This window comes from Curtobacterium pusillum (assembly GCF_013359865.1).
GTDB classification, from domain to species: domain Bacteria; phylum Actinomycetota; class Actinomycetes; order Actinomycetales; family Microbacteriaceae; genus Curtobacterium; species Curtobacterium pusillum.
The window spans coordinates 1-55,979 of the sequence record NZ_JABMCE010000059.1; the positions used below are offsets into that span (position 1 = coordinate 1).

The following is a 55,979-nucleotide window of genomic DNA, read 5'->3' on the forward strand; positions in this document are numbered from 1 at the left end:
GGCGGCGAGGGCGACGGCGACGCTCGCGGCGAGCCGGTCGCCGGCGCCGCAGGGGTCGCCGGCGGTCACCGACGGTGCGGGGACGAACCGGTTGCCCGTGCGGCCGTCGGCGACCAGTGCACCCCGGTCGCCGAGCGTGACGGCGACGGCGTCGACGTGCCAGCGCTCGAGGAGGGCCTCGGCGGCCTCGGTCGCGAAGGGCACGCCCTGGCCGCTCAGGCCCGTGAACCCCTTGGCCTCGGCAGCGTTCGGCGTGGCCACGGCGATCCCTGGCACCGGCTCGGCGCCCTTGGGGTGCGGGTCCCAGACGACGGGCACGCGCTCCGCGGCCCGGCCGATCGCTTCGCGCAGGCTCGGTGCCGCGGCCACCCCGCGGCCGTAGTCGGCGACGACGACCGCGTCGACGTCCCCGAGCGCGGCGCTCATCGCGTCGGTGGTCTCGGGCACGGGCGGGGTGCCGCAGCCCTCGTCGATCCGGACGAGGGCGTGGTCGACGACGCGCACGCGGGTCTTCACCGGCGTCGGGACCCCGGACGGACCGGCGACGACCGTGACGTCCGGCAGCAGGTCGCGGATCTCGGTGGCCCGGGCGTCGTCGCTCAGCACCGTGACGAGGGTGACGTCGTGACCGTCGCGCGCGAGCATCGTCGCCACGAGACCGGCCCCGCCGGCACGGTGGTCGTCGGTCCGGACGTCGACCACGGGCACGGGGGCGTCCGGGCTGAGCCGTTCGCTCGTGCCCGAGACGTCCACGTCCAGCAGGGTGTCGCCGACGACCGCGATGCGGAGCCGCTCGGTGCCGCGGCTCATCGGCGGCCGCCCCGGCCGCCGCGGAGGGCGGGCTCCATCGCGCGGCACAGCGCGTGCACGAGCACGAGCTGCGCCTCCTGCACGTTCGCGGAGGGACCGTCGATGCAGATCGCGTCGTCGACCGCCTCGGCGAGGGGGTTCGGGCGCGGGCCGGTCATCGCGATCGCCCGGGCCCCGACGGCGCGGGCGGCCGCGGCGGCGCGGAGGAGGTTCGGGCTCTTCCCGCTCGTGGACAGCAGGACGACGACGTCACCGGCGCGGGCGTGCGCCGACACCTGACGGGCGAACACCTCGTCGTACCCGTAGTCGTTCCCGATGGCGGTCACGGCCGAGGTCTCGGCGTGCAGGGAGATCGCCGAGTACGCGGGCCGGTCGTCCTGGAAGCGACCCGTCAGCTCGGACGTGAGGTGCTGCGCCTCGGCGGCGGACCCGCCGTTGCCCGCGGCGAGCAGCCGTCGGCCGGCGACGAGCCGCGCGGCGATGTCGTCCGCCCAGTCCGCGATGTGGTCCTTGTGGTCGACGAGGGACGCGATGACCGGCACGGACGCGGCGACGTGGTCGAGGACGACCCGCGCGCTCCCGGTGGTGGTGTGCTCGTCGACCCCGGTCTGCTGGTCGATGGTCATCGTGCTGTCCTCTCCGTCGACTGCGCGGCACGGGCGACCCGGCCGGCGTGGGTGGTGCGGGGGCGGGCGGTCGCCGGGGTGGCGGTGACCGCGCCGGTCCCGGCGAGGAGACGTTCGTAGACGCGCTCGCTGTCCGCCGCGACCTTCTGCCACGTGTAGCGGGCCTCGGCACGTTCCCGTCCGGCACGGCCGTAGGCCTCGCGCCGCTCCGGGTCGTCGAGCAGCGCCCCGACCGCCGCGGCGACCGCCCGCTCGTCGCGCGGCGGGACGTGCAGCCCCGTCGCGTCCTCGACGACGGTGTCGATCAGACCGCCGACGCTCGACGCGACGACCGGTCGACCGCACGCCATCGCCTCGAGGGGCACGATCCCGAACGGCTCGTACCACGGGGCGCACACGACGACGTCGGCGCTCCGGTACACGGCGGGCATGTCGCGCTGTCCGAGCTGGCCGCGGAAGGTCACGTGGTCCCGGACGCCGAGCGACCGGGCGAGGGCGTCGAGCCGCTGGTACTCGGGGTCGTCGGGGAGGTCGGCACCGGCGACGCCGGCCCCGCCCACCACGACGAGCTCGACGTCGCGTCCGGCGTGGACGAGCTCGGCGAGCGCCGCGATGGTCGTCCCGACGCCCTTGCGCCGGACGAGTCGCGAGGCGGAGAGCACCCGGAACGGACGCGTCCGGTCCTCGACCGGGCCGTCGGGCCGGAAGAGCGAGGTGTCGACCCCGCAGGGGACGACCGAGATGCGGTGCAGCGGAACGCCGAGCGACTTGAGCTCGAAGGCCTCGTCCGAGCACGTCGCCACGACCTGGTCGACGCTCCGCCCGACGGCGGGCTCGATCCACTCGCGCTCGGCGGGGCTGGTGTCCGCGGCGCCCTGGTGTCGGCGCTTCACGACGCCGAGCGCGTGGAAGGTCTGCACGACGGGGATGCGGACGCCGCCGGTGCGGGCCTGCACCTGGGCGACCGCCTCGAGCGCGGCGTGGCCGGACATCCAGAAGTGCCCGTGCACGACGTCGGGCCGGTCGACGAACCACTCGGCGGCCAGCACCGACGCGAACGTGCCCATGTACGGGAAGAGCTCGTCCTTCGGCACCGCGCGGGCCGGACCGGCGTCGACGTGCACGACCTCGACCCCGGGCCGGAGCAGCACCCGCACGGGCTGTGCGGCGTCGTCGCGCCGCGTGTACACGGTGACCTCGTGGCCGCGGTCGGCGAGCGCCCCGGACAGTTCCGCCACGTGGACGTTCTGCCCACCTGCGTCGACTCCGCCGAGCACGGCGAGCGGGCTCGCGTGCTCGGACACCATCGCGATCTTCATCGCAGACTCCCTTCGAGTGCGGCTCCCGCCGCTCGGTTCCCCCGCGCCTCGCGCGCTCCCCGCTTTCCACGCCCGCCACGTGTGACGGCGTCGTCGAGCAGGTCGTCCCAGTCGGCGGTGAACCGGCCGAGCGCGTGCCGCGCCAGCGCGGCCTCACGGGCGACGGCACCCCGTCGTCGCGCCTCCTCGGGGTCCTCGAGCAGCGTCCTGGAGGCCCGCACCAGCTCGTCGACGTCCGTCGCGATCGCGCCGGCCTCGCCGGGCACCGTGCGGGCCGCGTCCGTGGTGGCGAGCACGAGCACCGGCATGGCCATGTGCATCGCCTCGATGAGGGAGAGGCCGAGGGACGTCCAGCGGTTCGGGTGCACGTAGGCGCGTCGCTGGGCGAGCGCGGCGTGCATCGGGTCGGCGGGCACGTCGCCGCGGGCGACCACGCGGTCGCCGAAGCCGAGCTCCGGCAGCCGGTCGGTGCCCATGCCCCACACGTCGACCGGGGCCACGGCGGCGAACCGGGGGAGCAGGTCGGTGCCGACGACGCGGTTCCGCCGGACGGGTTCGTTGATGACGACACCGAAGCGGTCGAGGGTCCCGGTGTAGATCGGCCCGGGATCGACGACGCCGTGCTCGACGACGGTGGTCCGGGTGGACCCGCAGTCCCACATGAGGGCGTTCCAGTGCGTCACGTGCGCGATCGTCATGTCGTCCCGGTCCCGGAAGGGGTGCAGGCTGTTCGGCACGTCGGCCCGGGGCGCGTTGTGCTCGACGAACACCATCGGCACGTCCCGGCCGCCGAGCAGACGCCGTGCCTCGTCGAACTCCTCGGTGCGCTGCAGGACCACCACGTCGACCTCGGCCTCGGCGATCGCCGCGGGGTCGATCTCGATCGCGGAGACGGGCCAGTCACGTCCGCCGCGACCGAGTCCCCAGGCGTCGCGCGCCGGGGTGGTCGGGATGAGGTACTCGTGCGGGCCGCGGACGAAGGCGTCCATCCAGCCGCCGTGCACGTGCCACACGAGGATCCGCATGCAGGGCCTTTCGTCGGGGTCGGGAGCAGGAGGAGAAGGAGAAGCAGTGGCGCACGCTACGCAGGAGCTTCTGATGCTCTCCGCAGACTTCTGTGCTCCATCCGCGAAGCGCGGTCGAGGAGCCGGTCGTGGGCTGCGAGGACGTCCTCGACACGCACGGTGGACAGGCACGGATGCCCGGGGACGGGACACTCGCGGGCGCGGCTGAGGCGGCACGCGGCGCCCTGGTCGCCGAGCAGTTCGACGAGCGGGCCGTACGGCGCCCACTTGACCGCGGGGACCACGGGGGAGAACAGGCTCACGACGGGGGCTCCGACGGCGGCGGCGAGGTGCGCCGGCCCGGTGTTGCCGACGACGACGACCTCGGCGGCCGCCAGCACCGCGGCGAGTTCGGCGGGGTTCGTCCGTCCGCCGAGGTCGATGCCGGTGTCCCCGGCGACCGACGCGGTGAGCGCCACCTCGCCGGGCGATCCCGTGACGACGACCGGGATCCCGCGTTCCGCGTAGGCGGCGACGAGCGCACGGTGGTGGGTCTCCGGCCACGAGCGCGCCGGGACGCTCGCGCCGGGGTGCACGACCACGTACCTGCCCAGACCGGCCACGGCGGCCGGCGGCTCGGCGTCGAGACGCACGTCGAGCCTCCCGGCATCCCCCGGGGGCAGGCGGAACCCGGCCGCCTCGGCGATCCGCAGCGCGCGCTCCGGTTCGGGGAGTTCCTCCGGCAGGTCCTCGCCTGGGCGCAACCGGACGTCCAGGAGCGAACCGGGGTGGTCCACCGAGGCACCGGTGATGCGCGGGACGCCGGCGAGCCGGAGCAGCAGTGCGACCGGCAGGGGCGACTGGTGGAACGACGTGAGGACGACGGCCTCGTCGGGCTGCACCTCGGTGACGAGTGCCCGGAACTCGCCGAGCAGCGCGTCGTCGATCGGCCGGGCGGTCTCGGTCACCCACGGGGCCGCCCAGACCCGCACCCGGTCGACGCCGGGCAGGAGGTCGGCGGCCGGGGACCCCTGCGGACCGCACAGCATCGTCACGTGGGACGCCCCGGCGGCGACGGCGCGGACGGCGGGTCCGGCGACCAGGACGTCGCCGAAGGAGTCGAGCCGGACGACGAGGACTCGCGGCGGCACGGTGTCGTTCACGAGAGCACCGCGTCGACGTGCGCGAGCACGAGCGCGACGGCCTCGTCGAGGGTGGCGGCGACCGTGGGCGCCGCGTCCACCTCCTCCTGCCGGGTACGCGGCGTCGGCACCATGACGGCCTGCGCGCCGGCGGCCAGCGCCGCTCCGACGTCCGCGCCGATGTCCCCGACGACGACGAGGTCCTCCGGCGCCACCCCGAGCCGGTCGGCCGCCTCGAGCACCATCCCGGGTCGTGGTTTCCGGCACCCGCACCCGTCGCCGGCGTCGTGCGGGCAGACGCACCACACGTCGAACGGTCCGACGAGTTCGTCGACGCGCGCGTTCGTGGCGTCGACCTGTTCCCGGGTCGCCATGCCCTTCGCCACGGCCGACTGGTTCGTGACGACCCCGAGCAGCAGCCCCGCGGCGCGAGCGCGCTCGACCGCACGGTGCGCCCCGGGGACCGGCACGACACGGTGCGGGTCGGCGTTGTACGGGACGTCGATGACGAGGGTGTCGTCACGGTCGAAGAGCAGGCCGCGGATGACGCGGTCCGGTGCGAGAGCCATGCTCCATGGATACCGGGCCGGCTCCCGGCGCGCCCGCAGGAAGCCCCGTCGAGCGCGCTCCCCGGGTCCGGGGGCTAGCGTCGGCGCGGTGACCGCCGTCGACACCATGCCCCCGTCCGACGGGCGCCCCGAGCTGCTCGTGCTCCGCGCCATCAAGCTCGGCGACCTGCTCGTCGCCGTACCGGCCCTGCACGCGCTCCGCCGCGCCTTCCCGGACCACCGCATCACCCTCGCGACCACCGCGTGGCTCGCGCCCGTCGTCGAGCTCGTGCCCGACGTCGACGTGCACCTCGCCCAGCACGGACTCGACCACCCGATCGGGGCCCGCGCGGGGACGGTCGACGTCGCGGTGAACCTGCACGGGGCCGGACCCGAGTCGTCCGACCTCGTCGCCGCCCTCGGTGCCCGACGGGTGATCGGTCACGCGGATCCGTCGCACGGCTTCGACGGTCCCGCCTGGCCCGAGGGCGGGCACGAACGGGAGCGCTGGACGCGTCTGCTCGAGTGGCACGGCATCGCCGCCGACCCGGAGGACGTCGCGATCGCACGGCCGGCCGGTCCTCCGGCCGTGGACGGTGCCGCGGTCGTGCACGTCGGGGCCTTCCACGGTGCGCGGCACTGGCCGACGGACCGCTTCGGCGACGTGGTGCGCGGGTTGCGCGAGCGCGGTCTCGACGTCGTCCTGACGGGAGGCGCGGACGACGTCGAGCGCGCCGCCGCCGTCGCGCAGGCGGCCGGGCTGGCGCCGGAGGCGGTGCTGGCCGGTTCCCTGGGGCTGCAGGAGTTCGCGGGCGTGATCGCCGCGGCCCGGCTCGTCGTCACGGTCGACACGGGCGCCGCCCACCTGGCCTCGGCGTACGGGATCCCGTCGGTCGTCGTGTTCGGTCCCGCTCCGCCCGAGGCCTGGGGGCCGCCGGCATCCGGACCGCACGTGGTGCTGACCGACGCCTCGGTGCGCCGCGGTGACGTCTTCGCCGAGGACCCGGATCCGGCGCTGCTCGCGGTCGGCGTGGCGGACGTGCTGTCCGCCGTCGACGGACTGGGTGTGACGACGTCCGCGAACGGCGCCGGCACGGCTGTGACCGGGGGACTCGTCGGCCGGTAGCGTCGGCCGGGAGCCGCCCGGAGGCGCCGGGTGCTCACGAGGAGGCGCACGTGTTCGAAGCCGCGAACATCCGGGACTGGATCGGCCTGCCGGTCGTCGACGAGACCGACGACAAGGTCGGCACGCTCGAGAGCATCTACTACGACACGGCGACCTCGGAGCCGGCCTTCGGGGCGGTGACGACCGGGCTCGTCGGGTTCCAGAAGCTCCTGTTCGTGCCGCTCGTGGGTGCACTCGTCGCGCCGAAGCACCTCCGTGTCGCGTACCCGAAGAAGCTCGTGAAGGACGCCCCGACGATCTCGACCGACGGGGAGCTCGACGCCGGACTCGAGCCGGAGATCTACCAGCACTACGGACTCGAGTACCGCACCGGCAGCGGGGGAGAGCGCCGACTCGGCCGACGCTGAGGACGGACCCACTAGCCTGGTCGGTCCGACCCGTCCCCGGAGGCCGACCCTGATCCGTTCTGTCCGTTCGACGCTGCTCGCCGCGGCGGCGGCGCTCGTCGTGCTCGCGGGGTCGCTCGTGGGGGGCGGCACCGCGACGGCGGCGCCGATGTGGCCGGTCCCGGCGCCGTACCCGTCGAGCACCGACCCGCAGGAGGCCCTCGCCGGCCTGCCCGCCGGCAGCGAGTACGTCGCACTGGGCGACTCCTACTCCGCCGGATACGGGCTCTCCGACCCGACGCGGCTGCCGACCGCTGCGTGCGGCCAGTCCGGGCAGGACTACCCCCACCGGATCGCGGCGCGGTTCGGTCTCGCGCTGACGGACGTCACCTGCGGTGGAGCGACGAGCGAGGACGTCACGAGCGGGCACCAGTTCAAGGGCGTGCCGCCGCAGATCCGCTCCCTGTCCGCGCGGACGCGGCTGGTGACCCTGACGATCGGTGGGAACGACGCCGACCTGTTCGGCACCGCGGCGTCGTGCCTCGCGCTCTCCGCGAAGGGCCCGGTGTTCTCCGGACGCGATGCACCGTCGTGCCGGAGCACGCTCGTGCAGGACGGCGAGGACCAGCTCGGCGTGAAGATTCAGTCACGCGTCGCACTCGGCATCGCCGACACCCTGGCCGCGGTGAAGCGGGCAGCGCCGAACGCGGTGATCGTGTTCCTCGGCTACCCGGCGATCTTCCCCGACGCCGATCACACCCCGAAGGGCGGCTGCTTCCGGTCGGCGCTCGACCTCGGCACGCTCACCGGCTCGTTCCCGTCGAACTCGTACCCCTTCACGAACACCGACGTCCGGTACCTGCACGGGGTGCAGGCGGCGCTCAACGACGTGTCGGAGTCGGCTGCCCGCGCCGCCGGGGTCCGGTTCGTCGACGTGTTCTCGAGCACCGAGGCACACTCGGCGTGCGCCACGACGAAGCCCTACGTCTCGGGTGTGTCCCTCGACGGCGCGGGCGACCTCCGTCGCATCGACCTGGAACCGGGGGCGCTGCACCCGAACATGCGCGGTGTCGCGTACCTCACCAAGCGCGTGGCGGCGGCGACGCGAGACCTCGTCGGCTGACGGTCCAGGCACGGGCCGTCGGGGTCGTTCACGTCAGGCGCTGACGCCGACCGGCTCGCTGTGCGCCGCCGGGGGGACGACGCACACGGGCGATGCCGTCTCGCGCAGGACGTCGTGCAGGACGGACCCCGACATCGCCTTCACGTGTCCGAGGCCGAGCACCACGAGCGACGCCCGGCGGGTGTGCGAGGCGATGGCGTGCCCGGGGTGTCCCTCGACGAGCAGCGGGTGGAAGCGGACGTCCGGGTGGCGCGCGGTGAGTTCGGCCGTCACGCGTTGCAGGAGTTCGGCGTTGCGGGTGCGCCAGCGCATCGGCTCCTCGGCGAAGTCGGTCAGCCCCGTGCGGGTCAGCACCGGCATCTCCCATGCCCGGAGCAGGGTCACGCGGCGGTGCCGGCGGCGGGCCTCGTCGACCGCGATCGCGACGGCCCGTTCGTCGACGGGGTCCTCGACCGCGAGGACGACGTCCCCGTCGATCGGGTGCGGCCCGTCGGGGACGACGACCGTCGGCACCGCGGCGCGCTCGGCGACGCGTGCCGGGTCCCCGCCGGCGGTGGACCCGCGGCGGCTCCGGAAGGTGCCGATGACGAGCAGGTCGCCGTCGTCGGACTCCTCGACCAGGGCTGCTGCGAAGGGCCCGGCGTGACGCCGGACCTCGATCCGGGCGTCCGGCAGCGCCTCGCGCGCGGCGTCCGCCACGACGTCGGCCACGGGCCTGCCGTCCGGGCCGGTGCGCCCCTCGATCGCCGGGTCGACCCCGATCACCCGGACGCGGTCGATGTCCGGGCCGAGCCGCGCGGCGACCCAGCGCAGGGCTTCCTCGTGCGGCTTCGCCGCGTCGGCGGCCAGCGTGACCGTCGTCCACCGTTCGTCCATCCCGATCGACCTCCTCGTCCGGGGTCCTCCGGGGCGTCGTCATGGCGCTCCTCGGGTTGCAAACTACTCCCGCACGACGTGCGTAGCCTCGGGGCGTGGTGCTGAGCGCGGGACTCCTGCTGTACCGGGTCGACGCTGCCGGGGTGCAGGTGTGGATCGCGCACATGGGCGGTCCGTTCTGGCGCAGGCGCCCGCGGGCGTGGTCGATCCCGAAGGGCCTGGTCGAGGGTTCCGAGGAGCCGCTCGCCACCGCGCGGCGGGAGTTCGCGGAGGAGATCGGTGCGCCGGCGCCGGAGGGGCCGGTCACGGACCTCGGCGAGCACCGGCAGGCGTCCGGGAAGCGCGTGCGGGTCTTCGCGCTCGAGGCGCCCGGGTTCACGGTCGACGCCGTCCGGTCGAACACGGTCCGACTCGAGGTCCCGCGGGGGTCCGGGCGGTTCGTCGACGTGCCGGAGGTCGACGACGCGCGGTGGGTGCCGGTCGACGAGGCGCGGACGATGGTGGTCGCCGGGCAGGTGAGCGCACTGGACGCCCTGGTGGAGCTGCTGCCGTCGTGATCGCGACCGTCCCGCATCACGTTCGCATCTCGTCGTGGACCTCCGCCGCGTTCTGTGGCTAGCCTGAGCGCGCGTTGCAGTGAGGCGACGCTCGGAGCAGGGGAGTTTCGCATGCAGCGTCGGCGCGCGGTCACCGCGGGGTTGACCGGGATCGTCCTCGGTGCGGGTCTGGCGATCGGGGGCGCCACGAGCGCGTCCGCGGCACCGGCCGGGCACTGGGGCACCTTCACACTCAGCGGATCGAGCAGGGACTACACGGGCACGATGACGCTGCCCGGGTTCCCGGACACCACGTTCACCTCGGACTCCCGCCAGTCCACCGTGATCAGCGGTGCCTCGACGTGGCAGGGCCCCTCGACCGGTCCCGGGGCGGCGTACGGCTCCAGCCGCAACAACACCTACATCAACCAGCGCCCCAACGCGGACTCGCCCAGCGCCGCCGCCGCATCGACCACGACCTACACCTTCGCCGATCCCACGCCCGGCAACGGCAGCTGGTCGTTCGTGCTCGGCGACATCGACGCCGACCAGGCCACCATCGCGGCGACGGTGCAGGGCGGCGGCGCTGCGACGGCAGCGGACCTCGGGTACCAGGGCTCGTACAACTCCTGCTCGTCCGTCTCGCCGGGCGGTTGGTCCTGCCCCGCCGACCCGGGTGGCGTCCCCGCGGGTCAGGACGCCCCGACCTGGGACGCGGCGACGCGCACCCTCACGGGGAACGCGGCGGCGAACGACACTTCGGGCGCGACCGCCTGGTTCACGCCGACCGCGTCGCTCACGAGCCTGACGATCACGTACCAGCAGCGCAGTGGCTTCCCCGTCTACCAGACCTGGTTCGCGAACCGCACCGCGGCGATCACCGGCACGGCGACGCTCGACGGCACACCGATCCCGGGCGCGACGGTGACCGTGACTGCTCCGCGCGGCACGGTGTACACCACCACGACGGCTGCGGACGGCACGTACTCGTTCCCGAGTCTGCCGGTGATCGCCAACTACCGGGTCGAGATCACACCCCCGCCGAGCGCCGCTGGGACGTCTGCACGGACCGGGGTCTCGCTGGCGTCCGCGACCGCGCCCGGAGGGGTCGACCAGGTCGTCGACTTCCCGTTCACCACGCCTGCCGGCACGGTCTCGGTGATCGGCACCGTGACCGACGCAGCCGGACACCCGGCGTCGAACGTCCCCGTGGTCATCACCGACGTGGGCGGCACGACGCTCGTCGACACCACGACGAACAGCGACGGCGTCTACACCGGGTCGGACCTCCCGCCGGGCACCGGACTCGAGGTCTCCGTCGGCGGGGGAGTCCCGACGGCGATCACCACGGGCGACGCCGGCGACGCCCCGACGCCGATCGACGCCATCGTGGCCCCGCCGTCGGTCGTCGCGACCGTGACCGGTGTGGTCAGCCTGGACGGATCACCCGTCCCCGCCGGACACGTCGTGGACCTGCTCGACGGCGACACCGTCGTGGCGTCGACGACCACCGACGCGGACGGCCGGTACACCTTCTCGACGGTCGCGGGGACGTACTCGGTGCGGACCACGGTGCCGACGCCCGGTGCGACGGGAGCGACCTCGAACACGGGGGTCACCGCCACCGCCGGCGGGACCGCCCAGTCCGACCTGCCGTTCGCGACCCCCGCCGCGCCGGCCGTCATCACCGTCGACCAGCCGGGCACGGTGACCGAGTCGAACGGCGTCCCGGTCGCGGGCATCGACGTCGTCGCGACCCCGACCGACGCGGACGCCGGCGCGCCGGTGCGGACCACGACCCGGGCGGACGGCACGTTCGACCTCACCGGCCTCGCGCCCACCTCGGAGTACACCGTCGAGGTCGACGGCGCGGACCCGCTGACGATCACCACGCCGGAGAGCGGCACGGCCACGGCACTGGCCATCACCGTGCCGGCCGCGGTGGTCACCCCGCCCCCGTCGCCGACCCCCTCGGCATCCGCGTCGGCCGGGGGCGGCTCCGGGACGACGCCCGTGGCCTCGGACGGCGGCTCGACGACCGGTGGGGCGCTGGCCTACACCGGTGCCGACCTGACCCCGGGGCTCATCGCGGCGGGCGTGCTCGTGCTCCTCGGCGCCGGACTGCTGACGTTCCGCGCGGTGCGCAACCGTCGGCGGACGTCCCACCTGCAGGACTGACGACACGGCGAAGGGGCGGGCCCGGCGCTGCCGGACCCGCCCCTCGTGTTCGCCGGCCGCGCCCGCGGACCCCGACGCCTCGGGTCAGCGGCGGCGACGCGTGGGCACCGAGGCCGTGGCCACGACGACGGAGCCCGTGAGGGTCTGGATCGCCCGCGACACGACCGGCACCGAGGTCGTGACGACCGCCAGCGACGACGTGATCGCCTCCATCGAGGACGTCGACAGGTGCTCCTGCACGTGCGAGTGCACCGGGAAGCCTCGACGCGCCGCGAGGACCACCCCGAGCGAGCCGAGCAGCACCGCGGCGCCGGCGAACGGCATGAACTGCAGCCCGACCGCTCCGAGCGCCTGGCCGCCGATCGCGGCGCCGCCCGCGATGCCGATGTTGGAGGCACCGTTGATGAGCGCCCCCGCGATGTCCGGGGAGACGCCCCCGGTGCGGATCGCGGCCGCCATGAACAGCGTGCCGGTCGTGCCGTTCGCCGCCATCCACACGCCGGCGACGGCCATCGTGCCGAGCAGGGAGCCGTGCACGAACGGCAGCACGGCGAACGCGGCGGCCATCACGGCGACGGCCGCGAGCAGCGTCTGCCGGGGCGCGCGGTCGACGAACACACCGGCGAGCCAGAGCCCGACGACACCGGTGCCGCCGAGGACGAGCAGCGCACCGCTCACCATGTCGGCGTCGAGCCCGGCGTCGATGGCGTACGGGCCGATGTACGTGTAGACGATGTAGTGCCCGGCGAAGAGGAGCAGGTCGGCCACCACGACGGAGAGCAGGCCGGTGCGGGCCCAGGCCTTCGGCGACCCGATGTGGGGCGACGAGGCCCCGCGGACGCTCGGCAGGAACAGCAGTGCGACGACGGCGAGGGCGGCGGCGGCCACGGCGACGGCACCGACCGCGGGGCGCCAGCCGATGGACTGCGCGACCCAGGTCGCCACGGGCACACCGATGACGAACCCGAGCGAGCTGCCCGAGTACACGAACGCGATCGCCCGGCCGGCGAGACGCGGCGGCACGATCCTGGTCGCGTACGCCGACGCGACCGAGAAGAACAGCGCGTGCGCCACACCGCCGACGACCCGTCCGGCGCAGACCACCGCGAACGACGGCGCGAGCGCGATCATCACGTTGGACACCGTGTACCCGACGAGGGTCGCCACGAGGACGGTCTTCCGGGGGAGCCGCGCGGTCAGCGAGGTCAGCGGGAGCGCCAGGATCGCCACCGCCGCGGCGTACACGGTGACGACGAAGCCCATCGTCGACTCGGACACGCCGAGGTCGGCGCTCATCGTGCCGAGCAGCCCGACCGGCATGAGCTCGGTCGTGATGGCGAAGAACGTCGCGAGGCCGAGGACGGCGATGCCGACGACCGACTGGCCGGTGACGGTGATCGGCCGCGTGTTCATGGACACGGCCGAGGTGGTGGTGGTGTTGGTGGACACGCTGCTGACCTCCTCCGGGGAACGGTGGAGCGCACGTTGGTGACGACGTCACGACGACGGATGTCCGGACGGTGCCGGACGGCGATGCGCGCTCACGGGTGGTGTGGATCGTGGTGTGGGTGATGTGTACGACTCCACGGCGAGTGCGCTCTTCCAGTCTTGCACGGTGCGTCGGCGGAGCGCGAGAGGGTTCACCGTGAATCTCCTCGGAGCGCTCCAACGCACGTCCGGTGAGGGCATTCCCGATCAGTTCTCGTTGGTCACCGTGCCCTGGACGCCACCGCCGCGCAGGTTCAGCGTGAGCGTTCCGCTCATCGACTGCGCCGACAGCGAGACGGAGCCGTGCAGGGCGTCCGTCCGCGGGTAGCAGGCCGACGTCGACTCGATGCGGTTCGCCGTCGCGACCAGGCAGATGGTCGACCGGTCGGTCCCGACCCCGGCCCAGACGCTCCACGGGGTGTCGAGCGAGCCGCCGTCCAGTGCGCGGTTGGTGAAGATGAGCCGCGTCGTCCGCAGGCTCACCGGCGCCTCCACCGGCCCCGGCAGCTGGTCCGCGTAGGTCTGCGGTGCGTCGAGCAGGTCCTCGAGCGTGACGGTGCCCGCGCTCGGCGACACGCTCGGCGCCGCCGCCTGCTCCGGCCGCGAGGTGCCGACGACGGTCCCGGCAGCGAACGCCACCCCGACCGCCGCCGCCACGCCGAGGCCGATCCAGACGCGCGGCCTCGTGGTCCAGAGCGCGCGGCCGACGCGCGTCCGCCATCCCGCAGGGGCCGCCTGGAGGCGCGGCGCGTCCCCGCCGTCCCCGGTCACCTCCGCCTCGTGGTGCGGTTCCCCGTCGTGCCGCGCCGCCGGGTCGTCCTCCGGGAGCACCGGGATCACCGGGACCGGCGCGGACGACGTGCCCGCGGGGGTGGGAGCCGACCGCGCGGGCGACGGGACCCGCGGGGTGACGAGGGTCGCGCCTCCAGACCGGGCCGTCCTGGAACCAGGGTGACGGCGGTGCGCGAGGTGTTCGAGCGCGACGCGCGCCCGGGCCGCCTCCGCCTCGGACGCCGCACCACCCCACGCGAGCGACTCGAGCCGTGCTCGCTCCGCTGCCACGTCGTCGTCGGCCATGCGCACTCCCGATCCGGTCGCACTGATCGACCTCATCGTCCCACCGGCATGCCGTCCGTGCCCGTCCAGTTCGAGGGCGTAGACGGGGGAGATGACCGACAAGCGCGATCCCGATCCCGAGACCCTCGAGCCGCTGAGCCACGACGCGCAGTCCGGCGAGGCCGACTACGTCGCGACGAACCCTGGCGGCGCGGGCACCGAGCGCCACGTGCCGCTCCCGGACGAGGAGCAGGGGCGCGGCACCGAGTACGACCCCGTCGACCAGGGGCCCCAGCAGGAGGGCCAGGGCGGCTGACCGCGCCCGCTGCGTGCGGGCACCGCCCCCGCTACCGGAGCACGCGTCGGAGCACCGCACGCTCGCCGAGCGTCCACGCGGCGCTCGTGACGACGTACAGCGCGGCGGCGAGCGGCGCGATCGCGGCGAACACCACCGTGACGAACGGCGCGAACCGTCCGATCGCCGCGGTGACCGCCGCTCCCGGCACGGCCGGGTCGGGTGCCGCCGCCGGGTTCCAGTGGGCGTTCGCTCGCCGGGCGAGTTCGACCACGATCGCGAGCACCACGAGCAGCAGCACGACGACCCACGCGTGCATCCACAGGGGCGAGGTCAGCGTCACCACGAGGGAGTGCCCGAGCGGGACCCCGGCGAGCGTGGCTCGGAGCAGCGCGTTCGTCGTCCCGCCGATCGACGCGTGCGTGAAGAGGGTGTACACGAGCGAGAGCACCGGGGCCTGGGCGAGCAGGGGCAGGCAGCCCGCGAGCGGGGACACCTTCTCGTCGGTGTAGAGCTCCTGCACCGCCCGCTGGAGGCGTTCGGCATCGCGGCCGTACCGCTGGCGCAGTTCCGCGACCATCGGGGCGAGGCGTCGGCGGTCCCGCTCGGCCCGCACCTGCAGGACGGCGAGCGGGACGAGCAGCGCACGCACCGCGAGCGTGAGCAGGACGACGGCGATCGCGGCGGCGAGCCCGCCGACGACGGGGGAGAGTGCCGCGGCGGTCGCGGCGACGAGTTCGGCGCCGCCGTGCAGCAGCGGCGCGATGACGGGCAGGGTGGTGAGGTCCATGACGTTCCGATCGGTTCGGTGGGAGGGGTCGCGTGTGCGGCCCGGCCACCGATCGGTGGTCAGGCCGGTGCGACCGCTCCCGGCGCCCGGGGTCGGGCGTGTCCGTCGGCGTCGGGGTGGCTCCAAGCGATCCGCGTGACCAGGTCCGCCGGAGCACCCGTCGGCGCGGTGGACCGTGCGGGCAGGAGGCCGAGCACGAGCGCGAGGACGGCGGCGACGAGGACCGCGACGGCCACGGCGCCGATGCCGAGCGCTGCCGCCGCGAGGAGCGGGACGGCACCAACCGAGGGGTCGCCGAGGACCAGCGCTGCGGTGACGCGCAGGAGCAGCTCGACGACGGTCATGGTCCGTTCAGGGTAACGCCCGCGCGCCGTCGTCCGGGAAGTGGCTGGTCAGGGCAGGATCGTGCGCATGACCGCAGGTTCGCCGAGCACCCCAGCGACCGTCGCCCTCGAGCGAGCCGGGGTCCCGTACACGCCGCACGTGTACGAGCACCACGAGACCGCCACGAACTTCGGCGAGGAAGCGGCGGCGGCCCTCGGGCTCCGCGAGGAGCAGGTGTTCAAGACCCTCGTGGTGTCGGTCGACGGCTCCCTGGCCGTGGCGATCGTCCCGGTGGCGAACCGCCTCGACCTCAAGGCCATCGCCGCTGCGGTCGGCGGCAAGAAGGCCACCCTGGCGGACCCGGCCCTCGCCGAGAAGCGCACCGGGTACGTGGTCGGCGGGATCAGCCCGGTCGGCCAGAAGACGAAGCTGCGAACCGTGGTGGACGAGTCCGCGCTCGCCTACCCGAGCATCTTCGTGTCCGGCGGTCGTCGGGGCTTCGACATCGAGGTGGCTCCCGCCGACCTGGTCCGGGTCACCGAGGCCACCGCGGCGGCGATCGCGCGGGCTTGAGTCGGGCCGCCGCAACTTTTTTCCGGGTCCGGGAATGACCCACCCCCTCCTGCGTTGCATTGAGTCGAAGGCACTCAAGTTCCCAGGAGGTCCCTTTGCCAGCAACGTTCGGCCCGACCGGCGGCAACGACTCGTTCGACGAGTTCCTCGCGCGTCTGCTCGCGGCACAGGAGACCGGGGCCCAGCGATCCGTACCGCTGGGACGCCCGGTCGACATCACGCGACTGCTCAGCCGTCGCACCCACGAGCTGCTCCAGCGCACCGCCGAGTACGCCGTGGAGCAGGGTCAGCACGAGATCGACGCCCTGCACATCCTGCACGTGCTCGTCCGCACCGACCCGTTCACCGCGGTCGTCCGGCAGGCCGGGGTCGACCCCGTCCAGCTCGCGGAGGAGATCGAGCAGCGCCTGCCGATGGCGCGCGAGCCCCGGGGCGAGCAGACCGGTCGCCCCGCGCTGACCGGCACGGCGCAGCGCATCCTGCTCGAGGCCACCCAGGCCGCGCGCGGCTTCGGCAGCACGTACACCGACCCCGAGCACGTCTTCTTCGCGCTCGTCATGGACCAGGACACCGTCACCGGGCAGCTGCTCGCGAGCGCCGGCGTCACCCCGCAGGTCATGCAGGACTACGCCCAGCAGGCCGCGGCAGCAGCACGAGAGGGGCGCCCCATGCCCGGCACGACCGAGGACGCGGCGACCCGCAGCGACTCCGGCACCCCGACGCTCGACCAGTTCGGCACCGACCTCACCGAGCGCGCCCGCGACGGACGCATCGACCCCGTGATCGGCCGCGCCGAGGAGATCGAGCAGACGGTCGAGATCCTCCTTCGTCGGACCAAGAACAACCCCGTCCTCATCGGCGAACCCGGTGTCGGCAAGACCGCGATCGTCGAGGGCCTCGCCCAGCGGATCGCCGACGGCGACGTGCCCGTGCTGCTCCAGGGCAAGCGGGTCGTGGCGCTCGACCTCGCCGGGATGCTGTCCGGCACCCGCTACCGGGGTGACTTCGAGGAGCGCCTGACGAAGGCGATGGACGAGATCGCGGCGCACGCCGACGAGCTCGTCGTGTTCGTCGACGAGCTCCACACGGTCGTCGGTGCCGGTGGTGGCGGCGAGGGCGGTTCGATGGACGCCGGCAACATCCTCAAGCCCCGGCTGGCCCGCGGCGACCTGCACATGGTCGGCGCGACCACGCTGAACGAGTACCGCCGGATCGAGAAGGACGCCGCACTCGAGCGCCGCTTCCAGCCGGTCACCGTGGGGGAGCCGGGCGTCGAGGACGCCGTGGCCATCCTCACCGGGCTCGCGCCGCGGTACGCCGAGCACCACGGCGTCGTGTACACGCCGGAGGCGCTCCGCGCAGCGGTCGAGCTCTCGCACCGCTACGTCACCGACCGGCACCTGCCGGACAAGGCCATCGACCTCATCGACCAGGCCGGTGCACGCCGCCGCCTCGCCCTGTCGGGCGACGTCGACGTCGAGGCGCTCCGCTCGCAGGTCGCGACGCTGACCGCGTCGAAGGACGCGGCGGTCGCGGAGGAGCACTACGAGGAAGCGTCGCGCCTGCGCGACGAGATCGACGGACTGGAGGCGCGGATCACCGCCGCCGGTTCCGCCGACGCCGGACGCGCCTCCCGTCAGGACGAGGTGGGCACCTCGATCACCGAAGCGGACATCGCGGCCGTCGTGTCGCGTGCCACCGGCATCCCGGCGACCCGCCTGACGCAGGGCGACCGCTCCCGGCTCGCCGGGCTCGAGGACGAACTCCACGAGCGCGTCGTCGGCCAGGACGACGCCGTGCGCGCCATCGCGACCGCGGTGCGGCGCAGCCGGACCGGCATGGGTGACCCGCGCCGACCGGTGGGCAGCTTCCTGTTCCTCGGCCCGACCGGCGTCGGCAAGACCGAGCTCGCGAAGGCCCTGGCGGGGTCGCTGTTCGGTGACGAGTCGGCGATGCTCCGCTTCGACATGAGCGAGTTCGGCGAACGTCACACCGTGTCGCGGCTGGTCGGTGCCCCTCCCGGGTACGTCGGCTACGACGAGGCCGGGCAGCTCACCGAGCGCGTCCGCCGCAACCCGTACTCGGTGGTGCTGCTCGACGAGGTCGAGAAGGCGCACCCGGACGTGTTCAACCTGCTGCTGCAGGTGCTCGACGACGGGCGCCTGACCGACGGGCAGGGCCGCACGGTCGACTTCCGGAACACGGTCGTGATCATGACGTCGAACCTCGGCTCCGAGTTCCTCGCGTCGCGCACCGGTGCGCTCGGGTTCTCCGCCTCGGCGGAAGGCGGTTACTCGGAGGAGGACCTGCGCGCTCGCGTGATGGGCAAGCTGCGCGAGTCGATGCGGCCGGAGTTCATCAACCGGATCGACGAGATCGTCCTGTTCCGCAAGCTCGACCGCTCGCAGCTGCGGTCGATCGTGTCCCTGCTGCTGCAGGACACCGCGCTCCGCCTGCTCGCCCAGGGCATGACGCTGTCGGTCGCCGACACCGCGGTGGACTGGCTCGCCGAGCACGGGTACGAGCCCGAGTACGGCGCCCGGCCGCTGCGTCGCCTCATCCAGCGCGAGGTCGACGACCGCATCGCGACCCTGGTCGTCGACGAGGCCGTGACGGACGGGGACACCGTCCGGATCGACGTGGTCGACGGTGGCCTGAGCGCGACGGTCGCGGTCCCCGCCGCGGTCTGACCGCAGCCCCACGGAACGCCCCGGTGCCCGAGCGCCGGGGCGTTTCCGCGTCCTCGGCGCCCGTCATTCCGTTCGGGAATGCAATTCCGGACGGATCTCGAGAAAGGGGTTGCGCGGGGAATGCCGGTGTGGATAGTGTTCACGAGCAGCAACACCGCGTCAGCACGAGACCGAGAGGGGGCCTGACCATGATGATCACCGCAACGACTCCGTTCCGTGGAATCCGTGTGTTCGGCGGCACCCCGATCCGGGTCCGCTGACACGGAGCGTCCCGCCTCTGTCGACACCTCTGTCCAGGCCCGCCCGCGCTGAGTTCGTCTCGCCGGGCACGGTCTGACACCTCCGTCGGTCGCGCTTCCCGCCCGCGCGATCGTCACCGTCCACGGTGACGATCCGGGGTCCGGGAATGCGACCGCGAATGTCGGTGGTCGGTGCGACGCTCCTCGTATCGGCAGCAATTCCTGACCGCACCCGCGTGCATTCTCGCGCGGGCTGCGGAATGCATTCTCGCGCATTCATCTCTCCTGCCCGTGTGCCGGGCAGTTCTCTCCTGCCCGTGTGCCGGGCAGTTCCGTCATGCCCTGAAGGGGACCACCTTGTCCACGAAGACCACAGTCCGCCCTCCCGATACCCGCGCGGTGCGTCGCCGGGTCTCGCTCTCCGACCGCATCGCGCTCCGCATCGGGATCTCCCTCATCATCTGGAGCCGGCGCACCCACCACGTGCGTCCGTCGGTCGACCACGAAACGCGCCTCCGACTCGAACGCGAGCGCGAGGCGCGAGAGGCCAAGTGGCTGATCCAGAGCGCCGCGATGCACCTCTGGCACTGACCGACGCCGTTCGGCCCGGTCTCCCCGTCGGGGACCGGGCCGACGCGTCGGGCGCACCCCGCGCCTCCCGTACCGTTGTCGAGTGACCGAAACCGCAGCTGCACTCGTCGAACGCCTGACCGCCATCGTCCCGGACTTCCCCACGCCGGGCATCCTGTTCCGCGACGTCACGCCGGTGTTCTCCGACGCGGTCGCCTTCGGCCGCGTGTGCGAGGCCCTCGCCGCACCGTTCGCCATCGGTGACGGGTTCGCCGCGGTCGCCGGCATCGAAGCACGCGGCTTCGCCCTCGCCGGCGGGATCGCCGCGCAGCACCAGGTCGGCGTGCTGACCGTCCGCAAGGCCGGGAAGCTGCCCGGCGAGGTGCTCAGCGAGCAGTACGCGCTCGAGTACGGCGAGGCCGAGCTCGAGCTCCGCCCGGGCCAGCTGCCGGCGGGTACGCGCGTGCTCGTCGTCGACGACGTCCTCGCGACGGGCGGGACGGCGGCCGCCACCGTGACGCTGCTCGAACGTGCCGGCTACGAGGCCATCGGGTTCGCCGCGCTGCTCGAACTCGACGGGCTCGCAGGCCGGGAACGCCTCGAGCCGCGCCTGCCCGTGCAGACCCTCGGCGCCGTACCGGCCTGAGCCCCGGCGTGAGCGACCGCGCCCGTCGTCGCGCACTAGTCTTGACGCACCAATTCGATCGAGGAGTCCCATCATCGTGACCGAGTCAGTCGCACCCGCGCCCGCAGAGCTTCCCCAGGCACCCGAGCCCCGCACCGCGACGACGACCACGACGGGCACCGAGCTCTTCGACGGCGTGCGCGGCGTCGTGGCGATCCGCGTCGGCGGCGCCCTCAAGGACCTCGCGGCGTCGGTCGATGCCGGCGACCTGGTCGAGCCCGTGACGCTCGACGAGCAGGACGGTCTCGACATCCTCCGCCACTCGGCGGCGCACGTGCTCGCGCAGGCCGTGCAGCAGATCAACCCCGACGCCAAGCTCGGCATCGGGCCGCCCGTCACCGACGGCTACTACTACGACTTCGACGTCGCCGAGCCCTTCACCCCCGAAGACCTCAAGGCGATCGAGAAGAACATGGATCGGATCATCCGGCAGGCCCAGCGCTTCCGCCGCGTGGTCGTCACCGACGACGAGGCCCGCGAGCGCATGGCGGGGGAGCCCTACAAGCAGGAGCTCATCGGCCTCAAGGGCGCTGCGGACGAGGGCGACTCCGGCGAGAGCGTCGAGGTCGGCGCCGGCGAACTGACGGTCTACGAGAACGTCGACCCGAAGACGGGGGAGGTCGTGTGGCAGGACCTCTGCCGCGGCCCGCACCTCCCGCACACGCGCATCATCGGCAACGCGTCGAAGCTCATGCGCGTCGCAGCCGCCTACTGGCGCGGCTCGGAGAAGAACCCGCAGCTGCAGCGGATCTACGGCACCGCGTGGCCGGACAAGGACCAGCTCAAGGCGTACCTCGTGCGTCTGGAAGAGGCGGCGAAGCGCGATCACCGCAAGCTCGGCGCCGAACTCGACCTGTTCTCGTTCCCGGACGAGATCGGTTCCGGCCTGGCGATCTTCCACCCGAAGGGCGGCATCATCCGCCGCGAGATGGAGGACTACTCGCGCCGTCGGCACGAGCAGGAGGGGTACTCGTTCGTCTACACGCCCCACATCACCAAGGGCGACCTGTTCGAGCAGTCGGGCCACCTCGGCTGGTACAAGGACGGCATGTTCCCCGCCATGCACATGGACGAGGCCCGCGACGAGGACGGCAACGTCACGCGGCAGGGCGCGGACTACTACCTCAAGCCGATGAACTGCCCGATGCACATCCTCGCGTACCGGTCGCAGGCGCGGTCCTACCGCGACCTGCCGCTGCGCATGTTCGAGTTCGGCACGGTGTACCGCAACGAGAAGTCCGGCGTGATCCACGGACTCACCCGCGTCCGGGGAATGACCCAGGACGACGCGCACATCTTCACCACGAAGGAGAAGATGAAGGAGGAGCTCACCACCACGCTCCAGTTCGTGCTCTCCCTCCTGCGCGACTACGGGCTCGACGACTTCTACCTCGAGCTCTCCACGAAGGACCCGGAGAAGTACGTCGGCGACGACGCGGTCTGGGAAGAGGCGACGAACACCCTGCGCGAGGTTGCCGAGGAGTCCGGGCTCGAGCTCGTGCCCGACCCGGCCGGTGCGGCGTTCTACGGACCGAAGATCTCGGTGCAGGCGCGGGACGCCATCGGCCGCACCTGGCAGATGTCGACGGTGCAGCTCGACTTCAACCTGCCCGAGCGGTTCGGCCTGGAGTACGCGGCGGCGGACGGCACGCGCCAGCGCCCCGTGATGATCCACCGCGCGCTCTTCGGCTCGATCGAGCGGTTCTTCGGCGTCCTCACGGAGCACTACGCCGGCGCCTTCCCGGCCTGGCTCGCCCCGGTGCAGGTCGTCGCGATCCCGGTGGCGGCGGAGTACGGCGACTACCTCGACGAGGTCGTCGCGAAGCTCCGGTCGCACGGGGTGCGTGCCGAGGTGGACCACTCGGACGACCGCATGCAGAAGAAGATCCGCACGCACACGAAGCAGAAGGTGCCGTTCCAGCTCATCGCCGGTGGCGACGACCGCGATGCCGGTGCGGTGTCGTTCCGCTTCCGCGACGGCCGTCAGGACAACGGCGTGCCGGTCGACGAGGCGGTCGAACGGATCCTCACCGCGATCCGCGAGCGCGCGCAGGTCTGATGGACGAGCAGCGGCCGGGAGGCTCGGAGCACGTCCCCGGGACCGGTCACGTCTCCGACGTGGTCGGTCCCGGGGCCACCGGTGCGTCCGCCGCGAACGGCGACGGTGATCCGCTCGTCATCCGGGACGCCGCAACGGGTGCCGCGGTTCCGGACGCGTTCCAACGGCTCTGGAACCCGCACCGGATGGCGTACATCGACGCCGGGCGCGAGGGGAAGGGCCGCGGGCACGACGACGACTGCCCGTTCTGCGAGGCGCCGCACAAGTCCGACGAGGACGCCCTCATCGTCGCTCGGGGCGAGCACGCGTACGTCCTGCTCAACCTGTTCCCGTACAACAACGGCCATCTGCTGGTCTGCCCGTACCGGCACGTCCCGCTCTACGACGAGGCCACGCCGGAGGAGCTCCGCGAGATCGGCGAGCTCACCCAGACCGCGATGCGGGTCCTCCGCGCGGTCTCGCACTGCGACGGCTTCAACATCGGCATGAACCAGGGTGAGGTAGCCGGAGCCGGCGTGGCCGCGCACCTGCACCAGCACATCGTCCCGCGGTGGCAGTCGGACGCGAACTTCTTCCCGATCATCGCGCGCACGAAGTCGCTGTCCCAGCTGCTCGGCGAGAGCCGGAGACTCATCGCGGAGGGGTGGCCGTCGGACCACTAGACTGTCGGCATCATGAGCGACAGCAGCAGCACCCCGAGCACCCCCGGCACCTCGATCACCGGCTCCGACCGCGTCAAGCGCGGCCTGGCGGAGATGCTCAAGGGCGGCGTCATCATGGACGTCGTCGACGCCGAGCAGGCGCGCATCGCCGAGGAAGCCGGCGCCACCGCCGTCATGGCCCTCGAGCGCGTCCCCGCCGACATCCGCGCCCAGGGTGGGGTCGCGCGCATGTCCGACCCCTCGATGATCGAGGAGATCATCGCCGCCGTGTCGATCCCCGTCATGGCGAAGGCGCGCATCGGCCACTTCGTCGAGGCCCAGGTGCTGCAGGAGCTCGGTGTCGACTACATCGACGAGTCGGAGGTCCTCTCGCCGGCCGACTACGTCAACCACATCGACAAGTGGAACTTCACGACCCCCTTCGTCTGCGGCGCCACCAACCTCGGCGAGGCGCTCCGTCGCATCACCGAGGGCGCGGCGATGATCCGTTCCAAGGGCGAGGCCGGCACCGGTGACGTGTCCGAGGCGACGAAGCACATCCGCACGATCAACAAGGAGATCGCGGCGCTGCGCCACCTCAAGGAAGACGAGCTCTACGTCGCCGCGAAGGAACTGCAGGCGCCGTTCGACGTCGTGAAGGAAGTCGCCCAGACCGGTAAGCTCCCCGTGGTGCTCTTCACCGCCGGTGGTGTCGCGACCCCGGCCGACGCCGCGATGATGATGCAGCTCGGCGCGGACGGCGTGTTCGTCGGCTCCGGCATCTTCAAGTCGGGCGACCCGGCCAAGCGCGCCGCCGCGATCGTCAAGGCGACCACCTTCCACGACGACCCCAAGGTCATCGCCGAGGTGTCCCGCGGTCTGGGTGAGGCGATGGTCGGCATCAACGTCGCCGACGTCCCCGCGCCGCACCGCCTCGCCGAGCGTGGCTGGTAGTCCGACGAGCGGCGCACGGCCCCGCATCGGGGTCCTCGCGCTGCAGGGCGACTTCCGTGAGCACATCGCCTCGCTGACGGAGCTCGGCGCCCACGTGGTGCCGCTCCGTCGCCCCGAGGAAGTGGAGACGCTCGACGGCGTGGTCATCCCCGGCGGGGAGTCGAGCGTGATGGACAAGCTGTCCCGTGCGTTCGGTGTCGCCGAACCGCTGGCCGATGCCATCCGTGCGGGTCTGCCGACGTACGGCACCTGCGCGGGGATGATCATGCTGTCCTCGCGGATCACCGAGGGGATCGCCGGGCAGCAGACGCTCGACGTGCTCGACACCACGGTGCGCCGGAACGCGTTCGGCAGTCAGAACGACTCGTTCGAGATCGACGTCCCGATGCCGGCGCTCGGGGACGCCCCGGTCCACGCGGTGTTCATCCGCGCGCCCGTGGTCGAGGAGCACGGCCCCGGCGTCGAGGTGCTCGGAGCGCTGCCCGACGGTCAGGTCGTCGCGGTGCAGCAGGGCAACGTGATCGCGAGCGCCTTCCACCCCGAGGTCGCGGGTGAGGACCGCTTCCACCGCCGCTTCCTGGACCTCGTCCGCTCCGCATGACCCCGCAAAACGCAACACGGCGGTTGCTCGCAGCGACATTCCGCTGCGAGCAACCGCCAACGTTGCGTTTTGCGGGCGGGACGGCGGCGCCGAGCAGCGCGGCGGCGATGACCCGCGCCTCCCGGCCGCTAAGCTGGACGGGACTTTCCGAAAGACGCAAGGAGCACCGTGTCCGGGCATTCCAAGTGGGCAACGACCAAGCACAAGAAGGCCGTCATCGACCAACGACGTGCCAAGTCGTTCGCGAAGCTCATCAAGAACATCGAGGTCGCCGCGAAGATGGGCGGCGCCGACCTGTCGGGCAACCCGACGCTCGTCGACGCCGTGCAGAAGGCCAAGAAGACCTCGGTCCCGAACGACAACATCGACCGCGCCATCAAGCGCGGCGCCGGCCTGACCGGTGAGTCGATCGAGTACACGACGATCATGTACGAGGGCTACGGCCCGAACGGCGTCGCGATGCTCATCGAGTGCCTGACGGACAACAAGAACCGGGCCGCTGCCGAGGTCCGCACCGCGATGTCGCGCAACGGCGGCACCATGGCCGACCCGGGCAGCGTCGCCTACAACTTCTCGCGGAAGGGCGTCATCTCGGTCACGAAGACGGACGGCCTCGACGAGGACACCGTCATGACCGCCGTGCTGGACGCCGGTGTCGAGGACGTCATCGACCAGGGCGGTGGCTTCGAGGTCATCACCGAGGCGACCGACCTCGTGGCGGCCCGCACCGCGCTGCAGGACGCCGGCATCGACTACGACTCGGCCGACGCGGAGTTCGTCCCCGGCCTCAAGGTCCCGGTCGACGCCGAGACCGCGCGCAAGGTCTTCCGCCTCATCGACGCGCTCGAGGACAGCGACGACGTGCAGAACGTCTACTCGAACTTCGACATCCCGGCGGACGTCCAGGCCGAGCTCGACGAGGACGAGGACTAGCCCGATGCTGCGCGTGCTCGGGGTCGACCCCGGGCTCACGCGGTGCGGCGTCGGCATCGTCGAGGTCGCACCGAACCGGCGCGCACGGCTCGTCCACGTGACGGTCGTGCGCACCCCCGCGGACATGGCGCTCGAGCAGCGCCTGCTGCGGATCGCCGAGGGCATCGCCGCCGAGATCGACGAGCACGCGCCGGACGCCGTCGCGGTGGAGCGCGTGTTCGCCCAGGCGAACGTCCGCACGGTGATGGGCACCGCCCAGGCGGCCGGCCTCGCGCTGCACGCCGCAGCGGCCCGCAGGCTGCCCGTCGGTCTGCACACCCCGTCCGAGGTGAAGGCCGCGGTCACCGGGTACGGCAACGCCGACAAGCGCCAGGTGCAGACGATGATCGCGCGGGTGCTCGGACTCGACGAGGCCCCGAAGCCGGCCGACGCCGCCGACGCGCTCGCCCTGGCGGTGTGCCATGCCTGGAGGCTCGGGTCACCCGACGCCGTCGGCACCCGTCCCACGAACCTCACCCCGGCCCAGCGCGCCTGGCGGGACGCGCAGGGCGGCACGGTCGACTCGCCGCTCGCCCGTGCGGCCGCAGCCGCAGCACGATCGCCGCGTGGCTCGTCGGCTCCGTCGGTGGCCGGCCGTAGGCTCGGGGCATGATCGCGAGTCTCCGGGGCACCTGCATCGACGTCGCCGGGTCGAACGTCGTGGTCGAGGTCGGGGGAGTCGGCTACGCCGTCACCGTGACGCCCGCGCACGCGCTCACGATGCGCCACGGGTCCGAGGTGTTCCTGCGCACGGCGATGATCGTGCGAGAGGACGAGCACCTGCTGTTCGGCTTCGAGTCCACCGACGCCCTGCAGGTTTTCGACCTGCTCCGGAGCGTCTCCGGCGTCGGACCGAAGTCGGCGATGGGCGTCCTCGCCCACATGGAGCCGGCCCAGGTCGCGGGCGCGGTCGCGAACGACGACGACAGCGCCTTCCGCAAGGTCTCCGGCATCGGCCCGAAAACCGCCAAGCTGATCATCGTCGCGCTCTCCGGCAAGCTCGCCGCGTTCGAGCAGGCTCCCGCCGTCGTTGCCGCTCGCGGTGGTGGGACGCACCCGGCCGCGACCGACGTCGTCACCGCCCTCGTCGGGCTCGGCTGGCGTGAGGACGCCGCGCAGAGCGCCGTCGACGACGTCGTGGCAAACGAGCCGGGCGCTGCCTCGATGGGCACGCAGGCGCTGCTCCGTGCGGCGCTCGGCGCACTGCGCCCCGCCGGGGCCGGCCGGTGAGCGGGATCACCGCCGCCAGCGCCGAGTCGCAGGAGGAACTCGCGTTCGAGGGGGCGCTGCGTCCGAAGTCGCTCGACGAGTTCGTCGGACAGCGCAAGGTCCGCGGCCAGCTCGACCTGCTCCTCAAGGCCGCGGCGCTGCAGGAGCGCACGCCCGACCACATCCTCATGGCCGGTCCTCCGGGCCTCGGCAAGACGACGCTCGCGATGATCGTGGCGCACGAGTCCGGTCGGCCCCTGCGGATGTCGAGCGGACCGGCTATCCAGCACGCCGGCGACCTCGCCGCCGTGCTCTCGTCCCTCGTCCCGGGCGAGGTCCTGTTCATCGACGAGATCCACCGGATGGCGCGCTCGGCGGAGGAGATGCTCTACCTCGCGATGGAGGACTTCCGGATCGACGTGATGGTCGGCAAGGGTGCCGGCGCGACGAGCATCCCGCTCGACCTCGCCCCGTTCACCCTCGTCGGCGCCACGACCCGGGCCGGCCTGCTCCCGAACCCGCTCCGCGACCGCTTCGGCTTCACCGCGCACCTCGAGTTCTACGAGAAGGACGAGCTCGAACAGGTGCTCATCCGCGCGGCACACCTGCTCGAACTCGACATCGACCGTTCGGCGCTCCGTGAGATCGCCGGTCGGTCCCGGGGGACACCGCGGATCGCGAACCGTCTGCTCCGGCGCGTCCGTGACTACGCGCTCGTGCACCGGACGACGGACGGCATGGCCGCCGTGCAGGGGGCCCTCGACCTGTACGACGTCGACGAGCTCGGGCTCGACCGGCTCGACCGCGCCGTCGTCGAGACGATGCTGACGCGCTTCGACGGCGGTCCGGTCGGCCTGAACACGCTGGCGGTGTCCGTCGGCGAGGAGTCGGAGACCATCGAGTCCGTCGTCGAACCGTTCCTCGTCCGGGTCGGCCTCGTCACCCGCAGCCCGCGCGGCCGGATCGCCACGCCCCAGGCCTGGCGGCACTTCGACATGACGCCCGGGCAGGCCGGCCTCGCGCAGCCCGGACTCTTCGACGACGCGGACGACACCGACTGAGTCCGCCACCGCAGCAGTCCCGGTGACATGCCACGCACGAATGTGTGCCCTAGACTGCTACGGCCCGAAACCGAGCAACCAGAGAAGGCATCGCATCATGGGTCAAGAAGTCATCCTCATCGTCATCGTCGTGGCGTTCGCGGCCTTCATGTTCTACAACAGCCGGAAGCGCAAGAAGCAGCAGTCCGAACTCGCCACCAAGATGGTGCCGGGTGCGAAGGTGATGCTGTCCTTCGGTCTGTACGGCACGCTCCTGTCGGTCGACGACGAGAAGGTCACCGCCGACGTCGAGATCGCGCCCGGGACGGTCGTCACCGTCCACCGCCAGACACTGTCGCGTGTCGTCGACGACACCGCGTCGGACATCCAGACCGCCACCACGCCCGAGGACGAGCCGGCAGCACCGAAGCCCGTCGCCGAGCTCAACGGTGAGCCGATCTACGGTGAGCGCGTCGACTCGACCGACACCGACGCCGACGCGGCGAAGCGCAAGACCGAAGACTGACACCTCGGCCGCCGGGTCCACCGACCCGGCGGCGACACCTGCCGCCGGTCTCCCGCCGTCGGTCCTGACAGAAAGACGAGACGACCGGTGGCACGATCGACACCCGTCAAGAAGGCGATCCGCTCGCTCACCTGGTTGGTGATCCTGATGGCGGTCCTCGCGGGGTTGAACACCGCCGCGTCGATCCTCGCCGGAACCGCCAAGGACGACAGCGGGAAGTGGTTCGAAGGGGCCAGCTGGGTCCCGGAACTCGCCCTCGACCTGCAGGGCGGCACGCAGCTGACCCTCGCGGCCCAGAACACCGAGGGCGGCTCGGTGACGAGCGAGCAGCTCAACCAGGCCGTCAACATCATCCGTCAGCGCATCAACGCGACGGGTGTGTCCGAGTCGCAGATCAACACCCAGGGGACGAACAACATCGTCGTCTCCATCCCGGGGAAGCCCGACAAGGCGACGATCGACCGCATCGAAGCGGCGGCGAAGCTGACGTTCCGGCCGGTCCTCTACACCGAGGCCGCCACGAACACCTCCGTCGGTGACAAGGGCTCCTCGTCGGCCTCGCCCACGCCGTACTCGCCGCCGGCGTCCCTCGCGGCGACGCCGAGCGCGAAGCCGACGAACGCCAGTGACCTCAACTGGGTGACGCCGAAGCTGCAGGACCTGTACACGAACTACAACTGCTCCGCGCCGGACGACGTCACGTCGGCTCCGGACGACGAGCCCCTCGTCACGTGCGACCAGGACGGCGCCGCGAAGTACATCCTGGGTCCGGTCGAGGTCTCGGGTTCGAACATCAGCAACGCGACGTCGGGTCTCGCGACCGACTCGCAGGGCTCGTCGACGGGCCAGTGGGCGGTCAACCTGACCTTCGACGGCACCGGCACGAAGGAGTTCCGCACCGTCACGAACCGCCTCGTCTCGCTGACGCAGCCGCAGAACCAGTTCGCGATCGTCCTCGACGGCTCGGTCATCACCGCGCCGACCACGAACTCGGCGATCACGAACGGCAAGGCCCAGATCACCGGTTCCTTCACGGCCGAGTCCGCGAAGACCCTCGCCGACCAGCTGAAGTACGGCGCCCTGCCGATCAACTTCCAGGTGCAGTCGAACGAGAACATCTCCGCGACCCTGGGCACGGCGCAGCTCGTCGGTGGTCTCGTCGCCGGTCTGATCGGCCTCATCCTGGTGATCATCTACTCGGTGATCCAGTACCGGGCACTCGCGTTCGTGACCGTCCTGTCGCTGGGTGTCGCCGCGGCGCTGACCTACCTCGTGATCGCGATCATGTCGTGGCGCGTCGACTACCGATTGTCACTGGCGGGCGTCGCGGGTCTGATCGTCGCGATCGGCATCACGGCGGACTCGTTCATCGTGTACTTCGAACGCATCAGGGACGAACTCCGCGAGGGCCGCGGGCTGGAGAGCGCCGTGGAAGCCGGGTGGAAGCGCGCACTGCGCACGATCCTGGCCTCGGACTCGATCAACTTCCTCGCCGCCGTCGTGCTCTACATCCTCGCGGTGAGCGACGTGAAGGGCTTCGCGTTCACGTTGCTCCTCACGACCCTGATCGACGTCGTGGTGGTCGTGATGTTCACGCACCCGATGATGCAGCTCATCGCCCGCAGCCGGTTCTTCGGTGAGGGCCACAGGTTCAGCGGGCTCGATCCGTCCGCCCTCGGTGCCGTCTACCGCGGTCGGGCGCAGTTCCGTGCTCCCGTGGTCGACGGCAAGCGTCAGCGCAGTGCGGGTGAGGCGCAGCGCCGACAGACGATCGCGGAGCGGAAGGCCCAGCAGGCCTCCGGCGAGAACGGCACCACGCCGGACGGGAAGGACGACTGATGGCCAGCTTCAGCCAGTTCGGCAGCGACCTCTACACGGGCAAGCGCTCGTACGACATCGTCGGCCGCCGCAAGACGTGGTACATCATCGCGATCATCGCGATCGTGATCTCACTGGCGGTGCCGTGGCTCCGCGGTGGGTACCAGCTCGGCATCGAGTTCACCGGCGGTTCGGAGTTCACGCTCTCCGACGTGAAGAACCTCGACCAGAACCTCGCGACCGAGACCGTCGAGTCGATCGTCCCCGAGGGCGTCCCGCGCGTCTCGCAGCTCGGCACGCACGGCATCCGCGTGCAGACCGGTCAGCTCACCGACCGTGAGACCACCGATGTCCAGGACGCCCTGGCGAAGGCGTACGACGTGCCGGACAGCCAGGTCGCGGCGACGTTCATCGGTGCCACCTGGGGCGCGGACGTGCTCGCTCAGGCGATCCGGGGCCTCGTGATCTTCCTCGCCCTCGCGGCGGTGTTCATGGCGCTGTACTTCCGCACCTGGAAGATGTCGGTGTCCGCGATGGTGGCACTCGTCCACGACCTGCTGATCACGGCCGGCGTGTACGGCATCGTCGGGCTCGAGGTCACGCCGGCGGCCGTCATCGGCTTCCTGACGATCCTCGGCTACTCGCTGTACGACACCGTCGTGGTCTTCGACAAGGTGCGCGAGAACACGAGCCAGGAGTCGCACCGCACCTTCGTGCAGTCGGTCAACCTCGCGGTGAACCAGACGCTCGTCCGGTCGATCAACACCTCGGTGGTCGCGCTCCTGCCCGTCGCGGCGATCCTCTTCATCGGGTCGTACGTCCTCGGCGCGGGCACGCTCCGCGACATCTCGCTCGCACTGTTCATCGGCATCATCGTCGGCACCTACTCGACGATCTTCATCGCGTCGCCGATGTACGCGCACCTCCGTGAGAACGAGCCCAAGGTGAAGCAGGCCGACGCGAAGAAGCAGGCCGCCGCTGCCAAGCGCCAGCGCCAGCGTGAGGTCGACGCGGCGGCGGAGGCCTGATGTCGGCCGAGATCCAGGAGATCGACGTCGCCGAGGCACGTCGACGCATCGACGAGGGTTCTCGCCTGTTCGACGTGCGCGAGCCGGGGGAGTGGGACGAGGTCCACGCGCCGCAGGCGACGCTCGTCCCGATGTCCGAACTGGTGGCGCGGTGGAAGGAGATCGACGGCGGCGACGAGCCGGCGATCATCGTCTGCCACTCGGGTGGTCGTTCGGCCCGGGTCGTCGCCGCGCTCGAGCAGTCCGGCGTCCCGGCAGTGAACCTCGCCGGCGGCATGGTCGCCTGGGAGCGCGCGGGCGCCCCGGTGGTGCGCGACGCCCAGGGCGAACCCCGTCACGAGCACTGACCGGACGCGCGTAGTCTTGTCGGATCGAGCTCGGACCGAGTCCCTGGGAGGCGCAGCATGACGGACACACGTGAGTCCACGCCCCAGGACGCGAACGCGCCGAGCCGTCCCGGCTCCGCCCCGCGGCCGTCGAGCCCGATCGGCCCGAACACGACCGGCAACCTCGGCTCGCTCCGGTCCCTGCTGCCGCGCCTGTTCTCGCGCGCCCAGCCGGCCGGTGCCGTCGACACCCTGATCCGCACGGTCCGCTCGCACCACCCGAAGGCGGACGTGACGCTCATCGAGCGCGCGTACTCGGTCGCGGAGCGTGCCCACGACGGGCAGAAGCGCAAGTCCGGCGAGCCGTACATCACGCACCCGGTCGCCGTCGCGCAGATCCTGGCGGACCTCGGCATCGGCCCGATCACGATCGCTGCCGCGCTCCTGCACGACACCGTCGAGGACACCGACTACCAGCTCGACCAGCTGCGCGAGGACTTCGGCGACGAGATCGCCATGCTCGTCGACGGCGTCACGAAGCTCGACAAGGTCAAGTACGGCGACAGCGCCCAGGCCGAGACCGTCCGCAAGATGGTCATCGCGATGTCGAAGGACATCCGCGTCCTGGTCATCAAGCTCGCCGACCGGTTGCACAACGCCCGCACGTGGGGCTTCGTCGAGTCGACCTCCGCCACGCGCAAGGCGAAGGAGACGCTCGAGATCTACGCGCCGCTCGCGCACCGGCTCGGCATCCAGATGATCAAGCTGGAGCTCGAGGACCTCTCGTTCGCGGTGCTGCACCCGAAGCTGTACGTCGAGATCGACAGCCTCGTGAAGGAGCGCCAGCCGAAGCGCGAGCAGTTCGTGCAGAACGTCATCGGCACCCTCAAGAAGGACCTCAAGGCGGCGAAGGTCCGCGGCGAGGTCATGGGCCGGCCCAAGCAGTACTACTCGATCTACCAGAAGATGATCGTGCGCGGGCGCGAGTTCGACGAGATCTACGACCTGGTCGGCATCCGCGTCCTCGTCCCGACCGTCCGCGACTGCTACGCGATGCTCGGATCCGTGCACGCCCGGTGGACGCCGCTGCCCGGTCGCTTCAAGGACTACATCGCCACCCCGAAGTTCAACCTCTACCAGTCGCTGCACACCACGGTCCTCGGGCCGCAGGGTCGCGCGGTGGAGATCCAGATCCGCACGCACGAGATGCACCAGCGGGCCGAGTTCGGTGTGGCCGCGCACTGGAAGTACAAGCAGCGCGCCGCCGGTCGCGACGTCGACACCTCGTCGGCGACTGACCAGGACATGGCCTGGCTCGCGCACATCACCGACTGGCAGGCCGAGACCAGCGACCCCGGCGAGTTCCTCGACTCGCTCCGGTACGAGATCGGCGCCAAGGAGACCTACGTCTTCACGCCGCAGGGCAAGGTCATCGGCCTGCCCTCCGGCGCGACCCCGGTGGACTTCGCCTACGCCGTGCACACCGAGATCGGGCACCGCACCATGGGTGCGAAGGTGAACGGTCGCCTGGTGCCCCTCGAGAGCCAGCTCTCCAGCGGTGACGTGGTCGAGATCTTCACGTCGAAGAACCCCGATTCCGGGCCCAGCCAGGACTGGCTGACGTTCGTCCGGAGCCCGCGCGCCCGGAACAAGATCAAGCAGTGGTTCACCAAGGAGCGCCGCGAAGAGGCCATCGAGCAGGGCCGAGACGCGATCGCGCGTGCGATGCGGAAGCAGAACCTGCCGCTCCAGCGCATCATGAGCCAGGACTCCATCTCCGAGGTGGCGTCGTCGATGCGGTACGACGACGTGTCGGCGCTGTACGCCGCCATCGGCGAGGGCCACGTCTCGACACAGTCCGTGATCGAGAAGGTGCTCGGGAACGTCCAGACCGAGACGGAGACCGAGGAGCCGGAACTGACGTTCCCGCGCCAGGTCACCAGCCGGCAGCTGCGCAACAGCGACAGCGGCGTCCTGGTCCGCGGCGCGCCGGACATCCTCGTGAAGCTCGCGAAGTGCTGCACACCCGTGCCGGGGGACCAGATCGTCGGGTTCATCACCCGCGGTCAGGGCGTCTCCGTCCACCAGGCCTCGTGCACGAACGTGAAGTCGCTCATGAACGAGCCCGACCGCATGATCGAGGTCGAGTGGGCCCCGTCGTCGAAGTCGGTGTTCCTCGTCCAGATCCAGATCGAGGCCCTCGATCGATCCGGGCTCCTCAGCGACGTCACCCGCGTGCTGACCGACCACCACGTCAACATCCTGTCGGCGACGGTCTCGACGTCGTCCGATCGCCTGGCGCTCAGCCGCTTCGTGTTCGAGATGGGCGACACGACCCACCTCGACCGGGTGCTCAACGCCGTACGGCGGATCGACGCCGTCTACGACGTGTACCGCGTCAGCGCGGGCTGACCGGCTCGGGGCCCCGCAGCGCACGGAGCCGACGTTCGGCCTGCCGGACCATCGGGATCGTCCCGAGGGACCCCAGACTCGCCCGGAGCTCGTGGACGGTCACGGCGCCGATCGCCAGGAGCCCCTCGACCGCGGACGACTCCGCACGACCGAACGTCCCGTCGCCGCCGACCGGGCTGCGCAGGAGGTCGACCGCCGTCCGCAACGGCGTCGTCACACCGAGGCCGCCCAGCCGCAGCGCGTCACCGTCCGCGATGACGACCTCGCGAAGACGCACCCCGGCGTCCACGTGCACGCGGACCTGCGGCGGGATGCACGCCTCGAGCGGCGACGGCGGACGCGACACCGCACCCCAGATCCAGGCGGCGGTCCGGGTGCACGCGATGAGCCGCGGGTCACGCAGGCTCCAGGCCACGGCTGCTGCTCGCAGCGACGCGGTCTGAGGTTCCGCGGGGGAGGCCCAGCACGGTCCGACGGCGACGAGCTCCCCGGCCAGCACGGCGGCGCGCAGCTCGGACTCCGGCCAGTCGTCGCTGGTCACGAGTCGCGTTCGGGGCACCCGCACATCCTGCCGGACGGCGGGCGCGCCGCGTCACCCCTGTGGACAGCGCGGGCAGCACTCCGCCGGCCCTGCGTCACCGACGACGGTCTGGAGGCGCGGTGCGGGCCGGCACCGTGCCTCCCGTCCGGCCGTGGTCGCGTCCGGTGCCGCACCCGCGTTCCGGGCTCAGCGACACGAACCGCGCCGCGCCGCGCCGCGTCAGCGCAGCACGTCCGCGCGGTGTACGAGGGCAGCCGCGCCGATGAGCGGCCCGTCCTGCGACAGCCCCGTCGGCACGATGCGCACCTTCGTCACGAAGCCGAACTCGACACGCTCCGCCACCGCCTGGCGCGCGTACTCGAACAGGTCCGGCGTCACGTGGGAGAACCCGCCGCCGATCGCCACGACCTCGAGGTCGACCAGGCTCGTCGCCGCGGCGATCGCCTGCCCGAGGGCCCGACCGCTCCGCTTGACCGCCGCGACCGCGATCTCGTCGCCGGCCGCGTACGCTGCCGAGAGCTCCTCGCCGGTGGTCCCGGCGAAGCCCTGACGCCGAGCCCATGCGACGGTCTTCGGGCCGCTGGCGATCGCCTCGAGGCAGCCGGTTCCGCCGCACGCGCACGGGTCGTCGAAGCCGCCGCACTCCACGTGCCCGATGTGTCCGGCGTTGCCGGTGGGCCCGCTGACGGTGCGGCCGTGCAGGATGAGGCCACCGCCCACGCCCGTCGAGACGATCATGCCCATGACGTGCTCGGAACCCTGCGCGGCGCCGACCCAGTGCTCGGCGAGGGTGATCGCGAGGCCGTCCATGCGGAGGGTCACGGGGACGCCGGGCACGTGCGCGGCGACACGCTCGCGGAGCGGGTAGTCGCGCCACACCGGCATGTTCAGGGGGGAGACGAGCCCGTGCTCCTCGTCGACGGGGCCGGCGGAGCCGACGCCGACGCCGACGAGCATCGCGTCCGCGGGGAGCGCCGCGAGGGCTGCGGTGACGACCTCGTCGACGGCGGCCTGCAGTTCGTCGGAGGTGCGCTGCGGCCCGGTCGGGCTGCGGAAGCGCGTGCCCGGCAGGACGGTGCCCTCGTCGGTGACGAGCGCCGCTTCGACCTTCGTGCCGCCCAGGTCGACGGCGAGGGCGAGCCCGGTGGTGGCTGCGGTGGACTGCGGTGCGGTGGTGGGCATGCTCGCTCCGATGCGGCGGTCTGGAGGCGCGGTGCGGGTCCCGGACGCGACGTCGCGTCCGGCAGGCGCCGGCCCCGTGGCGGTGGGTCGGGTCAGTAGGACGTGGTGTCGTCGCCGAGCGTCGACGCGGCGCCGGTCTCGGCCCGGTGCGCGACCTCGTCGAGGATGCGCGCCGAGGCGCTCGTGCCGATGCGGTTCGCGCCGGCCTCGACCATCTCGAGGAAGGTGTCGAGACCACGGACGCCGCCCGAGGCCTTCACGCCGGTGTCGGCGCCGACGGTCTCGCGCATGAGGCGGATGTGCTCAGCAGTGGCACCGCCACCGGCGAACCCGGTGGAGGTCTTCACGAACGCGGCACCGGCGGACTGCGCGGCACGGGACGCGGCGACGATCTCGTCGTCGGTGAGGAACGCGGTCTCGAGGATGACCTTGACGACGGTCGTGCCCGCGGCGTCGACCACGGCGCGGACGTCGGCCTCGACGCGCTCCCAGTCGCCGGACTTCGCGGCGCCGATGTTCTGCACCATGTCGAGCTCGAAGGCGCCGTCGGCGAGGGCCTGCAGCGACTCGGCCACCTTGGCGGCGGTCGAGGTGGTGCCGTGCGGGAAGCCGATGACGGTTCCGACGCCGACGCCGGTTCCCTGGAGGCGCTCGACGGCGTACGCGACGTCGCTCGGACGGACGCACACGCTGAAGACGCGGTAGGCGGCGGCCTCGTCCAGCTGGGCGTCGACGTCCGAACGGGTCAGTTCGGGCTTGAGGATCGCGTGGTCGATGAGACCACGGACGGCACCGGCGGTGACGGAGAACGCTGCATTGTCCACCCGGCAAGCCTACCCGGAGCCGAGCCGCGTACCGTGCCCCGCATGCACGTCCTCGTCACCGGGGCCACCGGGTACATCGGCGGTCGTCTCGTCCCGCGCCTCCTCGAAGCCGGCCACCGCGTCCGGGTCTTCGTCCGGACCCCCCGGAAGCTCCAGGACGTCCCCTGGCACGACGGCGTCGAGATCGTCGAGGGCGACCTGCAGGACGCCGCCGCAGTGCGGAGCGCGGTCGACGGGGTCGAGGCCGTCTACTACCTCGCGCACGCGATGGGCGCCGAGGGCGACTTCGAGCACGCCGAGCGGCGGGCGGCCGAGACGATGGCCCACGAGGCGCAGGCCGCCGGTGTCCGTCGGTTCGTGTACCTCGGCGGTCTGCACCCGGACGGCGACCTCTCGAAGCACCTCCGCAGCCGGAAGGAGGTCGGGGACGTCCTGCTCCGCTCCGGCGTCCCGACGATCGCCTACCAGGCCGGTGTGGTGATCGGGTCGGGGAGCACCTCGTTCGAGATGATCCGGCACCTGACCGACGTCCTTCCGTGGATGGCCGCGCCGCGCTGGGTCCGGAACCACATCCAGCCGATCGCCGTGCGGGACGTCCTGTACTACCTCGTGAGGGCCCTCGACATCCCCGCCGACGTGAACCGGACCTTCGACATCGGCGGCCCGGACGTGCTGCGCTACGGCCAGATGCTCAACGGGTACGCCGTCGAGGCGAAGCTCCCGCAACGGCCGATCTCCGTGCTGCCCGTCCTCACCCCGAGGCTCGCCGCGCACTGGTTCAACCTCGTCACCCCGATCCCGCGCAAGCTCGCGACGCCGATCATCGAGTCCCTGCAGTTCGAGTGCGTCCAGCGCGAGCACGACATCGACGACGTGGTGCCGCGTCCGGAGGGCGGGCTCACCCCCTACCGCCGCGCCGTCCGGCTCGCCCTCAGCCGCATGCGCACCGGCGAGGTCGAGACGAGCTGGCGCAGCGCGACCCTCGCGGCGACGCCGGCGGACCCGCTGCCGAGCGACCCGGACTGGTCCGGCCACACGGTGTACGTCGACGACCGGAAGCGACACTCGGCGGCCTCGGCCGAGGACGTCTGGCGTGTCGTCGAGTCGATCGGCGGCGAGAAGGGCTGGTACTCGTTCCCGCTCGCCTGGGTGGCCCGCGGGTGGATGGACAAACTCGCCGGGGGAGTCGGTCTCAACCGGGGCCGCCGCGACCCGGAGCGCCTCGAGCAGGGCGACGCACTCGACTGGTGGCGTGTGGAACGGCTCGATCGCGGGCGGTACCTGCGGCTCCGCGCCGAGTTCAAGTCGCCGGGCCGGGCCTGGCTCGAGATGACCGTGACCCCGGCGGAGGACGGCGGCAGCGACTACCGGCAGCGGGCGATCTACTTCCCCCAGGGGCTCGCCGGACGGCTCTACTGGTACGGGATCCTCCCGTTCCACGGCGTGATCTTCCCGGGCATGGTCGAGCGGATCACGGCCGCGGCCGAGCGGGAGTCCGAGCACACCGGGTCGACGGGACGGAACCGGACCCAGCAGAATGGGAAGCCGGAACCGGTACACGAGGAGGCAGCATGACCGCGGAACACACCAGCGTCCTGTTCCTGGGCGACAGCATCACCGAGCAGGGGTCGTGGGACACGTGGTTGCCCGACGAGCGCATCGTCAACCTCGGCATCGGCGGCGACACCACCGACGGGGTCCTGGCACGCCTGGACGCCGTCGTGGCCGAACAGCCCGAGGTCATCGTGCTGCTCATCGGCACGAACGACTTCGGCAACCACCGGGCGAGCGTCGAGCACGTCGTCCGTGGCGTCGAGTCGGTCCTCGTGACGCTCCGCCGCGAGCTCCCGGGCGTCCGGCTGCTGCTCGTCTCGATCCTCCCGCGCCAGGCCGAGTACGCGGCGAAGATCGAGGAGGCGAACCGGCACCTCCGCCAGTTCGTCGCGACGTGCCACGCCCAGTACCTCGACGCGTGGCCCGCCCTCGCCGACGGGGACCACCTCGACGACCGCTTCACCGACGACGGCCTGCACCTCACAGACGAGGGCTACCGGGCGTACCTCGCCGAGCTCGTACCGGCGCTCGAGCGGGTCCGCGGGATGCCGCCGATGTCCCGTTCGATCCAGGCCATCGACCTCGACGGCGCCAGCGCCTGATGGCAGCACGGAAGGGACGCCCGCCGGCGGGGTCGTCACTGCACGGCGTGCCCGCGGGCCCGGCACGACCGGCATCGACCGAAGGAGCGACGTCCGAGCGGGCGAGCGGCGACACCGCGCCGTTCACACGTCCGGCGTTGGCGCCCTCGCTCATCGCGGCGATCGTGCTGCTCGCGTGCGTGGCGATCATCGACTCGTCCGGGTTCGTGTTCGCCCGCTGGGGCGTGACCGTGCTGAGCCTCATCGTCCTGGTGTTCGCCGTCCGCGGCCGCGCCTGGTGGGCCGCCGTCCTGATGGCGGCGATCGCGGTGTGCTGGAACCCGCTCGCGGTCGTGCCGATCCCGGGCGAGGTCTGGGCGGCCCTGCAGATCGTCGCCGCCGCGCTCTTCATCGTCGTCGGCATCGTCGTGAAGGTGCCGCGCGAGACGGAGACGACCCGCGCCTCCAGGCCCTGACCCGATCGCGGGGCGGTCCGGGCGCCCGCGCGGACGGTAGGATCGGCAGGAGGCGGGCGCGGTGCCCGCAGGACGATCCGAAGGGCGTGGATGAGCAACGAGACCGAGCCGGTGACCGAGAGTCCTCTGCTGAACCCTCGACCGTCCTCCGGCGGTCTCGACCGACCTGACGTCGTCGTGCGGAAAGGTCGTCTGACGCTCGTCAACGGCCACCTCACCCCGCAGCAGTCGATGATCGAGGACCTCCTGTTCCTCGACGACGCGCTCACCGCCGGTGACGTCGACCACCTGCTCATCCGCGGGAACGACCAGCGGCCGGTCATCGCCCTGGACGAACGCGACCGCCAGCGCGCGGAGAGCGCCGTGATGGCCGCCGCCGCGAACGAACCATTCTACGCGAAGCCCCCGCGCAAGCCCGCCGTGCTCGTCATCGACGACGGCCTCGGCCCGGCCGACGAACCCGTGCTCCGCGTGTTCCGTCCGCGCGTCGAACCGCTCGGACGCCTCCGCTACGGCGCGGAGACGAGCGTGCAGCTCGAGTTCTGGCGCGTCACCGACACCGAGGTCCTCGCGCCCGTCGAGAACGCCCTCATGCGCCGCAGCCTGCCGATCGAGGAGTTCGTCCTGGTCGACATCGAGCGGTACGGTCGGACCTGGCGCACCGTCGAGCACATGTTCGACGACCACGTCTCCGACATCCGCTTCCCGATCGACATCGTCTTCTCGTGGGTGGACGGCAACGCCATCGAGTACCAGCGTGCCCGACAGGCGGCGCAGTCCGGTGCCGTGCTGGGGGAGGGCGACGACGCCCCCGCCCGCTTCCGGCAGATCGACGAGCTGAAGTACGCGCTCCGCTCCGTGCACACCTTCGCGCCCTGGATCCGGCAGATCTACATCGCCACCGATTCCCCGGCCCCGGCCTGGCTCGCCGACCACCCCAAGGTGCGGATCGTCCGCTCCGAGGAGTTCTTCGCCGACCCGTCCGTCCTGCCGACGCACAACTCGCAGGCCGTCGAGTCACAGCTGCACCACATCCCGGGCATCAGCGAGCACTTCATCTACTCGAACGACGACATGTTCTTCGGGCGCTCGGTCGACCCGTCGGTGTTCTTCAGCCCCGGATCGGTGACGAAGTTCATCCTCGCGTCGACCCGGATCGGCCTCGGCTCGAACAACCCGGCACGGAGCGGGTTCGAGAACTCCGCCCGGGTGAACCGCCGGCTGCTCCAGCAGCGGTTCGGAGCGGTCACCACCAGGCACCTCGAGCACGCGCCGACCCCGCTGCGCGCCTCGATCATGACCGAGATGGAGCACGAGTTCGCGGACGAGTTCAGGGCGACGGCCGCGTCACGCTTCCGGGCGGCCGAGAACATCTCGGTGACGAACTCGCTGTACCACTACTACTCGCTGCTCACCGGGCGGGCGATCGTGCAGGAGAACGCGCCCGTGCGGTACGTCGACACGACCATGCAGTCGGGGCTCCGTGCGCTCGACGACCTGCTCAAGAAGCGGAACGTCGACTTCTTCTGCCTGAACGACGGCAGCTTCCCCGAGGTCAGCGACGAGGAGCGCACGCGGCGCGTCACCGACTTCCTCGAGAAGTACTTCCCGTTCCCGGCGCCCTGGGAGCGGCCCGCGTCCTGAAGCTGACGCCCCGCTGACGCCGGACGGCGGCCGAGATCGCACTTCGGCGCGGATGCGGCCTCCGTCCGACGGCGCGGATGCGGCCACCGTCCGACGTCAGCGGTGGACGGGGGAGACCGGCACCGAATCGAGGGTGAACACCGGGATGCTCGACGTCACCGGAGCCGGTTCCACCGCCGCAGCGATCGACACGCCGGCTGCGGCGAGTCGCGCCTCGGTCTCGACGGCGGAGACGGGCTCGCCGACGGTCGAGTAGTGCCCGATCGGGACGACCGAGTGCACCACGTTGTGTCCGTACACGTGGACGAGGTTGAACGACTGCGCGCCGTCGCGACCCCGCGTGCCGCCCCGGTACTCGGTGAGGTCCTGCGTGTAGCACGTTGCGCTCGCGACCGAGACGGGGACGCCCGCGAACACCGCGCTCGTCGAGTAGTGGAGGTGACCGGCGATGATCGCGATGACGTCACTGCCCTCGACGACCTCGGCGAGGGCGTCCTGGTCACGGAGCTCGACGAGGACGGCGAGGTCCTGCACGCTGGGCACCGGCGGGTGGTGCATCGCCAGGATCGTGCCGTGCGGGGCCTGCTCGGAGAGGACCTCGGCGAGCCAGTCGAGCTGGTCGGGGGAGACCTCGCCGTGGTGGGCGCCGGGCACACTCGTGTCGAGGGTGATGACGCGCAGACCGTTCACGTCGTAGACGAAGTCCACGGGTCGGTCGGTCGGCTGCAGCCCGAAGAGCTCCTGCCGGAAGGCGCCCCGCTCGTCGTGGTTGCCCATCGCCCAGATGACCTGGGCGCCGATGCGTTCGGCAGCGGGCGCGACGATGTCCCGGATGCGGGCGTACGCGCCTGGTTCGCCCTTGTCGGCGACGTCCCCCGTGACGACGATCGCCTCCGGACGGGTGCCGGACGCCTCGATGTCGGCGACGATCTCGCCGAGGCGAGCGGCGGAGTCGACGTCACCGTAGAGGGTGCCGTCGCCGGCCACGAGGTGGGTGTCACTGAGGTGGAGCAGGAAGTGGTTCGGCCTGGGGTGTTCGGCCGTCCGGCTGTCCAATGGGATCTCATTCCGTTGGCGGGTGCGTGGTGCAACACAGTGCCACACCGTCCTGGACGATCCCAGCACGTCGATGTGAATCGAGGGTGAACCCGAAGCGGCGTGTTGAGGCGAAACAGCGAAACCCCCCGCCCACGAAGTGGACGAGGGGTTTCGCTGATCCTTGCCGAGGAGTGTCAGTGCCCCGGGCCGACCTGGGGAGCCTGGTGGCCACCCTCGAGGTCGGGGGCGTGGTGCGCGGCGTGCGCAGCCTCGAGCTCGGCCTTCGTGACCGGCGTGATGCGGTCCTCGAAGAAGAAGCGCGACATGCTGGCGCGGATCTTCTCCGCTCCGGTGATCTTGCCACGGGCGTTCGGGCGGAGCATCAGAGGCTTGTACTCGTTGAACTGCAGGAGCTTCCAGCGCTCGTACTCGTCGAGCTGCTCGTGCACCTCGATGTACTCACCGTGGGGCAGCCGGACGATGCGGCCGGACTCGTACCCGTGGAGCACGATCTCGCGGTCCTTCTTCTGCAGGGCGAGGCACACGCGCTTCGTGATCCAGAAGGCGACGAACGGGCCGAGGACCGTCGTGGCCTGGATCACGTGGATCACGTGGTCGATCGACACGAAGAAGTGGGTCGCGATGATGTCCGACGACGCGGCGGCCCAGAGGCTCGCGTAGAGCGTGATGCCGGCGGCGCCGAAGGCCGTGCGCGTCGGGGCGTTGCGCGGACGATCCGCCAGGTGGTGCTCGCGCTTGTCACCGGTGACCCAGCCTTCGATGAAGGGGTAGAGGAAGATCCCGAGGATGAGCACCACCAGCACCGCGATCGGCGCGAGGATGTTGAACGACACCGTGTAGCCGAACCACACGACCTCCCAGTGCGGCGGCACCAGTCGGAGCGCGCCGTCCGCGAAGCCGATGTACCAGTCGGGCTGGGTACCGGCGGACACGGGGGACGGGTCGTACGGGCCGTAGTTCCAGATCGGGTTGATCGTGAACAGCGACGCGATGAGGGCGAGGATGCCCGCGACGATGAAGAAGAACCCACCGGCCTTCGCGGCGAACGCGGGGAGGATCGGCACGCCGACGACGTTCTCGTTGGTCTTGCCCGGACCTGCGAACTGCGTGTGCTTGTTGATGACGACCAGCACGAGGTGAACGCCGAGCACCGCGACGAGGATCGCCGGCAGCAACAGGATGTGCAGCGTGTAGAGACGGCCGACGATGTCGGTGCCCGGGAACTCGCCGCCGAACAGCAGGTACGCGATCCAGACGCCGATGACCGGCACACCCTCGATCATGCCGACGATGATGCGCAGACCGTTTCCGGAGAGCAGGTCGTCGGGGAGCGAGTAGCCCGTGAAGCCCTCGGCCATGGCGAGCACCCAGAGCACGAAGCCGAACACCCAGTTCAGCTCACGCGGCTTGCGGAACGCGCCGGTGAAGAACACGCGGGCCATGTGCAGCATGATCGAGGCCACGAACAGCAGCGCCGCCCAGTGGTGGATCTGCCGGACGAAGAGACCGCCGCGGATGTCGAACGAGATGTTCAGCGTCGACTGGAGCGCCGTCGACATCTCGATGCCCTTCAGTGGGACGTACGAGCCGTGGTACACGACCTCGGCCATGGACGCCTGGAAGAAGAACGTCAGGAAGGTGCCGGACAGCAGGACGACGACGAAGCTGTACAGCGCCACCTCGCCGAGCATGAAGCTCCAGTGGTCGGGGAAGATCTTGCGCCCGACCTCCTTCACGAGGCCCGAGATGCTCGTGCGCTCGTCGATGTAGTTGGCGACCCCGCCGATGATGCGGGATCCGCGCTCCGGCGCCGGCCTGGTGGCGGACGCGGGTGCCTTGGTGGTCGTGCTGCTCATCAGCGTTCACGCTCCCAGAAGGACGGTCCGACGGGCTCGTGGAAGTCGCTCTGTGCGACCAGGTAGCCGTCGTCGTCGATCGCGATCGGAAGTTGGGGGAGGGGACGCGCGGCCGGTCCGAAGATGACCTCGCAGTTGTTCGAGACGTCGAACGTCGACTGGTGGCAGGGGCAGAGCAGGTGGTGCGTCTGCTGTTCGTACAGTGCGACCGGGCACCCGACGTGGGTGCAGATCTTCGAGTACGCGACGATGCCGTCGTACCCCCAGTTCTCGTGCCCCTTGGCGGGGTTCAGGTCCTTCGGGTCGAGGCGCATCAGGAGGACGGAGGACTTGGCCTTCTCCTCGAGCATGTCCTCCTTGTCGAGCATGCCGTCCGGGATGACGTGGAACACCGAACCGATGGTCACGTCGGACGCCTTGATCGGCAGACCCGTCGGGTCCTTCGTCAGGCGCGTGCCCTTCGCCCACATGGTGTGGCGGAGGAGTTCGTTCGGGTCCGCCGCCGGCGCGAGGTCGCGCACGAGGACGATGCCGGGGAGCGGGAACGCCGCCAGCGCGCCGATCATCGAGTTGCGGATGAGCTTGCGGCGGCTGAAGCCGGACTCCTTGTCGGCGAGCTGGAAGGCCTCGACGGCCTTCGCACGGGTCGCGTCCGTGCCACGGGTGCTGTGGCGGAGCTCCGAGATCTCGCGGTCGACGACGAGCGACTTCGACCAGTACACGGCGCCGAGGCCGAGCGCGAGCAGCGCCAGGGCGATCGAGAGGCCGAGCCAGAGGTTGGCCGTGCGGACGGAGCCGAAGTCGTCGGAGTCGATCGGGAAGGCGACGTACGCCGCGATCGCGAGGACGCTGCCGACGATCGACAGGTAGAAGTACGTGGCGACCTGACGCTCGGCGAGACGCTGCTTCTTCGGGTCGACGTCGGTGCGGCGCGCGCGGTGCGGCGGCTCGCCCGGGTTCTCGAACGGGTCCGCGGGCAGGACCGCGGTACCGGCCGACGTCGTGGTCGCGCCGTGCTTCTCGACAGCCGAGGACGAGTTCAGTGCCTCGTCGTCGTGCTCTGCCATGGTGTTCCCTTCAGTGTCGTTCGACACGGACGATCAGTTGGACTTCGCGGTCAGCCAGACGGTCATCGCGACCACCGCGCCGAGTCCGAAGATCCAGATGAACAGACCCTCTGCCACCGGGCCGAGGGAGCCGAGGGCGAACCCGCCGGGCGACTTGTTGTCCTGCACGTACTTCAGGTACGTGATGATGTCGGCCTTCTGCTCGGGGGTGAGGTTGAGGTCGTTGAACACCGGCATGTTCTGCGGGCCCGTGATCATGGCCTCGTAGATGTGCTTGCCGGACACCGTCTGCAGGTTCGGCGCGTACTTGCCCTCGGTCAGCGCACCACCGGCGCCGGCCACGTTGTGGCACATGGCGCAATTGATGCGGAAGAGCTCCGCACCCTCGGCCGCGTCGCCGTCCTCACCGCTGGTCAGGCTCTTGGAGGGGACCGACGGGCCGGGGCCGAGCGACGCGACGTACTCGGCGAGTGCGTCGATCTGCGCGTCCGTGAACTGCGCGGGCTTCTCTTCGGCCTGGGGGCCCTGAGCGGCCATCGGCATGCGGCCGGTACCGACCTGGAAGTCGACCGACGCGGCGCCGACGCCGATGAGGGACGGGCCCTCGCTCGTGCCCTGGGCGGAGAGACCGTGGCACGTGGCGCAGTTCGAGGCGAAGAGCTTCTGACCCTCGTTCACCTTCGACTGGCTCGACGCGGCCACGGTGCTCGTGCTGTCGTCGGCGTTCGCCGAGGAGCTGAACAGCGCGTACGCACCGCCCGTGGTCATGAGACCGACGACGATGAGCGACACGGTCGCCATCGGGGAACGGCGGCCCTTCTTGGACTTGGTTCTGTTGAACATGCGGCGGGGCTATCCAGTTCCTACTTGAGAAGGTAGATGACGGCGAAGAGGCCGATCCAGACGACGTCGACGAAGTGCCAGTAGTACGACACGACGATCGCGGTGGTCGCTTCCTTGTGACCGAAGTTCTTGGCGGCGAACCCGCGGCCGAGCGTCAGCAGGAAGGCGATGAGGCCGCCCGTCACGTGCAGACCGTGGAAACCGGTCGTCATGTAGAACGCCGAACCGTAGGCGCTGGAGGAGAGCGTGATGCCCTCGTGCCAGAGGTTCGCGTACTCGAAGACCTGGCCGCAGACGAAGATCGCGCCCATGCAGTAGGTGACGAAGAACCACTCCGTCATGCCCCAGTCCTTCGGGTTCCAGCTCGTGCGGTGCACCTGGAAGCGCTCCGCGGCGAACACCGCGAACTGGCAGGCGAAGCTGGACAGCACCAGGATGATCGTGTTCACCGAGGCGAACGGCACCTCGAGCTTCGCGGTCTCGGTCGCCCAGAGCTCGGGCGAGGTGCTGCGCAGCGTGAAGTAGATCGCGAACAGGCCGGCGAAGAACATGACCTCGCTGCCCAGCCACACGATCGTCCCCACGGCAACGGCGTTCGGCCTGTTCAGGACCGGACCGCTGGCGGATCTGGAGAGAGGGGTGCTAGTCACGTCCTCCATTATGGCGGAAGTCACGGACAGTGTTTTCGCAGGAGACTGGCGGGTCTCTCGAATTCACTACGATCGACCCATGCTCGACGCACTCTCATGGCCCTCGGTGATCAGCGCGCTCATGGCGCGCGAGGACCTCTCGATCAGCCAGTCCACATGGGCCATGCAGGAGATCGTGGCAGGGCAGGCCACTCCGGCGCAGATCGCGGCCTTCGTCGTCGCGCTCCGGGCGAAGGGCGAGACGGTGGACGAGGTCGTCGGCTTCCGCGACGCGATCCTCGACGCCGCGGTCCCGCTGGACGTCGATCCCATGGCGCTCGACATCGTCGGGACCGGCGGTGACGTCGTCGGCACCGTGAACGTCTCGACGATGTCCGCCATCGTGATCGCCGCCGCCGGCGTGCCCGTCGTCAAGCACGGCAACAAGGCCAGCTCGTCGAAGTCCGGCTCGAGCGACGTCCTCGCCGCACTCGGCCTCGACCTCACGATGGACGCCGCGCGTGTCGCCGAGACCTTCCGGCGTGTCGGACTCACCTTCGCCTTCGCGAGTGCGTTCCACCCGGGCTTCGCGCACGCGAGCGCGGTGCGACGGGAGATCGGCGTCCCGACCGTGTTCAACTTCCTCGGGCCGCTCGTCAACCCGGCCCGGTGCGAGGCGAACGCCGTCGGGGTCGCCCAGCTCGACCTCGTGCCCATCATCACGGGCGTCTTCCAGACCCGAGGCGCCACGGCGCTCGTGTTCCGCGGCGACGACGGCCTCGACGAGCTCACCACGACGGGCCACAGCCACATCTGGGAGGTCTCCGGCGGACGTGTCATCGAGCACGACCTCGACCCGCGCGACCTCGGCATCCCGCGCGCGCGCATCGAGGACCTCCTCGGCGGCGACCCGGTGCACAACGCGGGCGTCGTGCACCGCGTCCTCGCGGGAGACGGCGGCCCGGTCCGCGACATCGTGCTGCTCAACGCAGCCGCCGGGCTGGTGTCCTTCCGCCTCGCGCAGGACCCGGGCGAGGCCGACCGCCCGATCCTGCAGCGCTTCCGCGAGCAGCTCGTCGTCGCGGCGGACGCCATCGACTCCGGTGCCGCGGCCCGCAAGCTCGCCGACTGGATCGGCGCGGCTCCCGCCGCCGCCTGACGCCGGCCCTCCGCAAAACGCCAGGAAGGCGGCTACTCGCAGCGACATACCGCTGCGCGAAACCGCCGACGTTGCGTTTTGCGGGGTCAGGGGCGGGGCGACGGGGCGCACGCACGGGACGCGCGGTGCCGGTCTCGGGGACCGGCACCGCGCCTCCAGGCGGATCCGTCAGTGCTTGTTACTGCACGTCCTCGTCGACCCAGTCGAAGGTCTTCGTGACGGCCTTCTTCCAGAGGCGGAGGGTGCGGTCGCGCTCGGCGTCGTCGAGCTGCGGCTCCCAGCGCTTGTCCTCCTGCCAGTTGGCACGGAGCTCGTCGAGGTTCGCCCAGAACCCGACCGCGAGGCCCGCCGCGTAGGCGGCGCCGAGCGCGGTCGTCTCGGCGACCACCGGACGCACCACCGGCACGTTGAGGATGTCGGCCTGGAACTGCATGAGCTCGTTGTTCGCGGTCATGCCGCCGTCCACCTTCAGCTCGGTGAGGTCCACGCCGGAGTCCGCGTTGACGGCGTCGAGGACCTCGCGGGTCTGCAGCGCCGTCGCCTCGAGTGCCGCACGCGCGATGTGGCCCTTGTTGACGTAGCGCGTCAGGCCGACGATCGCGCCGCGTGCGTCCGGACGCCAGTACGGGGCGAAGAGGCCCGAGAACGCCGGCACGAAGTACACGCCGCCGTTGTCCTCGACGGTCTTGGCGAGCGCCTCGACCTCCGGGGCGCTGCCGATCAAGCCGAGGTTGTCGCGGAGCCACTGGATGAGCGAGCCCGTGACGGCGATCGAACCCTCGAGGGCGTAGTGGGTCTCCTGGTCGCCGAGCTTGTAGCCGACGGTGGTGAGCAGCCCGTTCTCCGAGCGGACGATCTCCGTGCCCGTGTTGAAGATGAGGAAGTTGCCGGTGCCGTAGGTGTTCTTCGACTCGCCCTGGTCGAACGCCGCCTGGCCGAACGTCGCGGCCTGCTGGTCGCCCAGGATGCCGGCGATCGGCACCTCGCGGAGCAGGCTCGACGACTCGACGTTGCCGTAGACCTCGGAGGAGCTGACGATCTCCGGGAGCATCGACTTCGGGACACCGAAGTCGCCGAGGATGTCGTCGCGCCACTCGAGCGTCTCGAGGTCCATGAACAGCGTGCGGGACGCGTTCGTCACGTCGGTCTTGTGCACGCCGCCGTCGACGCCGCCCGTCAGGTTCCAGAGGACCCAGGTGTCGGTCGTGCCGAACAGCAGGTCACCGGCCTCGGCCTTCTCGCGCGCACCCTCGACGTTCTCGAGGATCCAGACGATCTTCGTGCCGGCGAAGTACGTGGCGAGCGGGAGGCCGACAACGGACTTGTAGCGGTCCGTGTCGCCGTCGGCGAGCTTGTCGACGATGGACTGCGTGCGGGTGTCCTGCCAGACGATCGCGTTGTAGACCGGCTTGCCGGTGTTCTTGTCCCAGACCACCGCGGTCTCGCGCTGGTTGGTGATGCCGACCGCCGCGACGTCGTGGCGGGTGATGTCGGCGCGGGACAGCGCCTGGCCGATGACCTCACGCGTGTTGTCCCAGATCTCGATCGGGTCGTGCTCGACCCACCCGGCACGCGGGAAGATCTGCTCGTGCTCCTTCTGTCCGACGGAGACGATCGAGCCGGAGTGGTCGAAGACGATCGCTCGGGTCGAGGTGGTGCCCTGGTCGATGGCGACGATGTAGTCGGCCATTGGTGCTCCTTACGGTGTTGCTCGGGTTGACGAGGTGATGGTGGTCAGGAAGCGAGGGGGAGGAGGGCGTACGAGAGCCCGGCCGCGAGGGCGCCGCCGATGAGCGGGCCCACGACGGGGACCCAGGCGTAGGCCCAGTCGCTCGAGCCCTTCCCCCTGATCGGCAGGAAGGCGTGCGCGATGCGCGGCCCGAGGTCACGTGCGGGGTTGATGGCGTAGCCGGTCGGACCACCGAGGCTGACGCCGATCGCGATCACGAGGAACGCGACCGGGATCGCGCCGAGCTCGGCCGGGGTCTTGCCGTTGGTGAAGGCGATCACGACGAAGACGAGGACGAAGGTGCCGATGATCTCGGTGACGAGGTTCCACCCGTACGTGCGGATCGCCGGTCCGGTCGAGAAGACACCCAGCTTCGCCGCTGCGTCCGGCTCCTCGTCGAAGTGCTGCTTGTACGCGAGCCAGACGATGACGGCACCGATGATCGCGCCGATCAGCTGGGCGAGCCAGTAGAGGAACATCTCACCGACGGTGATGTTGCCGAGGATGGCCTGCGCGAGGCTCACCGCGGGGTTGAGCTGGCCGCCGGACTTGTACGCCACGGTGACGCCGGCGAAGACCGCGAAGCCCCAACCGACCGTGACCATGAGGAACCCGGCTCCGAAGCCCTTCGACTTCGTCAGTGAGACAGCGGCGACGACACCGCCACCCAGGATGATGAGCATCGCCGTGCCGACGAGCTCGGAGAGGAAATTGACGCCGATGCCGTCCATCGGTGACCTCCAGTGCGTGATCGTGGGGGTCCGGTGGTGCTGCGCCGGCACTCCCCGTTGAGTGATTGAGGCCGAGCATAGTGACGCTGCTCTGCGGTGGGCGATGTGTTCGTGAGGGAACTGCGGGAAAGTGCACGAACGTGCAGAGGTGCTGTGCACCCGGGTGCTCCTCGCACCCGCACCGCCCGGGCCGGACTGCACGAACGTGCACCGACCTCGAACGACTGAGCGTGCGTCCGTTGTAGATTGATCCCACTCCGGTCGACGACGGCGGTGTGCTGCCTCGCGATCACCCCGCACTCCGTGGAGGTCAGCATGAAGAAGCTCATCAACGATCCGCAGGCCGTCGTCGACGAGACCGTCCGCGGGTTCGCCCTCGCGCACGCCGGGCACGTCGTGCTCGTCGAGGACCCGATCCACATCCACCGCGCGGACGCCCCCGTCTCCGGCAAGGTCGGCATCGTCAGCGGCGGCGGCAGCGGCCACGAACCGCTGCACGCCGGCTTCGTCGGGTACGGCATGCTCGACGCCGCCGTCCCCGGGCCGGTGTTCACGAGCCCCACGCCGGACCCGATCGTCGCCGCCACGAAGGCCGTCGACGGGGGAGCGGGCGTGCTCCACATCGTGAAGAACTACACCGGCGACGTCCTCAACTTCGAGACCGCCGCCGAGCTCGCCGGGATGGACGACGTCCGCGTCGAGTCCGTGGTCGTCGACGACGACGTCGCCGTGCAGGACTCGCTGTACACCGCGGGCCGTCGCGGCGTCGCCGGCACCGTCATCGTCGAGAAGTGCGCCGGCGCCGCCGCCGAGCGCGGTGACGACCTCGACGCGGTGGCCGCGGTCGCCCGGCACGTCAACGACGTCACGCGGTCGATGGGTCTCGCACTGAGCTCCGGCACCGTGCCGCACGCGGGCGAGCCGTCCTTCACGCTCGCCGACGACGAGGTCGAGCTCGGCATCGGCATCCACGGCGAGCCCGGACGCGAACGCATCCCGATGGCACCGGCCGACCAGCTCGTCGACCGCGTGCTCGAGCCGATCCTCACCGACCTCGACGCTCCCACCGGGTCGAAGCTCCTGCTCCTCGTGAACGGCATGGGCGGCACGCCGCTCTCGGAGCTCTACATCGTCTACCGACGCGCCGCCGAGGTGCTCGCCGACCGCGGGTACGAGGTCGCGCGTAGCCTGGTCGGCGACTACGTGACATCCCTCGAGATGCAGGGGTTCTCGCTCACCGTCACGGTGCTCGACGACGAACTCACCGCCCTCTGGGATGCACCGGTGGAGACCCCGGCACTGCGCTGGGGACGCTGACCACCGCCCACCCTCCAGGAAGGAACACGAATTGGCGCTCGACACCGCATGGGCCATCGACTGGGTCCGACGCACCGCCGCGACGATCGACGAGCACCGGGCCGAGCTCGTCACGCTCGACCGGGAGATCGGCGACGGGGACCACGGCGAGAACCTCGACCGCGGCTTCCGCGCCGTGCTCGAAGCCGTCGACGCCGGGTCCTTCGACACCCCGGGAGCCGTGTTCAAGGTCATCGCGACGAAGCTCATCTCGACGGTCGGCGGCGCTGCCGGTCCACTGTTCGGGACGGCGTACCTCAAGGCCGCGCAGGCCGCGGGCGACACGGCGGAGCTCGACGCCGACACCCTCGTCGCCGTCCTGACCGCGGCGCGTGACGGCATCGTCTCCCGCGGCAAGGCGGCGGTCGGCGACAAGACGATGGTCGACGCGTGGTCGCCCGCGGTCGAGGCGGCCGCTGCCGCGGCCGGCGCCGGTGAGAGTCCCGAACAGGTGCTCGCAGCCGCCGCCGACGCCGCCGTCACCGGTGCGGAGTCGACCGACCCGCTCGTGGCGCACAAGGGCCGGGCGAGCTACCTCGGGGAGCGTGCCGTCGGGCACCGCGACCCGGGTGCGCAGTCGACCGTGTACATCCTCCGCGCGGCCGTGGACGCCGCGTGACCGTCGGCATCCTGATCGTCTCGCACAGCGCGGCGATCGCGACCGGCACGGTGGAGCTGGCCCGGCAGATGGCCGCCGACGTCCCGCTCGTGGCGGCCGGGGGGACCGACGACGGCGGGATCGGCACCTCGTTCGAGGCCGTCACGGCCGGCATCGAGGAACTCGCCGACGCAGACGCCGTGGTCGTCCTGTGCGACCTCGGTTCCGCGTACCTGACGACCGACACGGCGCTCGACTTCCTCGACGACGACGTGCGGGCTCGGGTCCACGTGTCGCAGGCTCCGCTGGTGGAGGGTGCGGTCGCCGCGGCCGTCGCCGCGCAGACCGGTGGCGACGTGGACACCGTCCTGGCCGCTGCCGCGTCCGCCGACGCGTCCGAGGTCGCGTCCGGTGACGAGCCTGGAGGCGCGGCGCCGGTCCCCGAGACCGGCTCCGTCGACGACGCGGCCGCGTCCCAGACCCTCGAGCTCGTCAACGAGAGCGGGCTGCACGCCCGTCCCGCGGCGGAGTTCGTGAAGACCGCCGCGAAGTACGAGGCGTCCGTCCGGGTGAACGGCGTGGACGCGAAGAGCCTGCTCGCGATCATGGCGCTGGCACTGCCGAAGGGAGCGTCGGTCACGATCGAGGCCACCGGTCCCGGCGCAGGGGAGGCCGTCGAGGCACTCGCCGCGCTCGTCCGGTCCGGCTTCGGCGAGTGATCCGGCACGGCTGATGGCGCAGCCGATCGACTCCGCGGGCGACGTGGTGGTGGGCGCGATGGCGATCACCGTGACCGTGCCCGAGGAACTCCGGTGGCGTGACGAGCGGCGCGGCGAGGAGTTCGAACTCGAGACCATCACCGTCCGCATGCTGCCCGACCGCACGCTCGCTGCAAAGGCGTACGGGCGTCCCGTGGCCGGCGGGCGCGGGGCGTACGTGGCGTTCCCGGTGCCGGACCGGGCGGAGCTCGCCGCGCTGATCCGCCGTGGGGCGGACCGCGCCGGGGAGCTCTGGACGGCGCACGGCTGATCCCCGGGACCGGGACACGGGTCAGTCGATGGACACGGTCCCGGCGAGGTCGAGGTCGGAGGGACCGCCGGTGACCCCGGCATCGGCGAGGAGCGTGGCGCCGAAGACCGCGCTCCAGAAGGTCCGGGCGTCCCGTCCGACCCCGCTCCGGCTCGTCCACCCGTGCTCGGTGACGACGCGTTCGAGGTAGCGCTCCGACTGCCGGAACAGCACCGCCAGCAGCAGGCGTACCCGTTCGCGCTGGCCCGCGTCGTCGCCGGCGGCAGCGAGCGCCCGGACGACCAACGGCGTGGACGGCATCGCGAGCGCGGTCCGGGCGAGGACCTGTCGGAACGCCTCCGCGCTGGTGGCCCGGCGCCCCGCGGCCTGCAGTCGTGTGGTGTCGCGGAGGAACAGCGCGAACGCGGCGTCGAGGACGAGGCGGTCCTTCGAGCCGTAGTGGTGCGTGATCTGGTTCGGGTAGACGCCCGCCGCGCGGGCGATCTCGCTGACGGTGACGGACCGGTGCTCGCTGTCGTGGCTGCTGAGCAGGCCCGCGGTCGCGGCGAGGATCCTCGCGCGGGTCGCCGCCCCCCGCGCGGTCCCCGGGCCGTCGGTCGTGGTTGCCATGACGGAATTGTACGTGGTACAACTCCACTTGTTCAACGTACAAGAAGGAGTCTTCCGTGGACATCTCGATCACCGGCTACGGCGCGGTCTCCCCGTTCGGGCACGGCGTGGGCGCGCTCTGGGACGCCCTCGTCGCAGGCCGCTCGGGCGTGCACGTCCTCGAACGGTCCGGCTCGTTCTGGGAGCAGGTCCCGATCCGGGTCGGCGCCGACGCCGCGCTCGACGCCGACACCGCGCTCGGCCGAGTGCGGGCGAACCGGCTGGACCGCAGCCAGCAGCTCGCGCTCGTCGCCGCCGACGAGGCCTGGGCGGATGCCGGCGCACCGACGGTCGAGGGCGACCGGCTCGCGGTGGTCGTCGGCACGGGCATCGGGGGAGTGGAGACGCTCCTCGACGCCCACGACGTGCTCGGGGCCTCCGGCGCCCGACGGGTGTCGCCCCGGGCGGTGCCGATGCTCATGGCCAACGGCGCCGCCGCGCAGATCAGCATCGCGTTCGGAGCACGGGCGGGCGCGTACACGACCGTGTCGGCGTGCGCGTCCGGGGCCGAGGCCATCGCGACGGCCGCGCGGCTCATCACCACGGGGGAGGCCGACGTCGTCATCGCCGGCGGGACCGAGGCCGCCGTGACTCCGGTCACGATGGCCTCCTTCGCGCAGTCCCAGGCACTCGCCAAGCCCGGCGACGACGACCCGACGACGCTCTCGCGGCCGTTCGACGTCGACCGCCGCGGGTTCGTGCTCGGCGAGGGCGCCGGGATCGTCGTGCTCGAACGGGCCGACCACGCCGCCGCCCGGGCGCAGCGGTCGCACGGGACGCTCGCGGGGTGGGGCATCACCTCGGACGCGTTCCACATCACGGCACCCCTCGCCGACGGCAGCGAGCAGGAGCGCGCGATGACGGCAGCGATCCGGATGGCCGGGCTCACCGGCGCGGACGTCGACCACGTCAACGCCCACGCGACCGGCACCCCGGTCGGCGACGCCGGCGAGGCCGCGGCGATCGCCCGAGCGGTGGGGACCGGAGCGCTCGTCACGGCGCCGAAGGGCGCCATCGGGCACATGTTCGGCGCTGCCGGAGCTGTCGAGTCGATCCTCGCGGTCCGCGCGGTCGAGACCGGGGTCGTGCCGCCGACGCTGAACCTCGAGCGCCTCGACCCGGCGATCGAGCTCGACGTGGTGGCGGGGACGGCCCGGACGGCACCGGTCCGGACGGCGCTCAACAACTCGTTCGGGTTCGGCGGGCAGAACGCCTCGCTGGTGTTCACCTCTGCTTGACGCCGGCTGCTGTGCCCGGCGAACGCCCGGGCGTCAGTCGGTGGGGGTGATGGTCGATGCGGAGAGGGTGATGGTGTTCGTGTAGGACACGACGCGTCCGGTGAGGTCGGCGCCACGGAGGCTGGCCGCGCCGTTGACGAGGTAGTTGCCGACCGGGGCGGTCGCGGCGCCGAAGATGGTGGTGTTGGTTCCGAGGGTGGCGGTGGTTCCGACGATCCACCAGACGTTGGAAGGCTTCGCTCCGTTGGCGAGGACGATCTTGGCGCCCTCGGCCATGGTGAGGGCGGAGCTCGTGCGGAACACGAACCGTGCGGAGCTGTCACCCTTCGCGTCGAGGACGAGGGTGCCCGGGACGCTGAACGCACCGGTGGTCGAGGTGTAGACGCCGCCGTTGAGGGTGCCCGAGAGCGAGGGGTTGAGCGTTCGGCTCGTGGGGCGCTCGTTCAGGGCGCTGCGGGCGGCGGTCGCGGACGCCATGGCGCGGGCCGCGGCGGCGGTGTTGCGTTCCGTGGAGCCGCTGACGGTGACGCCGGAGACGGTGCTGCCGGGCGACGTCGCGACGGACCCGTACGCGGTCGAGAAGTGGAACAGGAGCGATCCGTCGGTGACGGAGGTGTTCGCCACCGCCGCGTACCCGGCCATGGAACCGACGGCGATGGGTGCGTACGCCTTCGTCGTCCACGATGCGGTGGCGCGGGTCTGCTCGGTGAAGAAGCCCTGTGCGTGGGCGATCCCCGGGGAGGCGAGGCCGATGGCCACGACCGCTGCTGCGCCGATCGCGATCCTGGACACCCGAGCCGCCTGGTGACCGGTCGCCCTCGTCCGCGAGACGGGACTCGGAGTCGTCGTCTCCCGCATGCGCGGTCCCGGGTCCGGATCGTTCGTCGTGTCGTCCTCCTCGGGGGTGCGGGAAGAGAAGGCGGCGAGGACGATCGCGGCGAGGGTCAGCGCTGCCCAGGTGATGAACGCGACGGTGTTGCCGTGGCTGAGCCAGAGGACCGGGAGTCCCGCGTAGGGGACGAGGAGTCGGGCTTGTCCGGTGATGTCGTGACGGGTGACGCGCCACGAGTCGACGTCGGGGTTCGCGTCCCCTTTCGTCACGAGCGAGTTGTCGGGGTCGACGTGCACGAGCCGGTGGACGACGAGTTCACCCTCGGTGCGGAAGGTGATGACGCGCCCCACCGGGAGCGGGCTCGTCGCGGGCAGCGGTGTCGTCAGCACGACGTCGCCCGGGCTGATCCGGGGCTCCATGGACCCGGTCTGGA

At 71.5% G+C, this 55,979-nt stretch carries 56 protein-coding genes (1 of these 56 running past the window's edge); 33 read left to right on the forward strand and 23 right to left on the reverse strand.

Annotation, left to right across the window (positions count from 1 at the left end):
- From HP507_RS04075 to HP507_RS04100, 6 genes are all read right to left on the reverse strand, one after another.
- On the reverse strand, nt 1-810 hold an 810-nt coding region (locus tag HP507_RS04075), incomplete at its 3' end, for a bifunctional heptose 7-phosphate kinase/heptose 1-phosphate adenyltransferase (RefSeq protein WP_254700924.1).
- Nucleotides 807-1,436: a D-sedoheptulose-7-phosphate isomerase gene (locus HP507_RS04080; RefSeq protein WP_175350574.1), complete on the reverse strand. Its 630-nt coding sequence runs from the start codon at nt 1,434-1,436 to the stop codon at nt 807-809. The genes HP507_RS04080 and HP507_RS04075, both read right to left, overlap by 4 nt.
- Complete coding sequence (locus tag HP507_RS04085) at nt 1,433-2,755, reverse strand: glycosyltransferase (protein ID WP_175350575.1); 1,323 nt, start codon at nt 2,753-2,755, stop codon at nt 1,433-1,435. The genes HP507_RS04080 and HP507_RS04085 overlap by 4 nt, the downstream gene beginning before the upstream one ends.
- Complete coding sequence (locus HP507_RS04090; RefSeq protein WP_175350576.1) at nt 2,752-3,780, reverse strand: glycosyltransferase; 1,029 nt, start codon at nt 3,778-3,780, stop codon at nt 2,752-2,754. Before HP507_RS04090 ends, HP507_RS04085 begins: the two co-directional genes overlap by 4 nt.
- Before the next feature lie 56 nt (nt 3,781-3,836).
- Nucleotides 3,837-4,922, reverse strand: coding sequence for a glycosyltransferase family 9 protein (locus HP507_RS04095; protein WP_271207022.1), 1,086 nt, complete (start codon nt 4,920-4,922; stop codon nt 3,837-3,839).
- Nucleotides 4,919-5,470, reverse strand: a complete 552-nt coding sequence (locus HP507_RS04100) for a D-glycero-alpha-D-manno-heptose-1,7-bisphosphate 7-phosphatase (protein ID WP_175350577.1) — start codon at nt 5,468-5,470, stop codon at nt 4,919-4,921. The genes HP507_RS04095 and HP507_RS04100 overlap by 4 nt, the downstream gene beginning before the upstream one ends.
- 106 nt (nt 5,471-5,576) lie before the next feature.
- Here HP507_RS04100 and HP507_RS04105 point away from each other — a divergent pair, with 106 nt between their 5' ends.
- From HP507_RS04105 to HP507_RS04115, 3 genes are all read left to right on the forward strand, one after another.
- Complete coding sequence (locus tag HP507_RS04105; RefSeq protein WP_175350655.1) at nt 5,577-6,575, forward strand: glycosyltransferase family 9 protein; 999 nt, start codon at nt 5,577-5,579, stop codon at nt 6,573-6,575.
- A 50-nt stretch (nt 6,576-6,625) separates the two neighbouring features.
- Entirely contained in the window at nt 6,626-6,982 is a 357-nt protein-coding gene (locus HP507_RS04110) for a PRC-barrel domain-containing protein (RefSeq protein WP_175350578.1), read from the forward strand.
- 118 nt (nt 6,983-7,100) lie between these two features.
- Nucleotides 7,101-8,084: an SGNH/GDSL hydrolase family protein gene (locus HP507_RS04115; protein WP_175350579.1), complete on the forward strand. Its 984-nt coding sequence runs from the start codon at nt 7,101-7,103 to the stop codon at nt 8,082-8,084.
- Nucleotides 8,085-8,117: 33 nt separating this feature from the next.
- On the opposite strand, the gene HP507_RS04120 is transcribed toward HP507_RS04115, so the two are convergent.
- Nucleotides 8,118-8,960 carry a universal stress protein gene (locus HP507_RS04120; RefSeq protein WP_175350580.1) on the reverse strand — a complete coding sequence of 281 codons (843 nt, stop codon included), beginning with the start codon at nt 8,958-8,960 and terminating at the stop codon, nt 8,118-8,120.
- 95 nt (nt 8,961-9,055) lie between these two features.
- Here HP507_RS04120 and HP507_RS04125 point away from each other — a divergent pair, with 95 nt between their 5' ends.
- Together HP507_RS04125 and HP507_RS04130 are read left to right on the forward strand one after the other, a co-directional pair.
- Nucleotides 9,056-9,517 (forward strand): NUDIX hydrolase, encoded by a 462-nt coding sequence (locus tag HP507_RS04125; protein ID WP_175350581.1) that lies wholly within the window; start codon nt 9,056-9,058, stop codon nt 9,515-9,517.
- A gap of 111 nt (nt 9,518-9,628) precedes the next feature.
- Entirely contained in the window at nt 9,629-11,674 is a 2,046-nt protein-coding gene (locus HP507_RS04130) for an MSCRAMM family protein (RefSeq protein ID WP_175350582.1), read from the forward strand.
- 84 nt (nt 11,675-11,758) lie between these two features.
- Here HP507_RS04130 and HP507_RS04135 read toward each other — a convergent pair whose 3' ends face one another.
- Together HP507_RS04135 and HP507_RS04140 are read right to left on the reverse strand one after the other, a co-directional pair.
- A complete protein-coding gene (locus HP507_RS04135) occupies nt 11,759-13,123 on the reverse strand; it encodes an MFS transporter (protein ID WP_175350583.1) in 1,365 nt (454 codons plus the stop codon).
- 246 nt (nt 13,124-13,369) lie between these two features.
- Nucleotides 13,370-14,239 carry a hypothetical protein gene (locus tag HP507_RS04140; RefSeq protein WP_175350584.1) on the reverse strand — a complete coding sequence of 290 codons (870 nt, stop codon included), beginning with the start codon at nt 14,237-14,239 and terminating at the stop codon, nt 13,370-13,372.
- A 91-nt stretch (nt 14,240-14,330) separates the two neighbouring features.
- On the opposite strand from HP507_RS04140, the gene HP507_RS04145 reads away from it, so the two are divergent.
- Nucleotides 14,331-14,534 (forward strand): hypothetical protein, encoded by a 204-nt coding sequence (locus tag HP507_RS04145; RefSeq protein WP_175350585.1) that lies wholly within the window; start codon nt 14,331-14,333, stop codon nt 14,532-14,534.
- 31 nt (nt 14,535-14,565) lie between these two features.
- Here HP507_RS04145 and HP507_RS04150 read toward each other — a convergent pair whose 3' ends face one another.
- Both HP507_RS04150 and HP507_RS04155 read right to left on the reverse strand, forming a co-directional pair.
- Entirely contained in the window at nt 14,566-15,303 is a 738-nt protein-coding gene (locus HP507_RS04150; protein ID WP_175350586.1) for a YidC/Oxa1 family membrane protein insertase, read from the reverse strand.
- Between the two features lie 59 nt (nt 15,304-15,362).
- On the reverse strand, nt 15,363-15,647 hold the full coding sequence (locus HP507_RS04155) for a DUF6412 domain-containing protein (protein ID WP_175350587.1): 285 nt from the start codon (nt 15,645-15,647) through the stop codon (nt 15,363-15,365).
- Between the two features lie 67 nt (nt 15,648-15,714).
- On the opposite strand from HP507_RS04155, the gene ybaK reads away from it, so the two are divergent.
- The 17 genes from ybaK (at nt 15,715) to HP507_RS04240 (ending at nt 33,970) form a co-directional block, all read left to right on the forward strand.
- On the forward strand, nt 15,715-16,200 hold the full coding sequence (ybaK, locus tag HP507_RS04160; protein WP_175350588.1) for a Cys-tRNA(Pro) deacylase: 486 nt from the start codon (nt 15,715-15,717) through the stop codon (nt 16,198-16,200).
- 95 nt (nt 16,201-16,295) lie between these two features.
- A complete protein-coding gene (locus HP507_RS04165; RefSeq protein ID WP_175350589.1) occupies nt 16,296-18,890 on the forward strand; it encodes an ATP-dependent Clp protease ATP-binding subunit in 2,595 nt (864 codons plus the stop codon).
- A 596-nt stretch (nt 18,891-19,486) separates the two neighbouring features.
- Entirely contained in the window at nt 19,487-19,720 is a 234-nt protein-coding gene (locus HP507_RS04170) for a hypothetical protein (protein ID WP_175350590.1), read from the forward strand.
- Between the two features lie 82 nt (nt 19,721-19,802).
- Nucleotides 19,803-20,345, forward strand: coding sequence for an adenine phosphoribosyltransferase (locus HP507_RS04175; RefSeq protein ID WP_175350591.1), 543 nt, complete (start codon nt 19,803-19,805; stop codon nt 20,343-20,345).
- Nucleotides 20,346-20,421: 76 nt separating this feature from the next.
- On the forward strand, nt 20,422-22,443 hold the full coding sequence (gene thrS / locus HP507_RS04180; RefSeq protein ID WP_175350592.1) for a threonine--tRNA ligase: 2,022 nt from the start codon (nt 20,422-20,424) through the stop codon (nt 22,441-22,443).
- Nucleotides 22,443-23,105, forward strand: a complete 663-nt coding sequence (locus tag HP507_RS04185; RefSeq protein WP_175350593.1) for an HIT family protein — start codon at nt 22,443-22,445, stop codon at nt 23,103-23,105. Before thrS ends, HP507_RS04185 begins: the two co-directional genes overlap by 1 nt.
- A gap of 12 nt (nt 23,106-23,117) precedes the next feature.
- Nucleotides 23,118-24,038, forward strand: coding sequence for a pyridoxal 5'-phosphate synthase lyase subunit PdxS (gene pdxS / locus HP507_RS04190; RefSeq protein ID WP_175350594.1), 921 nt, complete (start codon nt 23,118-23,120; stop codon nt 24,036-24,038).
- Nucleotides 24,028-24,639 (forward strand): pyridoxal 5'-phosphate synthase glutaminase subunit PdxT, encoded by a 612-nt coding sequence (gene pdxT / locus HP507_RS04195; protein WP_175350595.1) that lies wholly within the window; start codon nt 24,028-24,030, stop codon nt 24,637-24,639. The genes pdxS and pdxT overlap by 11 nt, the downstream gene beginning before the upstream one ends.
- 168 nt (nt 24,640-24,807) lie before the next feature.
- Nucleotides 24,808-25,572 (forward strand): YebC/PmpR family DNA-binding transcriptional regulator, encoded by a 765-nt coding sequence (locus HP507_RS04200; protein WP_175350596.1) that lies wholly within the window; start codon nt 24,808-24,810, stop codon nt 25,570-25,572.
- A gap of 7 nt (nt 25,573-25,579) precedes the next feature.
- Nucleotides 25,580-26,224: a crossover junction endodeoxyribonuclease RuvC gene (gene ruvC / locus HP507_RS04205; RefSeq protein ID WP_254700929.1), complete on the forward strand. Its 645-nt coding sequence runs from the start codon at nt 25,580-25,582 to the stop codon at nt 26,222-26,224.
- Nucleotides 26,221-26,841: a Holliday junction branch migration protein RuvA gene (ruvA, locus tag HP507_RS04210; protein WP_175350598.1), complete on the forward strand. Its 621-nt coding sequence runs from the start codon at nt 26,221-26,223 to the stop codon at nt 26,839-26,841. Before ruvC ends, ruvA begins: the two co-directional genes overlap by 4 nt.
- Nucleotides 26,838-27,881, forward strand: coding sequence for a Holliday junction branch migration DNA helicase RuvB (ruvB, locus tag HP507_RS04215; protein ID WP_175350599.1), 1,044 nt, complete (start codon nt 26,838-26,840; stop codon nt 27,879-27,881). The genes ruvA and ruvB overlap by 4 nt, the downstream gene beginning before the upstream one ends.
- Before the next feature lie 97 nt (nt 27,882-27,978).
- On the forward strand, nt 27,979-28,386 hold the full coding sequence (locus tag HP507_RS04220; RefSeq protein WP_175350600.1) for a preprotein translocase subunit YajC: 408 nt from the start codon (nt 27,979-27,981) through the stop codon (nt 28,384-28,386).
- Nucleotides 28,387-28,473: 87 nt separating this feature from the next.
- Complete coding sequence (gene secD / locus HP507_RS04225; protein ID WP_175350601.1) at nt 28,474-30,225, forward strand: protein translocase subunit SecD; 1,752 nt, start codon at nt 28,474-28,476, stop codon at nt 30,223-30,225.
- Nucleotides 30,225-31,232 carry a protein translocase subunit SecF gene (secF, locus tag HP507_RS04230; protein WP_175350602.1) on the forward strand — a complete coding sequence of 336 codons (1,008 nt, stop codon included), beginning with the start codon at nt 30,225-30,227 and terminating at the stop codon, nt 31,230-31,232. Before secD ends, secF begins: the two co-directional genes overlap by 1 nt.
- Nucleotides 31,232-31,579, forward strand: coding sequence for a rhodanese-like domain-containing protein (locus tag HP507_RS04235; protein ID WP_175350603.1), 348 nt, complete (start codon nt 31,232-31,234; stop codon nt 31,577-31,579). Before secF ends, HP507_RS04235 begins: the two co-directional genes overlap by 1 nt.
- Nucleotides 31,580-31,636: 57 nt before the next feature.
- The gene (locus tag HP507_RS04240) at nt 31,637-33,970 is read left to right on the forward strand and encodes a RelA/SpoT family protein (protein ID WP_254700925.1); all 2,334 of its coding nucleotides are present in this window, start codon (nt 31,637-31,639) and stop codon (nt 33,968-33,970) included.
- Here the strand turns inward: HP507_RS04240 and HP507_RS04245 are convergent.
- From HP507_RS04245 to deoC, 3 genes are all read right to left on the reverse strand, one after another.
- Nucleotides 33,957-34,529: a hypothetical protein gene (locus HP507_RS04245; protein ID WP_175350604.1), complete on the reverse strand. Its 573-nt coding sequence runs from the start codon at nt 34,527-34,529 to the stop codon at nt 33,957-33,959. The genes HP507_RS04240 and HP507_RS04245 overlap by 14 nt on opposite strands.
- 201 nt (nt 34,530-34,730) lie before the next feature.
- Nucleotides 34,731-35,693 carry an ROK family protein gene (locus HP507_RS04250; protein ID WP_175350605.1) on the reverse strand — a complete coding sequence of 321 codons (963 nt, stop codon included), beginning with the start codon at nt 35,691-35,693 and terminating at the stop codon, nt 34,731-34,733.
- Nucleotides 35,694-35,785: 92 nt separating this feature from the next.
- Complete coding sequence (gene deoC / locus HP507_RS04255; RefSeq protein ID WP_175350606.1) at nt 35,786-36,517, reverse strand: deoxyribose-phosphate aldolase; 732 nt, start codon at nt 36,515-36,517, stop codon at nt 35,786-35,788.
- Nucleotides 36,518-36,559: 42 nt separating this feature from the next.
- Here deoC and HP507_RS04260 point away from each other — a divergent pair, with 42 nt between their 5' ends.
- From HP507_RS04260 to HP507_RS04275, 4 genes are all read left to right on the forward strand, one after another.
- Nucleotides 36,560-38,092 (forward strand): SDR family oxidoreductase, encoded by a 1,533-nt coding sequence (locus tag HP507_RS04260; protein ID WP_175350607.1) that lies wholly within the window; start codon nt 36,560-36,562, stop codon nt 38,090-38,092.
- Nucleotides 38,089-38,673 carry a GDSL-type esterase/lipase family protein gene (locus HP507_RS04265; RefSeq protein ID WP_175350608.1) on the forward strand — a complete coding sequence of 195 codons (585 nt, stop codon included), beginning with the start codon at nt 38,089-38,091 and terminating at the stop codon, nt 38,671-38,673. The genes HP507_RS04260 and HP507_RS04265 overlap by 4 nt, the downstream gene beginning before the upstream one ends.
- Nucleotides 38,673-39,128, forward strand: a complete 456-nt coding sequence (locus tag HP507_RS04270) for a DUF6804 family protein (RefSeq protein WP_175350609.1) — start codon at nt 38,673-38,675, stop codon at nt 39,126-39,128. Before HP507_RS04265 ends, HP507_RS04270 begins: the two co-directional genes overlap by 1 nt.
- A 90-nt stretch (nt 39,129-39,218) precedes the next feature.
- Nucleotides 39,219-40,772, forward strand: coding sequence for a stealth conserved region 3 domain-containing protein (locus tag HP507_RS04275; protein WP_175350610.1), 1,554 nt, complete (start codon nt 39,219-39,221; stop codon nt 40,770-40,772).
- Between the two features lie 96 nt (nt 40,773-40,868).
- On the opposite strand, the gene HP507_RS04280 is transcribed toward HP507_RS04275, so the two are convergent.
- From HP507_RS04280 to ctaE, 5 genes are all read right to left on the reverse strand, one after another.
- Complete coding sequence (locus HP507_RS04280; RefSeq protein ID WP_175350611.1) at nt 40,869-41,828, reverse strand: phosphodiesterase; 960 nt, start codon at nt 41,826-41,828, stop codon at nt 40,869-40,871.
- 176 nt (nt 41,829-42,004) lie between these two features.
- Nucleotides 42,005-43,687, reverse strand: a complete 1,683-nt coding sequence (qcrB, locus tag HP507_RS04285; RefSeq protein ID WP_175350612.1) for a cytochrome bc1 complex cytochrome b subunit — start codon at nt 43,685-43,687, stop codon at nt 42,005-42,007.
- Nucleotides 43,687-44,754: a cytochrome bc1 complex Rieske iron-sulfur subunit gene (gene qcrA / locus HP507_RS04290; RefSeq protein WP_175350613.1), complete on the reverse strand. Its 1,068-nt coding sequence runs from the start codon at nt 44,752-44,754 to the stop codon at nt 43,687-43,689. Before qcrA ends, qcrB begins: the two co-directional genes overlap by 1 nt.
- 33 nt (nt 44,755-44,787) lie before the next feature.
- A complete protein-coding gene (qcrC, locus tag HP507_RS04295) occupies nt 44,788-45,597 on the reverse strand; it encodes a cytochrome bc1 complex diheme cytochrome c subunit (RefSeq protein WP_175350614.1) in 810 nt (269 codons plus the stop codon).
- Nucleotides 45,598-45,617: 20 nt separating this feature from the next.
- Nucleotides 45,618-46,256: an aa3-type cytochrome oxidase subunit III gene (ctaE, locus tag HP507_RS04300; RefSeq protein WP_175350615.1), complete on the reverse strand. Its 639-nt coding sequence runs from the start codon at nt 46,254-46,256 to the stop codon at nt 45,618-45,620.
- A gap of 70 nt (nt 46,257-46,326) precedes the next feature.
- On the opposite strand from ctaE, the gene trpD reads away from it, so the two are divergent.
- Nucleotides 46,327-47,385: an anthranilate phosphoribosyltransferase gene (gene trpD, locus HP507_RS04305; protein WP_175350616.1), complete on the forward strand. Its 1,059-nt coding sequence runs from the start codon at nt 46,327-46,329 to the stop codon at nt 47,383-47,385.
- 178 nt (nt 47,386-47,563) lie between these two features.
- Here the strand turns inward: trpD and glpK are convergent, their stop codons facing one another.
- Both glpK and HP507_RS04315 read right to left on the reverse strand, forming a co-directional pair.
- On the reverse strand, nt 47,564-49,075 hold the full coding sequence (gene glpK / locus HP507_RS04310; protein ID WP_175350617.1) for a glycerol kinase GlpK: 1,512 nt from the start codon (nt 49,073-49,075) through the stop codon (nt 47,564-47,566).
- 44 nt (nt 49,076-49,119) lie between these two features.
- Nucleotides 49,120-49,845, reverse strand: a complete 726-nt coding sequence (locus HP507_RS04315; RefSeq protein WP_175350618.1) for an MIP/aquaporin family protein — start codon at nt 49,843-49,845, stop codon at nt 49,120-49,122.
- A gap of 315 nt (nt 49,846-50,160) precedes the next feature.
- Between HP507_RS04315 and dhaK the strand changes: the two genes are divergently transcribed.
- Genes dhaK through HP507_RS04335 form a run of 4 tightly spaced genes read left to right on the forward strand, consistent with a single transcriptional unit; the run spans nt 50,161 to nt 52,828 of the window.
- Nucleotides 50,161-51,162 (forward strand): dihydroxyacetone kinase subunit DhaK, encoded by a 1,002-nt coding sequence (gene dhaK, locus HP507_RS04320; protein ID WP_175350619.1) that lies wholly within the window; start codon nt 50,161-50,163, stop codon nt 51,160-51,162.
- A gap of 31 nt (nt 51,163-51,193) precedes the next feature.
- The gene (gene dhaL, locus HP507_RS04325; RefSeq protein ID WP_175350620.1) at nt 51,194-51,820 is read left to right on the forward strand and encodes a dihydroxyacetone kinase subunit DhaL; all 627 of its coding nucleotides are present in this window, start codon (nt 51,194-51,196) and stop codon (nt 51,818-51,820) included.
- Nucleotides 51,817-52,518 (forward strand): dihydroxyacetone kinase phosphoryl donor subunit DhaM, encoded by a 702-nt coding sequence (gene dhaM, locus HP507_RS04330; RefSeq protein ID WP_175350621.1) that lies wholly within the window; start codon nt 51,817-51,819, stop codon nt 52,516-52,518. The genes dhaL and dhaM overlap by 4 nt, the downstream gene beginning before the upstream one ends.
- 13 nt (nt 52,519-52,531) lie before the next feature.
- The gene (locus HP507_RS04335; protein WP_175350622.1) at nt 52,532-52,828 is read left to right on the forward strand and encodes a hypothetical protein; all 297 of its coding nucleotides are present in this window, start codon (nt 52,532-52,534) and stop codon (nt 52,826-52,828) included.
- A 21-nt stretch (nt 52,829-52,849) separates the two neighbouring features.
- Here the strand turns inward: HP507_RS04335 and HP507_RS04340 are convergent, their stop codons facing one another.
- Complete coding sequence (locus HP507_RS04340) at nt 52,850-53,437, reverse strand: TetR/AcrR family transcriptional regulator (RefSeq protein ID WP_175350623.1); 588 nt, start codon at nt 53,435-53,437, stop codon at nt 52,850-52,852.
- 56 nt (nt 53,438-53,493) lie between these two features.
- On the opposite strand from HP507_RS04340, the gene HP507_RS04345 reads away from it, so the two are divergent.
- Nucleotides 53,494-54,714: a beta-ketoacyl-[acyl-carrier-protein] synthase family protein gene (locus HP507_RS04345; RefSeq protein WP_175350624.1), complete on the forward strand. Its 1,221-nt coding sequence runs from the start codon at nt 53,494-53,496 to the stop codon at nt 54,712-54,714.
- Between the two features lie 33 nt (nt 54,715-54,747).
- On the opposite strand, the gene HP507_RS04350 is transcribed toward HP507_RS04345, so the two are convergent.
- Nucleotides 54,748-55,979, reverse strand: partial view of a signal peptidase I gene (locus HP507_RS04350; RefSeq protein ID WP_175350625.1) — the 3' portion only. The gene runs 175 nt beyond the window's last position; 1,232 of the gene's 1,407 nt are visible here — the last part of the coding sequence; its start codon lies beyond the right edge, outside the window — the gene reads right to left on this strand; the stop codon is at nt 54,748-54,750.

What these genes read in the sequence shown, in the direction of transcription:
- HP507_RS04080 (WP_175350574.1), bottom strand. Translation starts at nt 1,436, where the DNA reads ATGACCATCGACCAGCAGACCGGGGTCGACGAGCACACCACCACCGGG.
- HP507_RS04085 (WP_175350575.1), bottom strand. Translation starts at nt 2,755, where the DNA reads ATGAAGATCGCGATGGTGTCCGAGCACGCGAGCCCGCTCGCCGTGCTC.
- HP507_RS04090 (WP_175350576.1), bottom strand. Translation starts at nt 3,780, where the DNA reads ATGCGGATCCTCGTGTGGCACGTGCACGGCGGCTGGATGGACGCCTTC.
- HP507_RS04100 (WP_175350577.1), bottom strand. Translation starts at nt 5,470, where the DNA reads ATGGCTCTCGCACCGGACCGCGTCATCCGCGGCCTGCTCTTCGACCGT.
- HP507_RS04105 (WP_175350655.1), top strand. Translation starts at nt 5,577, where the DNA reads ATGCCCCCGTCCGACGGGCGCCCCGAGCTGCTCGTGCTCCGCGCCATC.
- HP507_RS04120 (WP_175350580.1), bottom strand. Translation starts at nt 8,960, where the DNA reads ATGGACGAACGGTGGACGACGGTCACGCTGGCCGCCGACGCGGCGAAG.
- HP507_RS04130 (WP_175350582.1), top strand. Translation starts at nt 9,629, where the DNA reads ATGCAGCGTCGGCGCGCGGTCACCGCGGGGTTGACCGGGATCGTCCTC.
- HP507_RS04140 (WP_175350584.1), bottom strand. Translation starts at nt 14,239, where the DNA reads ATGGCCGACGACGACGTGGCAGCGGAGCGAGCACGGCTCGAGTCGCTC.
- HP507_RS04145 (WP_175350585.1), top strand. Translation starts at nt 14,331, where the DNA reads ATGACCGACAAGCGCGATCCCGATCCCGAGACCCTCGAGCCGCTGAGC.
- HP507_RS04150 (WP_175350586.1), bottom strand. Translation starts at nt 15,303, where the DNA reads ATGGACCTCACCACCCTGCCCGTCATCGCGCCGCTGCTGCACGGCGGC.
- HP507_RS04155 (WP_175350587.1), bottom strand. Translation starts at nt 15,647, where the DNA reads ATGACCGTCGTCGAGCTGCTCCTGCGCGTCACCGCAGCGCTGGTCCTC.
- ybaK (WP_175350588.1), top strand. Translation starts at nt 15,715, where the DNA reads ATGACCGCAGGTTCGCCGAGCACCCCAGCGACCGTCGCCCTCGAGCGA.
- HP507_RS04185 (WP_175350593.1), top strand. Translation starts at nt 22,443, where the DNA reads ATGGACGAGCAGCGGCCGGGAGGCTCGGAGCACGTCCCCGGGACCGGT.
- pdxS (WP_175350594.1), top strand. Translation starts at nt 23,118, where the DNA reads ATGAGCGACAGCAGCAGCACCCCGAGCACCCCCGGCACCTCGATCACC.
- ruvA (WP_175350598.1), top strand. Translation starts at nt 26,221, where the DNA reads ATGATCGCGAGTCTCCGGGGCACCTGCATCGACGTCGCCGGGTCGAAC.
- HP507_RS04220 (WP_175350600.1), top strand. Translation starts at nt 27,979, where the DNA reads ATGGGTCAAGAAGTCATCCTCATCGTCATCGTCGTGGCGTTCGCGGCC.
- secF (WP_175350602.1), top strand. Translation starts at nt 30,225, where the DNA reads ATGGCCAGCTTCAGCCAGTTCGGCAGCGACCTCTACACGGGCAAGCGC.
- HP507_RS04235 (WP_175350603.1), top strand. Translation starts at nt 31,232, where the DNA reads ATGTCGGCCGAGATCCAGGAGATCGACGTCGCCGAGGCACGTCGACGC.
- HP507_RS04240 (WP_254700925.1), top strand. Translation starts at nt 31,637, where the DNA reads ATGACGGACACACGTGAGTCCACGCCCCAGGACGCGAACGCGCCGAGC.
- HP507_RS04250 (WP_175350605.1), bottom strand. Translation starts at nt 35,693, where the DNA reads ATGCCCACCACCGCACCGCAGTCCACCGCAGCCACCACCGGGCTCGCC.
- HP507_RS04260 (WP_175350607.1), top strand. Translation starts at nt 36,560, where the DNA reads ATGCACGTCCTCGTCACCGGGGCCACCGGGTACATCGGCGGTCGTCTC.
- HP507_RS04265 (WP_175350608.1), top strand. Translation starts at nt 38,089, where the DNA reads ATGACCGCGGAACACACCAGCGTCCTGTTCCTGGGCGACAGCATCACC.
- HP507_RS04270 (WP_175350609.1), top strand. Translation starts at nt 38,673, where the DNA reads ATGGCAGCACGGAAGGGACGCCCGCCGGCGGGGTCGTCACTGCACGGC.
- HP507_RS04275 (WP_175350610.1), top strand. Translation starts at nt 39,219, where the DNA reads ATGAGCAACGAGACCGAGCCGGTGACCGAGAGTCCTCTGCTGAACCCT.
- qcrB (WP_175350612.1), bottom strand. Translation starts at nt 43,687, where the DNA reads ATGAGCAGCACGACCACCAAGGCACCCGCGTCCGCCACCAGGCCGGCG.
- qcrA (WP_175350613.1), bottom strand. Translation starts at nt 44,754, where the DNA reads ATGGCAGAGCACGACGACGAGGCACTGAACTCGTCCTCGGCTGTCGAG.
- qcrC (WP_175350614.1), bottom strand. Translation starts at nt 45,597, where the DNA reads ATGTTCAACAGAACCAAGTCCAAGAAGGGCCGCCGTTCCCCGATGGCG.
- ctaE (WP_175350615.1), bottom strand. Translation starts at nt 46,256, where the DNA reads ATGGAGGACGTGACTAGCACCCCTCTCTCCAGATCCGCCAGCGGTCCG.
- trpD (WP_175350616.1), top strand. Translation starts at nt 46,327, where the DNA reads ATGCTCGACGCACTCTCATGGCCCTCGGTGATCAGCGCGCTCATGGCG.
- glpK (WP_175350617.1), bottom strand. Translation starts at nt 49,075, where the DNA reads ATGGCCGACTACATCGTCGCCATCGACCAGGGCACCACCTCGACCCGA.
- HP507_RS04315 (WP_175350618.1), bottom strand. Translation starts at nt 49,845, where the DNA reads ATGGACGGCATCGGCGTCAATTTCCTCTCCGAGCTCGTCGGCACGGCG.
- dhaK (WP_175350619.1), top strand. Translation starts at nt 50,161, where the DNA reads ATGAAGAAGCTCATCAACGATCCGCAGGCCGTCGTCGACGAGACCGTC.
- HP507_RS04335 (WP_175350622.1), top strand. Translation starts at nt 52,532, where the DNA reads ATGGCGCAGCCGATCGACTCCGCGGGCGACGTGGTGGTGGGCGCGATG.
- HP507_RS04340 (WP_175350623.1), bottom strand. Translation starts at nt 53,437, where the DNA reads ATGGCAACCACGACCGACGGCCCGGGGACCGCGCGGGGGGCGGCGACC.